Source organism: Zobellia sp. 1_MG-2023, from assembly GCF_030549125.1.
Classification (GTDB): domain Bacteria; phylum Bacteroidota; class Bacteroidia; order Flavobacteriales; family Flavobacteriaceae; genus Zobellia; species Zobellia russellii.
Window position 1 is genome coordinate 1 of the sequence record NZ_JAUOSY010000014.1, and the last position, 57671, is coordinate 57671.

Below are 57671 nucleotides of genomic sequence, written 5' to 3' on the forward strand. Positions count from 1 at the left end.
AAAAAAAGCCCCGTAAAGAGGCTTATATGAATCCGTTCCGTGGAGAATCAACGGCTTGTGCAACGGTTACCATTGTTAGCTGCTGGCATATTTACGCTTCTTTATTTCTGCTTTAACTTTGTCAATTCCCATTTCCATCAGTTTTGGTGTCGATATGAATTTGCGAACAATTTCTTCTGCTAAATTACTAGCGTCTTCAATATCAAAAGATGTAAATTCCTTTTTACTCCCGTGTACAATAGAACTTCGTATTGCATACAATTTGGTAAACAATTCATCAATTTCTAGTCTTTCTTTTGGGTTCTTACCAATAAGAAATGCTATTGATTCTCGCATTCCATATGTTATTGATGGACTAATAATACCAACTTCGTTAAAATTCATTAACGCCTCAATTGCAAATAGAAATTGAATGAATGCTTTTTCTGGTTCTAATTCGTGTTTTGCTTTACCAATCCATTCTATTGAATTAAGCAAGCGAGTTTCTAATTTACTAGTATTTGCTTTTTGTAAAATCCTCCAAATTGCTTTAGTTTTTTTATCATTAGTCAAGAGGGTTTTGTTTAAACGTAAAGTTCTATAATTACCAACAATTTTAGTGTGACCTCCAATTGCCTCATTTGAAATTACTTTGCTATCGAGCCAATTTTCTTGTCTTAGTTCGAAAAAGCCAATTTCATATAAATCACGAAACTTGTTACAATGTTCAGAGTGTGTAAAAAGAAACCTAAGAATATTTTCTAATTGTTTGAATTTATCATCTGCTATTTCATTTGCGCGGTCATAATCTCTAGATTCAATTTTATAACTAACTAAAACTTTTTTAAAATGTTCGTTATAGAAGGATGGATATACTTTGGAAAATGCAATAGGATACTGCTCTTTTATTACTTTGGAGTGTTTCGGCCAGTTGTAAAAAGTAAAATCATTAATTGTAATGGGTTGATGAGAAGTTATTTCACAACCTTTAAGTTCTTTAAAAATCTCATATTTTGTGATTTTTCTTTCAGAGAATTTAGTCTGAAGTTTTTTTAATTCGTTCGTGTCAAATTTGTGACTTTGTTCAATACTTCTTCTAAGTACTGCAATTATGCCACTTTCAAAAGTTTCGTAGCTAATTGTTTGATAAATGTCTGTTCTGTTTTTCCAGAGTTTTTGACACAGTTTTTTGAATTCAACAATTCTTTCCCTGCCAGAAATGACAATCAGAAACTTATCCGGTTGTGGTCCATCAATTTGTCCATAATATCTTGACATTTCGCCAGTATTTTCATAATTACTTGAAGTATTTATGAGTTCCGAAATCCTATTTAATATTTCTGATATTTTCAATTATTGCAGAATTTTTATTTTGCTTGCAGCTAACTAGTGGATATGCGGCAAATTCCACATAACCATCGTATTAGGTTTAAATTTAATACTTTTTTAGAATTAATTAGTATATTAGACATAATATGTCCATTCCTGATTTTGTGAAAATATTGGAGGTTAAACGGTATAGTAAAAATACGATTGACAGTTATTCTTCAATTGTAAAGATGGCCGAGCATTTTTTCCAAAAAACCTTAAACCGAGTGAGCGAAACGGAGCTGCAAAGGTATTTTTACCACATGGTGCATACCAAAAAAGTTTCTTACTCCTATCAGAAACAGATTGCAATGGCGTTGAAGCTCTACTATAAGGAGATGTTCAGGCAAAATATTAATCTAGAATTTTTATTTCCCACTAGGAAGCCTGAAAAACTTCCTGTAATAATTTCAAAAACGGAAATTCTAAAAATCATTCAATGTGCCAATAACGTTAAACATAAAAGCATGATTGCCCTTACCTATAGTGCGGGTTTGAGGGTTGGCGAACTAATAGACTTAAAAATCATGGACATAGACTCATCTAGGATGGTTATACATGTTAAATCTGCAAAAGGCAACAAAGACCGCATAATTCCCTTATCCGAAAAAATTCTAGTTATGCTTCGTATGTATTACAAAGAATTTTCACCAAAGCTCTTTTTGTTCGAAGGTCAAAAAGGGGGAAAGTACTCTAGTTCAAGCTTTAATAAATTACTTAAGGCGGCGGCAAAAAGAGCAAAAATCAATAAACGGATTACAGCACATACCTTAAGACACAGTTATGCTACGCACCTTTTGGAAAAAGGAACTGATATAAGGGTAATACAAAAACTACTCGGTCACAACTCAATTAAGACAACAATGATTTATACCCAAGTTGCAGAACCTACTTTGTTAAATGTGGTCAGTCCTTTTGATGATTAAAGCAATCGCTAAACTCTGTTGATACACGTATTCCTGAAACTATCATACTAATAAGGTAAAATGCGGTCATTTAGTGATTCTATACTGTATGAGGGGTAAAGATCATTAAAACGTATTTTCAGTCTCCGCCGCTTCAAGCATTAGGTAGTGCAGGTCCATATTTTTTATAAAGGGTTTCAACATCTGGCTTCTTGGTCCGTACATGGCCTGTGATACATAATCGGTAGAATGCTGCATACCGGTCCAACCCACGGAATTATGTTTTAGTTGTATTTTGGTCAAAGCTTTAAATAAAAATTTTCTTTCATGTGTAGAATATGATTTAACAATGAAGTTTTTCCTGTGCCTAAAAAACCAACTATCGTAATTATCGCTTCCATATGGTAAAAAGGTTTATTTAAGCTTATAGATGTTTTTTACTCCACGATTTTTATATCTATGGAAGTTCTACCTTGCCAGCCGGTTGCATCTGTAACCGAATAGGCACAGTGGTAATCGCCGGTATCAACATCGTTTGGTATGGTTACGGAAATATTAATTTCGTAACTGGTCAGGGAGCCTTCAATTGTATAGTTTTCAACAAAAATTAAGGGATTTACAGGGGATTGAACTTCGCCCAATTCACATTTCGTTACCTGATCATCGTGGGTATGATGGTCAAAATTATGGTGGATATCAATACTGTAAGCGGCCAGTTCACTGTTATCGGTCACCATGGCCCTAAAATTATAGGTTTCTCCTCTGGTCAACAATGTGCAACCTTGTGGAAAACCTTCTGTATAATTAACGCTGATAGTAGGCTTTTCTTCATCTATGTCATCACTGTTATCGTTAGAGCATGCAGCGGTTAACAAAATAAAGGATGCTAAATAGAAATATTTTATTGAGAACTTCATTTTATGCGATTTAAAACCGCTTAGCACTTCTAAGTACTATGCGGTGTTATTGGATTTAGTTACTCGGTAATAATTAAATGCGTGTCATATTCTTTAGTATTGCCATCTTCATCTTCAACAGTAAACACCATGTGGTACTCACCTGCAGGAGCAGTAGCCGGCACATCAATATGTTTGTGGAACTCGGCATCGGTCAGTTCGTGGTATCCTTCTGTGTACTCAGATTCAAAATGCCACTCTTCTTCGCCTTCGGCAAGCGTTAGTCCGTGTGCGTGAATATCAACGGTAATACCATGTATACCGTTTACGGCACAGATCATAAATTCGGCATGAAAATCTTCGCCTCTGGCAACGGTTTCATCAATTGAAAAATCGCTTAAAGTAATAACGTCCATAATTTCAAGGTGACCTTCTACCTCTGTGCTGTTCCCTAGTTCATCGGTTGCCAAAAGTTCAATATGGTATTCACCTGAAGGAATATCTGCAGGGATATCTATATGCTCATGAAATTCTGGATTAATTACTAAGTATTTAGCATCCGTAAATACCTTTTCAAATTCCCAGTCCACTTCTCCTTCTTCAGCAATTACGTCATTTGAATGAATTGAAAGTGTTATACTGCTTACGGTAGCTTCTGCACTGATTTCTGCCGCTAAATGGATGTCAGAACCCTTAAAGGCATATGCTTCTTCTGATTCATGGTCGTGGTCTTCACCTTCGTCATGGTGACCTTCGCCATATTCAAAGCTGGTAATGACGGGAGCATTCATTTCAATAGCTCCATCATCATCACTACTACAGGATTGTAAAAAGAGTCCGGCGGAAGCAACGATTGCTAAAAATTTTAAATTGGGTTTCATACTAGTTGTTTTCATAGGTTTTAATTTTTAATTTGATTACTGATTACTGATTACTGATTACTGATTACTGATTACTGATTACTGATTACTGATTACTGATTTTAAAAAGGTATTGTTAGGGATAATGAGATGTTTCTACCGGCTTCTGGAACATCTATGAGTCTGTAGAAGCTGGTGTGATTAAAATATTTAGTATCGAATACGTTGTTCAGTTTTACCCGCATTTCCAGTGGCAGATCGTTCTTGAAAACATCTACTTGCGTTAAAAAAGACATGTTCAACACCTGATAGCCGTCCGTCTTTTCTTCCGGAGGTACAATTTCTTCCTGGGCCGCTGTAATTCTAAAATCAGCGATCAATTGCGGCTTCTTAAAAAATAGCAGCTTGTTGAATTCATATCTAACGGAGAGCAAGCCGGATAATGGAGGGGAAAACGGCAATGTAAATCCTTCCTTTGCGCCACTGGTCTGCTTGGAATACACGTACTCTACAGAGGCATCTACCTGTAGGTTTTTAGTAATGGCAGTGCTTGCGTTAAACTCGCCACCAATTCTAAAGACCTTGGCTTGCGTATACTCATAAATCTGTATGGTTTCGTAATAGCTTGATGTTGGGTTGAGGTAAATGTAATTTTGAAATAGGTTTACAAACGGACTCACACCTACGGTAAATGATTTCTCTGTATGGTCTACGGCCAAATCCAGCTGATACGATATTTCCGGGTCCAAATCGATATTCCCTTTTTCATAACGGTACATATGATAGTTAACACCGTCCGATGCCAATTCATTAGCCAATGGCATTCTAAAGCTTCGGCCAACGTTTATTTTGTAACTGGTTTTATTTTTAATGTAGCTGAGGCCTAGAGAGGCACTAAGGCTACCAAAATCCAGTGTTATGTCTTTTGACCGTTGCAGGAAAATGTATGATGTAGAGCCGTCCTCGTTATTTACGGTGGAAGGGAACCAATCATAATACGCTTTGGTATCTACACGGCCAACATCATAACGCAGGCCTGCTAGAACATGAAAATCAGAATTGAGCTTAAACTGATTGTAAGCAAAAAGACCAGCGGAAAAGCGGTTGTATTCGGGAATTAAAAATCCCCATCCGCCTATATTGTTGTTCTGGTACTCCGTATTTAAACCTACCACCATATCATGTTGATCAGTGGGTTGAAAGGCATCCCGAAAATTTAAGGAGTAGGTATTTTTAATAAATAATCTTTCTTTGGTTTCCGGAGGTGTTGGCATATAGCCATGAGGAACAGGCTCAGAATGTTCTTCCCGGTTATTGTTCTGATAACCAAGGTCTAGGTGTAGATGATGCTCCCCAACACTTATTGAAGTATTGTTCGTGATTTTAAAGTGATTGACCTTGTGATAGGGAAGGTCTATATCTCTGCTAGAGCTGTCATAATCTATACTGGAAGTTCTAACTTCTAAACCATGTGCATTTGCAAAGAATCCGTTTTTGGCGTTAACATTACTAAATATGGTTTCAGATTTTACGCCATTAGAAACAAAACCGATTCCTAGACTTGCATCTGCTTCGTTTCCGGCCGTATTCCTTAAATTATTTTCATGCAATTCAAATATGTAATTCTCATAATTGATCTGGTCTGCCGGCACCTTATAGTCGCCATAATCCCTATATGTTAGACGCCCGCGATAAAACCATTTGTCTTTTCTAGCCGTAACACCTGCAGAAACACCTAGCAGATCATTGTTGCTTTCGCCTAGGATATTCACTTCGCCATCAAAAGAATTGGGTAACGGTGTTTGATTGGGTTGTATGTCAACAACTCCGGCAATAGCATCAGATCCGTATAATAAAGAAGCCGGACCTTTGATAATCTGTATGTTTTCGATACCGTGCTGGTCAATTTCCAAGCCGTGGTCATTGCCCCATTGCTGTGCTTCGTGCTTTATGCCGTTCTGTACCACGGCAACCCGGTTAAAACCCAGTCCGCGAATTACGGGTTTGGATTGGCCCGAACCAATATTTATAGTGCTGACCCCAGCTATTTTGCTCAAGGTCTGCATTAACGTGTTTTCCCTGTTCTGATCAAGAAATTCCTTGGACACTGACGTAGTGACTATGGGAACTTCTAAAGCTTCTCTTTTTTTGGTTTTTCCATTGACTTTTACTTCGTCTAGTACGGTAGCGGACTCATGCAAGAAAATTTTTAGTTCTTCCATATGTTGACCTACATCAACACTAATGGTTTTAGGTTGGCAACCAATGTGAGATATCGTAAAAGTGTACGTGCCATTAGCCACATTATTAATAGTAAAAGCACCATTTTCCGTGGAAACGGCATACAAGTTTTTACCTGCAATTGTAGCGCCCTGTGCGGGCGATAAGTCTTTTGCGTGCAACACAATTCCTTTAATTTGAAAAGTTTCTTGTGCAAAAGCTGTGGCGCATAGACTAAAGAATAGCCATATACCCAGTATTTTATGAAACATAATGGAGTACTAAAAGATAACAATCTGTTGTCCCAAGAAAGGGGCTAGGTGAGCCTATACTTAGAGCTGTTGAGGTAAGTAGTTAATTACTTGGTATATGGAATCACGACCATAGTTCTAGAGCAAAAAACAATTGAACTTTTGTGTATGAAACTAACCAGTAATTACAGCGTATAGGAGTGCTTAGTGTTGAAATGGCGGCGGCCGGGAAAAAAGCTGGTTCGTGGCAATAGAACTTGAACCGACAAAGCTATAAATTTCGGTAACCGTTTCTTGAAGTAAGTATATTGTATTCTGAATTGCCGAATACTGAGATTCAGGAGTAGTAGCGGGAGTTAAATTAATGGTGTTTACATAGAGACAAATAGAGCATTCCACACCATGGTCATCTTCATCTGTATGTGAAAATACGTGAAGGCCTGCCATTTTTGTAGTAATGAACAGGGCAAGGAGGAGAAACGTTATACTATTTCTTAAACGACCATTCTTCATTAGAAAAACTACTGAACTAAAAATATTATGAATCTAACCTTTAATAAAACTATTGCCTGCAATTGACTGTAGCTTGTAAGCTTTTGTTGTTCACTATAAACGCTCATTAACTTATGGTCCAATGGATACTTTACTATTGGATTCTCTTATGTTCAATGGCTGTGTGACACAGCCGTTACGTCGGTAAAATTAATAATAAAAAACATTAATGCAACTGAATTGCGATTATAATGCAATTAAGATGCAATAATGACTAGATAAAGGAGTGTCATAAATTCTAATGTGCAAGTGAAATTAGGGTAGGTAAGGCTCTTTGTTGTTTTTTATGAATAGTATTATAGCATATAACTGAAAAAACCTTAAAGGCGATAACACCATACATTATACAAAAGCATGTTCCATTGCATAATGACGATGAGGATTCATTTATACACTAATGCGAAATTTTATTTTCTATTAAGGCGTTGTAAGGGTATAAGACCACTATAGAATTTACTCCCCAATCAGATCCTTTTTCAACCTTAAAGGAAGTTCTACTTCTTGATTGATGAGTTTTTTTGCTCCGGTATCATCTTTTTGTAATTCAAAACTATCGTACAATCCTCCTAAAGGTGTAAAGGCTTGGTATTTTATGGTGTTTTTAGAAACCGTAATAATCTGGAACAATTGAGTGAATTCACCACGGCGGGCCATCCATTCCTGATCTTGGGATTCATACATTTTAGGACCACTAACGGATACGGCATAGATTGTCCCAACATCTGAAATAATGGTTTTGCCTTGATCTTTGTTTAAGTCGTTTCCACGGGCATAGGTATGGTCATGGCCTTGCAGTACTAAATCCACCTTGTACTTGTCAATTAAGGGTTTTAATGCTTCCCGTAATACTTTGTTATCACGCCCCTTAGCGGTAGAATAAATAGGGTAGTGCATAAAAAGCGTTATCCATTTACGGGTATTTGTGGATAGGGTTTTTTCAAGCCATTCCATTACTTTTTTACGAGATTCAGGGTGCTCGTCAAACTGTTCCGCATCAAAGGAAATCAACTTCATGTTTTGGTAGTCCAGTGTATAATAGGTTTCCATGTGCTCCAATTGAGGTCCGTTTTGTGGCAGGTTAAACTGGGGTTTCCACAGTTTGGAAAGCTCCCCATCCTTATACTCATGATTACCGGGCGTCATTACGCTTGGTACTGTGGCGTGAATGTAGCTGCCTGCGTAAAACCATTCACCCCATTCCTCATTGGATTCACTATGGTTGATCAAATCACCGGCATGCAGCATAAAATCAACATCTGGCACCATTTTGTAGGATTTGCGAATGACTCGGGACCACATGGATTTTACATCGTTCTGCGCATCTCCAAAATATACAAAGCTAAAAGGGGTATTTATATCTGCATCGGGCATTTCTATTTGAAACCATTCGCTCCAAGTATTCGCGTTCGGCGTTCCATATCCAACACGGTATACATAAATTTTACCAGGTTCTAGACCGTCTACCAAAGCCGAGTGGTAAGCAGCAAGCACTTTGGGTTCTTTGTCCCGTATATTTTCGTTCTCGAACAGTTGTGTTTTGGCCAATATTCTCCTAGAATTACCGGATAGTCTTAATTCCGGTCCGTGGGATTCTAGGGCAACTTCTACAAAAGCGGAATCTACGGATTGTTGGGTGCGCCAGTTTACGGCAAAACTGTGGGCCGGGTCCGCAGTTAGGTTAACGATAATGCGATCAGGAACTTCAGAGGGAAATATTAATTTATGACCGGCTATCTTAGAAAAAGATTTGTAGTGGCTGTGGCCATGGGTATTAAGTTCTTCGTTGTCTTGAGCATAACCAAGATTTACGATTAACAAAGTTAGAAGGCTTAAAATAAGGGTAAATGGTTTTAGTTTCATCTGATGCGGCATTATGGAATAGGTTACTTTTCGATTAAAAGAAATTCATTTAATTCCTCTGGAAGGTCTGTTTGAATGATATTAATGTTTTTTAGCTTTAATAAAGCTTTAAAACCGGAATTTTTCTCGGTTTTTTCCATGCCGTCATATTTGCCCAAAGCATTCATCCATACTCGAACGTTAGCATCTAAAATATGCTTCATAAGTGCATCATCATAATAACTTTCATCAACGTGGATGACTTTTATGTAATTCCACTTTAGAATTTCTTCTACTTCATCCTGGCTATGGGCCCTAGGCATAATTTTAATGTCCGGACTTTTCTCATGAAGTTTTGGAGATAGTTTATGATCGTACAAAAAGAAGATAATCTGCCCTTCCATATTATGTTTTTTGATTAGCGAAAGGGCTTTGTCAATATGTTTAGGAGCAGCTTTAAAGTCCACATCAATTAAAATTTTCCCTTTTGTTTCCAAAAGCACTTCTTCAAAAGTAGGAACCTGTTCTTCGGTCAAGTGGTTATTATGTTTAAGATGAAGTTGCTGTATTTGTTCATAACTGAGCATCTCAACTTTACCAGTACCATTGGTGGTTCGGTCTACGGTACGGTCGTGCATTACCACTAATTTGTCATCTTTGGTAACCCTGATGTCCAATTCAACAATTTCTACTCCCAAACGGATGCTTTCACGGATGGCAGCAATTGAGTTTTCCGGATAATTCTGGTGAGCGGCCCTATGGGCCGCCACTAGAATCTTTTTGGGTCGTTCATTAAAATCATGTAGAATACTATCTGCCTTAGTTGTTTGACAGAAACCTTGGTTGAAGCACAAAAAAGCAAAAACAATAGTGCTAAGGTTTATTTTTAGATTCATTTTATCAATTTTAATTCACGGTTTTCATGGTTCTTAAACCTTTGCTTTCAAGATAGTGTAGCAATTCTTCAGGTCTATCCGTCATAATCGCGTTGGCACCTTGTTCCACTAACCAGCCCCATGCTTTGTCAGGACCTTGCAACAGAGCCATTTCATCTGTTCTACCAGCACATAATTCATCCCAGAGAGCAATTGCTAAAAAACCATCTCCATTAGTTTTCATTTGTGATTTGGCTATTAAAAGCGGTTCAGCTTCTTCAGTGTCAAAGATAGTTTCGTAGTAGAACGGATCAATGTCTTTTTCAAATCCTTGGTATAGCTCTTTTACTTTTGGATTCTTGTACCAAAGTTTGGGCATGTATATGATGCTATCCATAAGGGAACCGTATTTTTGGCGCATCACCTTAATGTCATCATTACCTTTAAAAATAGCATGGTCTACGGTTCCGGTCTTCTTTAAAACTTCATACGACTCCCTTACCCATTTACTTTCGGTCTTGTCCAAGTTTACCATAACCTTACCTTTTACCAAGTTCATGACCTCCTCTAGTGTGGGCACCTGTTGGTTGGAATGCCTAACTCCAGCAGCATTTTTAAGGCGAAATTGTTTTATCTCCGCCAAGGTCAACTCACTTACTTTTCCACTTCCGTCAGTTGTTCTATCCACCGTAGTGTCATGCATAGCCACTAGATGACCATCTTTAGTAAGCCTAAAATCCAATTCAATTACATCAATACCCAAGTCAATACACCTTTGAACGGCCATTAATGAATTTTCAGGTGCATAGCGCCAATCTCCTCTATGGGAAATGGCAACGATATATTCCGCAGACGGATTTTTAAGCTGATGTAAAATTTGCGTGGCTTTGCTTTTGGATGCGTTGTGGGACTCCTGTCCCACAACCATTTGCATTCCAAATATCAAAAACAAAAACCCTTTAACGGTGTATTTTATCTGTTTCTTCATATTCTATTCTTAGTAACCTGGATTTTGAACCAATGCCGGATCTGCCGCAATTTGACTTGCGGGCAGCGGTAGTAGTAATTTGTTGGCATCCGTGATGCCCAAAACGGACTGTGCACGACCTTGGCGTAATAAATCAAACCAACGGTGACCTTCCCAAACCAACTCTAAACGTCTTTGTAAATCAATTTCAGCAAACAATGAGGCCTTATCCGTACCACCGCTATAATCCCCAAGATCAGCTCTGTTACGAATTTCATTCAAGTAAGTGGTAGCTTCCACGGTGTTACCCAATTCGTTTTCTATCTCGGCCAACATAAGAAGCACATCGGCGTAACGCAATACCACCCAGTCACTAGGGGAGTCACCAATCACGGTTGTGGGAACGGCAATTTTATTATTATAAGCTAAACCGGATTCCAATTGTCCTACAAACACTCCTTTTCGGGTATCTGCATCATCGTACAATGCGAAGAAATCAGGTTTAAGTACGCCATGCCCTTTGGTACCGGCCATACCGCCATCCTGTCTTCCGGTTGGGTTGAACATTCTATAAGCATCAGAACCTTCGCCATTAGAGTTTATTCCTGAAGCGTACTGCACCACAAATATGAGCTCTTCATTAAGTTCGTTATCAACTGAAAAAACTTTATCTACCGCAATTAAATCATGTGCGTTAGAGTTCACCACTTTTAATAAACTTTCCTTTGCGGCAGAGTAATCTCCTAGGGTAAGGTGTACTTTACCCAAAAGGGTCTGTGCTGCCGTCTTTACAACGCGTCCTCTGTTGCTGTCATTGCGAGAGGGGAGAGCACCTTCCGCAACTTCCAAATCTGAAATAATCTGGGTGTAGACTTCCGCAACAGGTGTTCTAGACTGGCCAAAATATTCCTGTGGATTACCAACTTCGTCTATAATAAGGGGAACGTCTCCAAAAGTTCTCACCAAATTAAAATAAAGCAAAGCTCTAATAAACAGCATTTCTCCGGTACGTGCCTGTTTTAACTCTGCGTCTTCAAACTCTACTTCTTGAATTCTACTGAGCACAATATTGGCTCTTTGGATCCCTTTGTAGGTATCCTCCCAAACGTTAGCAATAAGGCTGCTTTGTGGAATTACTATAAAATCGTCCAACATTCCGTAATTGCCACCATCATTGGCAGGAGTTTCATCATAGGCATCTTCACCGGGCAATTCTCCCACAGCGGGCATTGCCGTGTCATAGACCCCTGTAAATTGCAATGTAGCGAACACCGCATTTACGGCTTCTTCCATTTCAGCCTCATTGGCGTAAAAGTTATCGGCAACCTTGGTGGTGGTCGGGTTCTGTATTAATTCTTTTTCGCAGCTTACCAGTCCCAGTGCAAGAACGGCAAGAGTTAAGGATATATACTTTTTCATTTGAATAGCTTTTTAGTATGAGATTTTTAAACCAATTGTATAGGTCTTGGAAATAGGGTAGTTGCCACCGGAATTGTAGCCGGACGTGAGTATGTCACTAGAAGTTCCATCAGGGTTCCAGCCTCTCCACTTAGTTGAGGTGAATAGGTTGTTTCCAGAGAAATAAACCTGCAAGCCGGAAAGTTTAATTCTCTCCAATAGATTTTCTTGAAAATTATAACCTACTCGTAAGTCTCTAAACCTGAAATAATCCCCATTGTTCTCTTCTACGGTAACAGAGCTACGCAGAATTTTTCTAGAGTTGGAAAAATTACCAAAGTTGGGTTGTCCCAAAAATCCATCAGGATTGTTGACAGGGTGGTACCTATTATCAAAATAATACTTTGTAGGAACCCCAAAACCTTCTCCGGATTCTGTTATTGAACTTAGGTCGCCATCTAATAATGTTCTTCCTTCAACACCTGCAAAATTGGCGCTTAAAGTAAAACCCTTATAATCCAAGTTTACACCAAAGCCATAAGTAAAGTCTGGAGCATACGTGCCTTTGGAACTCTTGTCCTCATCATCTATAACACCGTCATTATTAATGTCAACTACTTTTAAATCGCCCGTAAGCGTACCGTCCAAATGTGGTGTAGAATCAATTTCTTCTTGTGTCTTGAATACACCATCTAAGGTGTAGCCATAGATTTCGGCTATAGGTCTACCAATCTGGGTTGTAAAAAGTTGGTCCCTACCTGTAGCAATTTTATCTTGACCTGGCCCAAGAGCAATAACTTTGTTTTCATAGGAGGTTAGGTTGGCGTTAAATCCAATACCCAATTCTCCTACTTTAAAATTGTTCCCTGATATCTGAAACTCCCAGCCTTGGTTTTCCATCTCTCCAATATTGGCCAATACATTATCATAACCAGTTTGCTGTGGAACAGGAACATCCAATAGCAAATCTTTGGTGTTGGTTTTGTAATAGGCCATATTAAAGTTCAATTTATTGTTGAACAAACCAAGGTCTAGGCCAATGTTAAAGGAAGAAGCTATTTCCCAACCCAAATCTGGATTAGGAGCAGATGTGGTAATATATCCTGGTGCAATACCACCATCAAATACATAGTTGGAATCCGTTACCAATGCTTTAGAAGCATAGGTGCCGATCTGGTTATTTCCTGTTTGCCCCCAACTGGCCGATATCTTACCGAAACTTACTACATCATTTTGAGGAAAAAAGTCTTCTCTGGTAAATACCCAACCGGCTGCAACGGATGGAAAGTTACCCCATCTATTGTTGATTCCGAATCTTGAAGAACCGTCGCGACGAATAGCTGCCGATATTAAATATTTAGAATCAAAATCATATTGCAAACGAGCCAGGTAAGACTCTAACGTCCATATACCTACATCCGCCGATGCCGTAAAAGCACTAGCACCCGCAATGTTCTGAATGTTATCATCTGCATATCCGGTACCTATTACCCTTGTATAATCCGTATTTTCCTTTTGAAAAGTATAACCACCTAAAAGGTTAAGGTGATGTTTCCCAAAACTCTTGTCATACGTTAAGGTATTCTCTAACAAATAGTTGATTTTGTTCTGTTTGCGTTGTTCTCCATTGGCATCTGCTCTAGGGGCTGGAGTTCGGTATGATCCCACACCAATAGGGTAATAGTAATCCCGTACATAGGAATCATAATCTCCGCCTAATGAGAATTTATAGGTTAGTCCCTCCAGAATTTCTGCATCTATAAAGGCATTACCAAAAATCCTAAAACGTTTTTTAACGTCCGTAATTAAATTGGCTGTGGCAATTAGGTTTTCAACCGGCGTACCGTTAATACGAACGCCTTCAACTTCATGCTGTTCGTGTACAAGTTGATCACTGATATTAATGCTTCCATCTGAATTGTATGGACTATAGAATGGGAAATTAAGGACAGAGAGCCCAAGTACACCATTACTACGGCTACCTTGGTCAACCGAGTTTTCAATGGAATACGTAGGCTTTAAGTTAATGCCAAATTTGACCTTTTCCGAAATTTGGCTCTGAAGGTTTACAGATCCTGAGTAGCGTTTAAAATCCGTACCAACAACAACACCTTCTTGATCATAATATCCTAAAGATGTATAGTACGTTGTTTTTTCATTTCCTCCGGAAACAGAAAGTGCATAATTTGATAAAGCGGCATTTCTAAAGCCCTCATTGATCCAGTCAGTATTCACAAGACCGGGCTCACCATTTAAGTAGGGAGTCAACTCCGGCAAGAAAAGTTCACGGCCGTCAATCTGTTTTCCATCAATTAGTTTTGTGACCCTTACCGAATTTGTATCCGTTTCGCTTCTATTAGCCGGGTCTTTGGAGACATAGCCCCAGTTTCTAGCTTCCGTTAGGAATTGAGCAAATTCATAACCATCTACCAATTCCACTCCGGAACTTTGCTGTTGCACGCCGCCATAAGTTTCTAGTGTTACCGTTGTTTTTTGATTACGGGTACCGGATTTGGTAGTAATCAATATTACTCCATTCGCAGCTCTTGAACCATAGATAGATGCAGAAGCGGCATCTTTTAAAATATTGATTTCCGCAATATCGTTAGGGTTTACAGAACTTAAAGAACTGCCTTCTGTAAGCGGAAAACCATCAACTACGATTAACGGGTTGGTACCTGCAGTTAGCGTTCCTGTACCTCTAATAATAATTTGAGAATCTGTACCCGGTTGTCCGTTAGATTGGTTAATTATTACCCCAGAAATTTTACCTGCCAGTTGCTGATCAACCGTAGCAGCTGTCACATTTTCAAGTTCGCTGTTTTTTATTTCTGAAACCGATCCAACAACTTTGGCCCTGGCCTGTTGGCCATAGCCAATAAGCACAACTTCTTGTAAGGCAGAGGAAGCCATGGATAATTTAATGTCTATCTGTGTCTCGTTTCCTACGGGAATATATTCTGTGTCGTAACCAATATAGGATACAACCAGTACCGCATCCGGCCCCACATTAATACTGTAATTGCCATCAAAATCCGTAGCTGTACCATTAGTAGTTCCTTTTTCTACAATAGAGGCTCCGGGTAAGGGTTGGCCGGTTTCGTCTAGAACCCTTCCTTCAACTTGTTGAAAAATTAGGTCAACAACTTTCTTTTCGGTTTGCTTTCGTCGATCTATGGAAATATTTTCATCTATTCGCCTAAATGCAAGACCTGCGTCTTTGGCCAGGATTTCCAAAACTGATTTTAACGAGACTCCTCTGTAATTAAAGTTGTACCTATTTTTTAAATTGGTAATGGAACGCCCATAAACAAAGTTAAATGCAGTTTGTTCCTCAATAGTTGAGATGACCTCTTCAATAGAGGCATTCTTTAGGGATAGTTCTACAGAAACTTGGTCTAATCGTTGTGCTTCAACCGTCGATGCAAAAAGAGGGTTCATTAGCGCAACAATCACAAGTAGAACGGTAATTTTCATTGTCAACGCAATAAATTGTTTAATACTTAGTGAATTCATAACTTCACAGAATGTTTAATGGTTATCTATTTAATCGTTAAATGCTATGCAGTCTGTTGATCCTCGCCAAAGTGTCACAGGCTGCTTTTTTGTTTTGAGTCTATCTTACATGGTCGTTAAGGGTTTTAATGGTTGCATGATCCTTTAAATAAAATGGTGTTATTTTCTAAATACTCGTAGTCCATACCTTTGATGGCAAATTTTATACTTTCTAAGACTACGTGAAGTTTTGCTTTTTCGTAACGAGCCGTAACATGGCAGTTTTTAAGAGATGGAGACTGGAAGTCTATTTCAATACCATACCATCTGGTTAGCATTTTTGAGGCTTCTAGGAAAGTGATGTCGTTAAATCTGATAATTCCATTTTTCCAATCTAGATAGTTCTCATTGGCAACGGTAGAGGTGATAAGTTCATCCCCCTTTTTACTGTACTCTGCCATCTGATTTGGCGTTAGATATACCGTATTAATGTCACCATCCTTATTTTCTGATTGTACGCGTACTTTTCCCGTCCTGACCGTAACTGATATATTTTCACTAAAATCGTAAGCGTTTACATTGAACGAGGTTCCCAATACTTGGGTTATTACGTTTGCGGTATGTATTATAAACGGTTTGGAGGGATTTTTTGCTACTTCAAAAAACGCTTCACCGTTGAGTTTTACCTCTCTTTCGGATAGATTATTGAAATTTTCGGGAAACTCAACACTACTGCCAGCGTTTAAAGTAATTTTTGTTCCATCTTGTAGTGTTAAGGTGGAACGCTGCCCCCATTTAGTAGATTTAGTTATAAATTCTTGTGCAACTACATCTTCTTTTTCAAACGGATTGATGGTATAAAAAGCAGCGCTTAAACTAAATAAAAGCAGAATCATTGCGGCTGCAATTTTCAACCATTTATAAGTGTTGGGGGATTGGTTTTGGGTAGGGGTTATTCCCTTTTTGATAATGTTGGAATATATTTCGGATTGAATACGGGACTCTTCGTCTAGCATCTGCATTGTAGCGTCCGTATTAGTATAACTATCAAGAACTTTATCCAAAAGCTCTTTTTCCTCTTGGGAACAGTTACCTGAAATGTACTTATCTATTAAATTTTGAAGTTCTTTTTCCGTCATTACTATGGTGCTCTATAAGTAAGAGTGAAAAAAGAGGGGTAACCCTAAAGAAAAAGGAGTCCTTTTTGAAAAAAATAATTTTATGAAGCAATAACAGGTGTTAACTGTTTGATCGATTGGGTTATATGGTATTCAACGGTTTTTATAGAAATATTCAATTCATGAGCAATTTCTTTGTTAGACAGATCATCATATCTGCTCATAGTGAAAATTTGCTTGGTCTTTAATGGCAAGGTATTAATGCAACTTTCAATTTTGAATTTGGTTTCTTTAAAGTCCAATTCTCTCTCTGTGTTGTTTTCTATATGGACAAGATTTACCTGAGTTAGTAAATCAGTATAATTTTTGTTTTTCCTGATATATTCCAAACACTTGTATTTAGTAGCAGAAAATAAATAGGATTTTACATTTTTGATTTCTAGTTCCTTCCTTTTGGTCCAGAGATTACAGAAAACATCTTGAACTACATCTTTGGCTTCCGTTTCGTTCTGTAACAGCTTTAAAGAGAATAGATAAAGGCCTTTCCAGAGCCGGTCATAGAGTTGCTTAAAAGCAACCTCGTTGTCTTTGAGAGTGAGCAAAAACAAATTGGCATCTGAGATTTTCATAGGTGTGGTCTAACACCTGCAATGATACCTAGATAAGTTAAGGCATATATTACCTTAACTTTAATTTTGTCTTATAATAACTTCAACTCAGTGTAGCCTGTATTGATTAATTGGTCTTTAAGAACCTATCATCGGTTTGATTCGGTTTATCATTTAGTTCGGTTCCGGGTAAAGATATTCTTATGCCAGTATTTCAAATCGATTAATTAAAATTTTTATTGGTTCCATTTTCATCGCCTGTTGATTATATCTTCGTTTGTTAACTCTCTTAAACTACCGCATCTGTAGTGGTGGTTATTTTATAAAACCCGTTAGGGCATTCGTTAACATAAAAGATTTACTCAATGATTACTTCAAATATCACTACCGACAAAAAATGGTCCGTATTCTTGGCGGACGATGATGCCACTGATCAAGAAATATTTAGTGATGCCTTGGCTGAAATTAACGCTCCAATTTCCTTACGCACTTTTAACAATGCTTTAGAATTACTTAAGGAACTTGAGACCGGCACTGCTTTACCTGATGTTATTTTTTTGGATCTTTACATGCCTGTAATGGACGGTAGCGACTGTCTAATTAAAATCCGTAAGAATCCATTGTTTCAGAATGTTCCCATAGTCTTATATTCAACCGAATTTGATATAGACCGTATTGAGGAACTTTTTGAATGTGGAGCCAATAGATATCTAAGAAAAACCGCGTCGTTTGAATCTCTTGTGTCGTCTCTTGAAAGAACGCTTGATTCATTAAAAAGAAATGCAATTAGTGGCCCCGCATTAATTAATATTGTGGTCTGATCATTTTAGGAAAGGGGAGACTCATTAAGGTCTTATTTGTTTCATAGTATTTAAAATTAAAGTTATTAAAGACTATTATTACATTCTCCTAGTATTCAGCTTCGTTATAGTACTAATGGCCTTTTTGCCATTAGTACTATCTCGTATAAAAGTTTCTTTTACCGTACCGTTGCTACTTATTGGTTTTTTAACCTATTACCTAGGGGTACCCGTAAATTGGCCTGAACCCATATGGGGCAATAAACAGGTAACAATAATTACGGAAATAATAGTAATTATTAGCCTTATGGGGGCGGGTTTAAAACTAGGCATGAGATATAGTCCTAGGCATTGGAAAAATACATTGCGGCTCATACTGATTACCATGCCGTTATACATCTCGTTTTTGTTTCTTATCTGTCATTATTTTTTAGGTTTTGATGGAGCATCTTCGCTATTAATTGCTGCCGTCTGTGCACCTACGGACCCTGTATTGGCAGCGGAGCTCCAGTTAAAAAAGGACGAAATGTATGATAAGAAAAATACGGGAATGCGCTATTTACTTACTTCTGAAGCTGGTTTGAACGATGGTATGGCGTTTCCGTTCGTGTTTTTGGCAATTTTATGGTCTCAAAGCACTTCATTTCAAAATATAGATCTCACCTATTGGTTTGGTTATTATATGGCGTTCAAGATTATTGGAGGGGTACTTATTGGAAGCTTATTGGGTTTTGTCTTTAGTTATCTGATTCGTAACCTAAAGTCCATACATAAAAACAAGGTTCTTTCCGGATTTGTTGGAATAGGTCTCGCATTTTTTTCTTTTAGCCTTGCAGAGCTATTGAGTACTTATGGATTCCTTAGCACGTTCTTTACCGGCTTGTTCGCACAATATCACTTTCACAAAAAACTGAAGCAAACTGAGCAAACGGACAATATAAATTTCGATGAAGATAAACAGGAGATTTTATTGTTCAACGAAAAGATAGAGGAGTTTCTAATAATGGTATGGACTATTCTTTTTGGAGGTTTTATAGCATCGGGAATTTTAAATTTTGCCACTTGGCAAGGAATAGTAATCGCTTTGGTTACTATTATTGTCATTAGACCTCTCACCGGTAGAATAGCTTTAATGGGAACTCCCTTTACGGAACCTAAAAAATGGGCCGTTTCATCCTTTGGAATTAAGGGGGTAGGCTCTTTTTTCTATTTGGCATTTGCGTTACATGAAGGGAATTTTATTGCTACTAACGAAGTTTATGCATTTGTGTCTTATGTAGTACTGTTCAGTATTTTAATTCATGGAATTACAGGGCCTAGTGTTATATCCTATTTCAAGAAAAATAATCCAGGTTAATGGATGTTTTATTTTAGACCTAGGTAGAAATTATACTCTATTCAATCTAAAAGAAAGATTTGATACTATGTATTAAGAGTATCAAATTATCGCTTTGCATCACTTTCGGATAAATACAAAAACTACATTTAATATTGCTTAACACCTTGTTTGTTATAAAATAACAGGATTAAAATGTAATGTATATGGAAATGCAAAAAACACCTAAAAAAAGATTGGCCATAATTGGTTCTGGCCCAATGGCCATATATCTATTGAAACATATAAACGACCGTGTAAACATCCTCAAACAAGAGATAGGTAGTATTATTATTTTTGAAAGTGGTAAAAACATGGGCATGGGTATGCCGTATACTCCAGAAACTACGGATGTTTATAATCTATCCAATATATCTTCCGAAGAAATTCCTGAGCTTATAGATACTTTGGGAGATTGGTTGCGTAAGCAGGATAAGTCGGTTTTACAATCTTTGAACATTACAGAGTTTCCTATCAACGATTCTGAAGTATATAGTCGTTTGGCGCTAGGACAATATTTTCGGTCGCAGTACATCCTATTGATTAATAAATTAAAGGCCAAGGGCGTTTCCATTACCGAATTTGCCGAAAACAAAATTGTAGATATTCTACCTGGATTTGATGAAGTTGGAGTGGTAGATCAAGACCACCATACGCATGTCTTGGACAAGATTGTTATAGCTACAGGCCATGAGTGGAAGAATGAGGAAAAGAGTGGAGCAGGCTATTTTTCCAGTCCATGGCCCATACATAAGATTTTACCTCAACAAGGCCACCTGTACAATTTTACGATTGGTATTTTAGGAGCTTCGCTGAGTGCTTTTGATGTGGTTACTTCTCTTGCGCATCGTCATGGAGAGTTTGTTAAAGAAGCTGGTCAACTGATTTTTAAACCACATAAGGACGCTCCCGATTTTAAAATTGTACTGCATTCCGCCGAAGGATGGTTGCCCCACCTGCAATATGAACAGCGTAAAAGCATTCGGGAAATTTACAGGCATACCAGCAGGGAAGAGATTTTGTCCTTAGTTGATGATTTGGGTTTCTTAAGATTGGAAACCTATTTTAATGAGGTTTGTAAACCTGCATTAAAAGAAGCACTTTTTAAAGATCGCTTAGAAGAGGTTGCCCATAGATTGGACTCTCCCGATTTCGGGTTTGCTAACTTTGTTGAGGTCATGTCCAAAAAACATGAATACACCAATTCCTTTAATGGAATGAAACAGGAAATGGTAGCTGCCAAAGATTCTGTGGAAAATAATAAACCCGTACATTGGAAAGAAACACTTGATGATTTAATGTACGGACTCAATTTTCATGCAGAACTACTGCCTGCCGAAGATCATTTCTTTTTTAGAAAAAAGGTAAAGCCTTTTTTAATGAACGTCATTGCTGCAATGCCCCTTTCATCCGCCAATATTCTTTTGGCACTCTATGATGCGGGTCGTATAGATTTAATTAGTGGGAAGGTGAAAATACTGAATTCCGATTCCAACTCTGGGACAACTCATGTTGAAGTAAAAGACTTGGAAGGAGAAACTAGAAGTATAGCTTACAAGATGTTTATTGAATGTGGAGGGGATGGTACTATAGAGTTGACGGACTATCCCTTTCCGTCACTCGTTTCCGCAAAAAGTGTTCGGGAAGCTAGGGCCAAGTTTTCATCTGAAAAGGGCAAAGAAGAAGTGGAGGAATATGTTTCTAAGGAAAAAATATTCTCAGAAAATGGCAGATTATACGTGTATACCGGGGGTATAGACATAGATACAGCATACCGGATTATTGATGGTAATGGAAATCCAAACAATCACATAAACAATATTGCCTTTACGCACACATTAGGGGTAAGACCTTATTCCTATGGGCTGCAAGCATGTAGTGCTACAAGTGAAATCTTGGTCGATTTTTGGTTGTCACAAATTTCGGGAGACAATACAGGAACCATCCAAATACGGGAAACCACTAAAATTTACGAAAGTAATACACATCTATAGAACTAACTCAGGGCTTTGCGGATTTCTTATCTTTGTTTAATTACCCAGATTTAATGCCAAGAGTGAATTTAATCAAAACATTTTGGGTGTACAGAATTGGTTTTTGGTTTTCTGCTATTGTATGATTTGTTCCGTTGAGCAATTGCCAATGGTTAAGAGCTCATTCCATTGAGTGGTGTATCTGGGACTGCGATGTTCTTTTATAAGCGCCCACTCCTTGTCACGGTTGCCCACCGTAGCAAGTTTAATTTTATTCTTACCGTACTTGCTGTTAAGATAATCCATTACATGCGTTATTGCAGGACTTTCAGTTTTGTGAGGGCTATTGAACAGATTAGTTTGGATAGTATTTTTATGCACCAATTGAGTTAGGTTGACACCTACTTTCTTGTAACGATAACCGGGTTTATAAATCTTCCGTAGGGCTTTAAGGGCTTCATTGGTTAGCTTGGCCGTACTATCCGTAGGGGTGTCTAGTGTAATAACTATTTTATTATAGTACTGCTTGTCTATGGCACTATGTTGATTGGTCTGTAAGAATACTTCCATTTTTGAGGCAGCACTGTGCTGCTGTCGCAGAAGGTCGGCAACTTCAGCTACATATGAGCTACAAGCTTCTTCTATTAATCCTAAATCCGTTAGTTTAAAACCGAATGATTTTGCAGTACCAATTCCTTTTTTCTCATTGGGAAATGATGTCAACTGCAAACAGGGCATATTGTTCAATTCTCTCCAAAGGCGTTCACCAATTACCGTCATCTCTTTCCTAACCCACGCAACCGGCATATTTGCAAAATCTAGGGCAGTTTTAATATTCTTGGATTCAAGCCGTATGGCATGTTTTTTACCTATTCCCCAAATATCCTTTACCCTAAGACTTTGTAACAGATATTTTCTTTTTTCTTCGGAATCAACAATGTAAACATTATTATTTGAAGGTATTTTTTTTGCTAATTTGTTGGCGAGTTTGGATAAGGATTTAGTTGTTGCAATTCCTACACCAACTGGTATTCCCGTATTTTTTTCAATTGTATTTTTAATATGATGGGCCAATTCTTGAAGGTTTTCCTTTTGGTAATGTGTCAAATCTATAAAGCTTTCGTCAATACTATATTCTTCTACCTGTGGCGAAAACAATTTTAGGGTATCCATAACTCTTCGGGACATATCACTATAAAGCGTATAGTTAGACGAAAAATAGGTGACGTCATGCTGATCCAGCAACTTTCTTATTTTAAAAACAGGTTGAAACATAGGAATTTCAGTTAACGCCTTAGCCTCTTTATTTGCGGCGATAATGCAACCATCATTGTTGCTGAGAACAACCACAGGTTTATTTTTAAGGTCTGGGCGGAAAACTTGCTCACAGGATGCATAAAAACTATTGCAATCTACCAACGCAATCATAAAACGGATTTAATTATAAAAGTTATAACTCCCCATATATTCAGCTCTGAGTTAAGATTTTTATCCATGTGCACTACATTAAAGGTATCATCCATAGTAGCCAACACGAGCTGATTGCTCTTTGGAGTCATGGATTTATCAACTATAAGCACATCATTCTCAACAATATTGAATTCTTGGAAATGGTTGTCGGCAACCCTAATAAAAAACGTTGCGGAAGGGTTCGTGACTAATATCTCGTTCAAGTCTATTCTAGGTTCGTTATAATGTGTTGCCGGGCTTGAAAAACCAGTTTGTACAGGTCTTTCGACCCTAAAATTTCTCTCGGATTTTTTTATCAGATTTATCTTCTGTTCCATTACACTTTAACTTGTTAGGCTAATTGATTTAAGACAACTATTATAAAACATGGAATTAATCCAAAATTACGGATATATTCCATATTAAAATGTTTTTGGCTCTAATTTTTATGTAATTACTATGGAATTTGCCCACTATAAATTGAACTCTCTTTTAGATTTTATCCGGTCAATTAAATACGAGTTAGAGCAACTGTATTGGGATTCAGGTAGGTAACTTCAACATTCAATAATTAAAATGTTAGATATGAGTACAATAATTAAATCTAGTAAAGAAGGATTAAATAACGAAGTTCAACAAAACCGAGGGCTTGGTAATGAATATGAAAGACAGGGAAATACTTCCGAAGAAGTTGGAAAACCTGTTGATAACGGTGGTGTTTCAATATCGGTAGATGAAGAGCATCTAAGAAAACAATGGTTGGCGGTAAGGGATGAATATTTGGCCAATTTTCCTGAATTGGATGGCGTGGATGACCACAATGAAAAGGATAACATAGGGGTCTTAATCAATAGTCTAGCGAAAAAAAGACAGCAAACCCCGGAAACCATACAGCATGAAATTATGAATTGGTCCGCTAGTAAATAAGTGGTCATCAGAATTTGTACTATTATAAAATCTAGCCAAGTGTTATGAAGGAAAGCGCAACTACTATATCAGAATCAATAACCTTGTTCTATAATAATTTTATAGAGCGGTTACCTGGGATAGGTATAGGCGTCCTTATCATAATACTTGGTTTATTATTAGGCTCATGGATAGGAGGTTTTGTAAAAAGAAGATTGGCCATCCGGACAGGTGATCCCTTAATGAGTAAATTTCTGGGGCAAGCTATCAAATACATCTTAGTTATTGTAGCCATAATGCTTGCATTGGAAGCTTCGGGTCTAGGTGCAATAGCAACTGGAATATTAACGGCGGCCGGTGCAAGTGCCGTGGTGCTGGGTTTTGCCTTTAAGGATATTGGTCAAAATTTTATCGCCGGAATCATAATGGCCTTCAGCAGACCATTTGATGTAGACGATACCGTGCAAATAGATGATAACTTTGGAAAGGTAAAAGCTTTAGAGTTTAGATATACAAAATTAAAGACTTTTGACGGGAAGGACGTTTACATTCCTAATAGTGATGTTTTGACCAAGCCGGTCACGAATTATACCGAGGACGGTTTTTTTAGATGGGACTTCAACATTGGTATTGCCTATGAGGATAACATTGAAGGGGCAAAGGAGACTGTTTTAAAAGCTTTAGGAAAGGAGCCAAATGTTATAGAGGATGAGGAACACGAAAATTTTGTGATTGAGGACGAACTAGCCACTAGCACAGTAAACCTAAAGGTGTTTTTTTGGGTAGATACTAAAGATTTCAGAAGGATGGCTCTGATTACTAAGGGTAATGTGGTGCGGAATGTAAAGGAAGAACTAGAATTGGCAGGTTTCTATATGCCAGCCGATATACAAGAGATAAAGTTATATGGAGGCGAAACGGAGTTTCCTGTGAAGGTTAGCTCATTATCGGAATAAAGGCGGGCTTCTTTTTTACATATAATTTTGACATGAGCTTGTGTACTGCGACTAATGGTTACAGCATATTACCGAAAAAATTTAAGGGTAGGGCAGAGTAGTTTGTCACGAACAAGGTTTAACACTATTTAACATCTATATAAACAAAAAAAAGGAGCTACTGTATAGTAGCTCCCAATCATTTACTACGTAGTAAACTTAAGCTAAATCTTCAAGAGACTTAATCTTATTCAAATCTGTTCTAATCTTTAATTTCTGATCACGTATAAGGGCAGCTATTGATGCGGGTAGCGTTGCATCATCCAGAACTTCATCATATTCTTCTATGGCCGCTTTGTCTCCTCTAATAGCTTCTTCCAACATAGACTCATCGTTATCTGCCGAAAAGAGGGCTTTGATATCCATCCAAGCTCTATGGATACTACCTGTAAAACTACTATTGTCGTCAATAGAATCATAACTGGCTATCATTTCCGTTCTTAAAGCATTGTTGAATTGAGCACGCTCGCGTGATTTGTTGTCAAAATAAGCCTTTAGATTTGGGCTATCTGCATTCTCTGCAGCTTTCTTATAGCCTTTTTCGGCATCTCTATTTTTCTCTAGTATCTCTTCTAATTGATCAACTAACTTTTCATATTTTGTTTCCATGATAATCTTATTTTATTTGGGTTAATAATGGTAAAGTTTCATTTTTTAGATAACATCTATTATTGCAATAACTAATTTTAATGACCTTAAAAGATTAATTCTATTAGTTGTAATAGATCCAACCTATTAATATGTACCAAGCCGTTGTTCGGTAGTTATTAAATTAGGTTCGTAGGCTGCGCGCCATTAATCATTATTTACGATAAAGGCATGGATTACACCTGGTAACCAAGCCAACATAGTAAGCAAGAGGCTTATCAAAAAAGTAAAGCCTAGACCATGTTTGAGAAATACGGACAATGGTGGTAATATTATATTTAAGATAATTGTGATTAAAGACATGATATATTAAATTTTGGTTCACACCAAAAGTAACTCCTACCTAGCAGAGTAGTTGACCGTAATCATGGTATGATTAACTGTATGACATCAAGGTAATCTAATGTGGCATTCACCTAAATTCAGAATCAATAATTTTAATCCATTTTGTTTTTGAATTTTTAGAGTTCTCTAGTTTTAGTCTTATAAGATTAGATTTTTAACCCTAAACCTTTTTCTCTCACAAATATTCCTTAACAGAGTTTGGAATAATTAATATCACGTTTAATTTCGGTCGTCAATGAATTTTAAAAAATGTAATTATGAAAAAGCACATAAAAAAAATAGCTGTTTTATTCTTCGTTACGGCCCTTATTGTTTCTTGTAGCAAAGACAATGACCCTGCCGATGATGATTTCTTTGTGGGAACTTATAAAGGTTCAATCAGTTATTCCGAGACTTCTGGAAACACAAGCATTTCTACGGACGATGGGCGTGTAACGTTAGTAAAAGTTGGAGATTCATATAATTTTGATTTTTCAGATGGGATTCCAAGTCTAAAAGGCATAAAAATTGACAAGAACGAGAATATCCTGATCAGTAGTGATGGAGGAATACAAATAGATGAAGGCAATCTTACTATAGCCTATACCAAAGATGGAGAGGTGTGGGGTGCAGATTGTACTAGATAGCAACAAATGAATTTAGCCGCTCTCAATTGAGCGGCTAATTTTTTTGCCTTTCCGTTTAAGAGCTAATAATTTTATGAAGTTGATTAAAATCCATTACCATTGATACATCAATTTCGTACGGTTTATTTATATCCCCTTCTTTAAAATTGTGCTTAGAACATTTTTTTGAATTATTGAAAGCATAGGTATTTCTCAAAAAAAGTTGAGACTAATTTAAACTCAATGCAAAACTTCTTGAGGTCAGATATTACAGCCTGAACATTTCTTATAACAAAGGCTTTTTTAAATTCTAATTACAAGAGGCGAGATACCGGATAGGGAAATCACCTTTTAATATTCATTATTTACATGGGGTATTATTATCGATTATAAAATTTATTGATAATGGATTAAGTAAATCCGCAATTCGTTTTTCTCTTTTAGTGCTGTTTTCAGTTTTTGTCATACCCTTTTAAGACATGGGTTTGTTTCATCAAAAATTCTTTAACCTTGCTACAATGTACTGAATATAAGTTGTTTAAGGTTTGTTCGACTGTCCAGAAAATCTTTTTGATTACAAGGTTTCAAATCTCAATTTAGGTCATTTTATAAAATGAAGCGAAATAGAGACTATCTAAAAGTAGTTTTATAAGGCAAATTAAAGAGTTCTCAACTCTTGACAACTAACTTAAACTTAACTCACTTATGCGAAAGAAAATTACAATGTTTTTCTTGGTGCTACTTTGTGCACCATTTTTTGCATTGGCGCAGCTAAACGTGACCGGAACGGTCATAGATGATTTGGGATTACCCTTGCCTGGCGCTTCAATTGTTTTAAAGGGAACTACTAATGGTGTTACCACAGATTTTGACGGAAACTTTTCCATACAGGCCAATGAAGGCGATGTATTGGTGTTTTCGTACATAGGTCTAAAGAATAAGGAGGTAATCGTTACTTCTGAAGTGGTAAATGTGGCCATGGAGAGCGATATATCACAACTTGATGAAGTCGTAATTATTGGTTATGGTACCACCACCAAAAAAGATGCCACCGGTGCAGTACAATTATTAACTGCCGATGACTTGAACAAGGGTGCCATTACTACTGCAGACCAAATGATTACCGGTAAATCTGCTGGTGTACGTGTGGTAAATAATGGTGGCGATCCAGATGCGGAAATTAACATAAGAATTCGCGGTGGTTCTTCCTTGAATGCTAATAACAGTCCATTGATAGTGATTGATGGAGTACCGTTATCGAATCAGAATCCCGCAGGGCAAGCAAATCCTTTAACATTGATAAACCCTAATGATATTGAATCTTTCTCAGTATTAAAAGATGCTTCTTCTACCGCTATTTATGGGTCTAGAGCTTCTAATGGGGTTATTATAATCACTACAAAGTCCGGTACTAAGGGAGCACCTCAATTTAATTTCTCCTCTAATGTACAGGTGGGGACATTGAGCAATCAAATAGATATTTTTGATTCTGCAGGGTTCGTAGATTTTATTCAGGGAACTTATCCGGATAGTGCAGGATTTTTAGGGTTAAACGGTACTGTTTATAATACCAATTGGCAGGAAGAGATTTACAGAACCTCTTACACCATTAATAACAACCTAACGGCCAGAGGGAATTTATTTAACAAAATCCCAATAAGAGCTTCTTTTGGACATTCTGAAATTGCAGGTATTTTAAAAGAATCCCAATTGGACAGGTATACGGCTTCTTTAAATATTGCTCCTGAGTTTTTTAATGAACATTTAAAAGTTACTATTAACGCAAAGGGTATTGCTACTGAAAAAGACCAACCGGATTCGGGAGCCATAGGCAGTGCGTTGGCTTCCAACCCTACATTACCCATTTATGACCCACAGGGAGGAATTTTTGGTGGTTATTACCAGTTGACCGATGATCAAGGTATTGTTGGTCCGGCAAACCCATTGGCCTTGTTAAAACAAAGAGAGCGTAATGAAGATGCGGACCGCTTTATTGGTAGCGCTGAGTTTAGATATAAGATACACGGTTTGGAAGATTTAACGGCCGTGGTAAATACGGGTATTGATTACTCGGAATCTACCATAAACGAATATTTCTTGCCAAGTGCTGTTGGGGCATATACGGTATTTAATGGTCTACCAATTTTCAACAACTTTAGCGAGAGTTTCAGCGAAAAACAAATAAAGAGAGACCACTTATTGGATGCGTATTTATCCTATGCCAAGGATTTTAGTGGGGCATTGAATAAATTGGATGTGCAAGCGGGCTACGCTTACCAAAACTTTACGAATCAGGGAACTACTTTTCCGACAACTACAGAAAATGGTTTTCGTGAGCCACAACAACCGTTTAAATATTACACAGAATTGAATTTGCAATCGTTCTTTGCCAGGGCAAATTTAACTTTTTACAATAATTTCTTGTTTACGGCTTCTGTGAGGGCAGATGCTTCTTCTTTATTTTCTGAAGACGATAGATGGGGCTATTTTCCAGCCGCCGCTTTAGCTTGGAAATTAGATGAAGAGAATTTTTTAGAGGGAGCTAATTGGATAGACCAATTGAAATTAAGGATTGGTTGGGGACTCACAGGGCAACAAGACATTACAGGTCCGGTGGGCTACTTTCCGTATACCGCTTTGTACGATGATGGCGATCCAACCGTAAGTTATATTTTCGGGAATGAGGTGGTTACCACCTATAGGGCTAACGCCTTTAACCCAGATTTAACTTGGGAAAAAACCTCCACTTATAACGTTGGTATTGACTTTGATTTCTTCTCCAATGTTTTGAGTGGTAGTGTGGATGGTTATATCCGGAATACAACTGACTTGTTAGCAGAGGTACCACAGTCCGAAGGTGCCTTAAGAAACAGATTTGTGAGTAACGTGGGGGAAACTGAGAGTAAAGGTTTTGAAGCTGCGTTACAGTTCAGGCCAATCCAGACAGATAATTTTTCGTTGGAATTCAATGCGAATGCAGCTTTTAATGAAACCTATATTACTGATCTAGATAATATTACCCAGTTTTCAAGCGGCGGTGGTATTGGTCGTGGTACCGGTATAAACATTGGGCAAACTGCAGTTGGTGAGCGTAATCGTACGTTTTGGTTATATGAGCAGGTTTATGATGCTGATGGAAAAGTTATTGAGGATGCTTTTGTAGATCAGAATGGTGATGGAGTTATCTCTGATGCCGATAGAAGATTTATTCCTTTTGAACCCAAATGGACATATGGTTTTGGAACCTTTGTGCAATATAGGAACTTAGATTTAACAGTAAATTTAAGAGGACAACTTGGGGGTAACGTATATAACGCCAACCTATTGAATAGAGGATTTGCACAGGCAGCTATTCCACAAACAGATTCTGGCTTTATCAACAACACTTTGGATTTGTTTGATGGTGTGCAATACAACGGGTTTCCAGAAATCCCTTCGGATACACAAGCGTTGTCGGACTTTTACTTATCGGATGCTTCATTTTTAAGATTGGATAACATAACCATAGGTTATAGCCTTAAACCATTTGAAGATAAGAAATTGAGCCTAAGGTTCTATGGTTCGGCCAACAACGTATTTGTTATCACGGATTATGATGGTTTAGACCCTGAGAATTTTGATGGTATTGAGACTTCGCCCTATGCACGTCCACGTACCTACACATTAGGATTGAATCTTGACTTCTAAAAACTAACTACAGATGATTAAAAAGATAATATTCGGACTATTTACAGCTACGGTTTTAGTGGGCTGTACAGACGATTTAAATACAGAACCAAGAGTAGAGCAGAGTTTGGGTAACCTATTGGATTCGGACCCTAATGCCACATTAGGAATTCTGGGCAAACTATATGGAGGCTTGGCCCTGCACGGTATTGGTATACCGGGTAGTAGTAACCAACAAGCGGATATCGCTGGAGATGACCCAGGGGAAACCGTATTCTTCAGGGCAATCTGGAATATGCAAGAACTCACTACCGATATAGCCAAAAACCGATGGGGAGATGGCGGGCTAGACCCATTGACTACAGCAACCAACTGGGTACCTACCAACAAATTCTTTGGCTATCTATATAATAGAAGTTATTTCAACATTGCACAGATAAACAACTTTATTATAGATGTGCAGAGAACCGATGAGCCAAATGCAGATGTATATGTGGCTGAAGCTCGTTTTTTACGTGCCTTGTTCTACTACTACCTAATGGATACTTTTGGAGGTGTTGTATTGGTCACGGAAGCAGACGGTGTAACGGGTGTGAGTAGAGCAAAGAGTACCCGAACGGAAGTTTTCGAGTTTGTGGAGAGTGAACTATTGACAGTAGAAGAAACCATTCCTGCGAGCAATGAATATGGTAGGGCAAACAAAGCAGCGGTACACATGTTGTTGTCTAAAATCTATTTGAACGCCCAAGTATACACAGGCACAGATAGGTATTCAGATGCTTTAATCTATAGTGAGAAGGTAATTTTAGAGTCGTCGTTTACGTTAGATGACGATTACCAATCCATCTTTCAAGGAGATAACTTTACATCTCCAGAAATTATTTTCCCAATTATTGGAGATAGAAATTCCGTACAATCCTTTGGTACGGCAACCTATCTTACTAATGGTAGTTTAGGCGATACCACCATGCCAATTGCAGAATTTGGAAATTCTGAAAGTTGGTTCGGGCACCGTTGTACTCCAGCTATTTACGGTTTGTTCGGTGATTTGGAAACAACTGGGGATAGCAGGGCTATCTTCTGGACGGAAGGCCACAGTTATGAGATGGATGATTATCGTACTTGGGAAAGTGGTTACCCAACTACCAAGTTTCAAAATCAATACTCGGACGGTAGTTCGGGTCAAAGTAATTTTTCCGATACGGACATTCCTTTATTCCGTTTGGCAGATGCCTATTTAATGTACGCCGAAGCCCAATTTAGGGGAGGCGGCGGTTCTGCTGCTCAGGCGGTTGATTATATCAATGCCCTGCGAGAAAGAGCATATGGGGATACTAGCGGTAACATTACCGAAGCAGACCTTACCGAGCAATTTTTGATAGACGAGCGTGCGCGAGAGTTGTATTATGAGGGGCATAGAAGACAGGATTTAATACGTTTTGACCGCTTTACGGGAGGAACTTACAATTGGCCGTGGAAAGGTAATGTGGTAGATGGAACATCAATTCCGGACCATTACAATCTATTTCCGTTTCCATTGGAAGCCTTACAGGCAAACCCGCTATTGGAACAAAACCCAGGCTATACTAACTAAAAACTAAAACGATGAACAGAAATTTGGTATTTATATACACATCCATCGTAGCAATGGCACTTTTAGTGACAGGTTGTAGCGATGATGACGAAAGTATTAGAGTAAGTGATGCTGCTAGCACCCAATTAACTTTGTCTTCTATGGACGCTCTTAATCTAACGAGAGATATGACGGGTGAAACTGTACTGGGCCTCAATTGGTCGGCACCTGATTTTGGTTTCTCAGGAGCGGTACCTACCTATAACGTAGTTCTAGGTGTAGATACGGACACGGAAGCAATGCCCGCGCGCATAAATGTTGGCAATGTACTCAGCAAAAATTTCTTTGCGGAAGAACTGAATGAAGCCATTTCGGATGCCGGTGCGTTGGCAGGCTTGGAAAATGAAGTTAAAATTTGGGTAGAAGCTTTATTGGGTAAGGAGGTGGTAGCTTCCTCGGCTGAGCGGGCATTGACCATTACAGGTTATGCTACCTCATTTGATCTAAGTTCCCCTTGGGGACTGATAGGTTCGGCCACGCCAACAGGATGGGATGGTCCAGATGTGCCGGTATATGCAACGGCTATTGCAAATGAATTTGTTGCATATGTTACCTTAACGGACGGCGAGCTAAAAATTAGAAGAGACAACGATTGGACGGTTAATTATGGAGATACCGGGGCAGACGGTACCCTAGACCTAGATGGTGATAATATTCAGGTTACCTCAGGTACTTATAAAGTCATGTTTAGCTTAAATGATTTTAGCTATGCCATTGAACCGTTTACATGGGGATTAGTGGGTGATGCTACGCCAACTGGATGGGATGGTCCGGATACACAACTAACCTATGACTCTTCTACTGACCAATGGAGAGCGGTACTAACTCTAACCGATGGTGAAATGAAGTTTAGGCAGAACAATGATTGGGCCGTAAACTTTGGGGATTCCGGGGCTGATGGTACCCTAGAAGAAAATGGCGATAACATTCTTGTAGAGGCTGGTAACTATCTGGTTTCTGCAGACTTTACTAATAATCTTTATACCATAGAGCCTACGGATATTTGGGGCTTGGTAGGTGATGCCGCACCAAATGGGTGGGATGGTCCCAATATGCGTTTCAATCCGGATTATGCCAATGAAGGGGTATGGATTCTAGAAAACGTGACAGTATTAGATGGTGAAATTAAGTTCAGAACTAATGATGCGTGGGATTTAAATTATGGCGATGATGGTAATGACGGTACCTTAGAATCAGATGGCGCTAATATTCCGGTAAGTGCAGGTACTTACACCATCAAACTTTTCTTGGCAGATGCCGATAACCCAACCTATACTATCGAATAAATTAAAAATTATGAAAATCAAAAACTATATAAAAATAAGTCTAGCTGCGCTAACTGTATTGATCGCAGCCTGTACCAATGATGATTTTTCAGAGCTAAAGGTAAAAGAAGCCAACGATGCCGAAGATTTAGCTTCTGGTTCGGCAGTCGGAAGAACGGAAGCATTAGTGCCAGGTAATGGTGTTATGATGCAGGCCTTCTATTGGGACGTAACCGAAGGAGGAATATGGTGGGACAATGTTGAATCTAAGTTGAATGGCTGGGCGGCAAATGGTATTGATGCTATCTGGATACCGCCTATTTCTAAAGGCCAGAGTGGTGGCTTTTCCATGGGGTACGACCCCGCAGATTACTTTGACTTTGGTGATTTTCAGCAACATGGTACTGTTGAGACTCGTTTTGGTAACCGTGAAGAGTTGGAAAAAATGATCGGTACTGCTCACGAGAATGACATTGCCGTAATTGCGGATATTGTTTTAAACCATAACTCGGGCGGTCAGTTGGAATACAATGAGTTTAGGCAAATTGAAACTTATACATTGTTTGAGCCTGCATCAGGTTTGTTCAATAGAACTTGGTTAAACTATTTGCCTAATGCAGAAAATTTGGAAGACGAAGGTCGTTTTGGCGGTTTCCCGGATTTGGATTTAAATAATGAGTATGTGCGAGATTGGTTATGGAATTCGGAGGAGTCCGTTGCTAATTACTATATGAACACGTTGAAAATTGATGGTTGGAGATTCGATTTTGTAAAGGGCTTTTCTCCTGATGTTGTTAAGGACTGGATAGCCACCGTAGGTGGGTATAGTATAGGCGAGAATTTTGATGGAAATGTAGAAGGCGTTGTACGCCCTTGGATAGAAGCATCCGGCGCCAATGCTTTTGATTTTCCCAACTTCTTTAATATGCGAAATGCTTTCTTGAACGGTAATTTAAACGAGTTGGTTAAACCAAGTTTAATTTCTACAGTACCGGACAAGGCAGTAACTTTTGTAGGTAATCATGATACAGAAGCCAGGGATGGTAGTAATGAGTTTCCTGATGAGTTTGAAACGCATGCATATGCTTACATCATGAGTGCTCCCGGATATCCATGTGTTTTTTACTCGCATTATGAGGCTAGTGGAGAGGAACAAAAAACTAAAATCAATCAGTTAATTAAGATTCGCTCAGAACTAGCTGCGGGAGATTGGACTGTAAACCATGTTTCTAATGAGGAATTTGTAGCGATTAGGGGTGGTGATGCAGAGAAGCCAGGTTTGGTACTTTACATTAATCTTAGTGGGGCAGAGGTAACAAGAGAGGTTCAAACCCATTGGGCCAATGCCTACATCAAAGATTACACAGAAGAATACTTGATTTTTGAGCAATCAGATGCTAATGGAACGGTAACATTAAAAGCACCTGCAAATGGGTATGCAATCTGGGCGGCTACGCAAGATGAACAATTAGCTTTTCCCGAAGCTTTATATGTGCCTGGGGGCTATCAAGGTTGGGATCCAGTTTCTGCGCCAATGCTTAATGCGGTAGAATTACCAAACCTAGCAGGTACCTATAGGGGGCATGTGAGATTTACAGATGCGAGTAACGAATTTAAACTTACGGATGCAGCTAACTGGGAAAATGGAATATATGGTGATGAGGGTGACGGTACTTCGGGTGTACTTGTTTCTCCTGGAAATAATATTGTTTTATCAGGTCCTCAAGATTATGAAATCAATGTAGACTTAGTTAATAATACATTTTCTGCAAACACTTGGGCAATAATTGGTTCTGCCACGCCAAATGGTTGGGATGACCCAGATTCTGACATGTCTTATGATTTTGATAGAAATGTTTGGACAATTACTGCGAACCTTACTGATGGAGAATTAAAGTTCAGGGCCAACAATGGTTGGGACGTAAATCTTGGAGATGCTGGCGCTGAAGGTTCGTTAGAAGATGGAGGTGGGAATATTCCTGTAACCGCCGGTAGTTATCAGATAGATTTGGACGTTGTCAATAAAACTTTTAGTCTTGGTACTTGGGCAATTATAGGTTCTGCAACCCCTAACGGATGGGACGACCCCGATACGGATATGGTTTACGATATGACCAATAATGTATGGACAATAACTACTGATTTGTTGCCGGGTGAAATGAAATTTAGGTTTAACGATACGTGGGATGTAAACTTAGGTAATACCGGAACTGATAATTCATTACGTCAAGATGGAGATAATATTATGATATCAACTGCAGGCAGTTATACAATCAACTTAGATATTATGACCAATACGTATACTATTAATATGAATTAGGAAGTTAGTTTAGTTAGTTTATTAGTTCATAAAGGTTGTCATTTGGCGACCTTTATTTTTTTAGTTTACCCCATCTTAAAAATTAAATTTACGGTTGTCAATTGTCATTCGTTATTTCTATATTATTTCAAGTCAAATACTATATTTGAGAAGTAGGTTCTTAATGGCTTTGACCTACTTATATGGCGAACGGTAATCTCGGTTCATTTACATTTATTAAAAGTTTTGGGTTAAATGATTTTCAATAAAATTTTCGGACAAATTTTTTTAACGGCTAATTATTTCAAATTTTTTTGGATAGCCATAATTTATCTGAACATAGGCAGTTTGGTCGCTCAAACAAATTTTGTGATAGATTATGTGCCAAAAGACACCAAACCATCAGACATACTGTATTTAACGGGAACATTTAATAATTGGAACCCTGCAGATGTAAATTACAAGTTTACAAGAAAAACTGATGGAACATATGAGTTAAGAAATAAGTTTTTTAATGGGTCTTGGATATCCTATAAAATTACTAGAGGTAGTTGGGCTACTGTAGAGGTCAAAAAAGATGGAACACCGCTAACGGTAAGAAAACACTCTTTTAACAATGCAACAGAAGAAACGTTAGTCTTACAAGTGGCGGGTTGGTCCGACACTTTTTACGAACTAACCAAACCTAAAGAAGTAACGATTCTTATAACGGAAATACCCCGAAACACTCCTCCAAATTCCTCAATATATATATGTGGTAATTTTAATGGTTGGGTACCAGGAGATCAACGTTACAAAATGAAACAGCTTGCCAACGGAAACTATCAAATAGAGGTTCCTGTTTATACAGCGCCGTTGGAATATAAGTTTACTCGCGGTAATTGGCTAACAGTTGAGGGTAATAGCTATGGCAGGCCTATACCCAATCGTATATTGAGTAGTAAAGAAATTAGTCTGAACCAGCCCATAAAAAACAGAATAACATATTGGGAAGACCAGTCTTATGGTATATTTAACCCTTATACCTTACTTTTAATCCTTACAGCTTTACAAGGCTTTTTTCTAATATTCATTATTAATTCCGGTAGGAACAATAACAAGTGGGCCAATCAGGCATTAAGTGTTCTCATTTTTATCATATCGTTTACATTAATTTCTAGAGTAGTAATATATGATCGTGTAATCTATACAGATTATCCAAGACTATCACTATTAACTGATTTAGTCTTTTTCTTATATGGCCCCATTTTTCTAATATATATTGAAAGGTTATTGCAACATAGTAAAAAGTCCTTTTTGGCCTATTGGCCCCATTTTATACCCTTTTTAATACAGATTGCTTTATACATCACTTTTTCTTTTAATCCCACACATACCTTTATTGAGCAAAATTTATTTCAATCACTAGAATCTCCACCATACGCATTTTATGAAGTAATTGTACTGCTGGCGTTAGTTTTCAATATATGGTATTGGTTTAGAATTAAAGGGAAAATTAAAAAGTACTTTAAAAATATTGAAGTCAATTATTCTACAGATCAGAATATAAAATATTTGAATGTGATAATGTTGGTGCTTGGGATGTGTTTAGTATTATGGACGGTAATTGTTCTAGTTGATATCTATAGTACCTATAGTAATTATCCCATAAACTATACAGCAAATTTATTGATAGATATATTATGGGCCGTTTTTTCGGTGGTGGTTTATTTATTGGGGTATTTTGCTATAATGCAACCGGAAATTTTTAGAATGGCCGTTGTAGAAGTAGAAGAGTCAACACCGGAAGAAAATCGTTCGCAAATCAATACAAGCGAGTTGAAGGAACTTAAGCAGGCATTGCATTTAAAAATGATTCAAGAACAGGTTTATTTAAATCCAGAATTAAGTTTGCCGGAATTGGCCGAAAAAATGGATACCAATGTGCATACCCTATCCAAAACTATTAATGCGGGATATTCCAAAAATTTTAGGGATTTTGTAAACTATTACAGAATTCAAGATTTTATTGAGCGTGCCCAAGACGAAAAATACAAGAACCAGACCTTTTTGGCTATTGCTTTGGCCGTAGGTTTCAATTCCAAATCATCCTTTAACCGGTCATTTAAAAAAGTAACCGACAAATCGCCTAGAGAATATTTTAATGATCTGAAAGCGGACTAGTCCTTAATCTTAGAATAAGTATCATTTTACAATATATATAGACCAAGTTATAATATAAGTCGATATAGAAGCCAATTCTCTATAGTTTAGTCTTCTCAACTAAAACTAAATAAGATGAAAATTGCAACAACCTTAATGTTGGCTTTGGTATTTTCTTTTACTCAACTAACAGCCCAAAATTCAATAGATAGATTAGAACCGCCCAACTGGTGGGTAGGGATGGAGTATAATACTATAGAATTGTTGGTTCATGGTAATGATATTGCATCTCATGATGTAACCTTAAAACCTTATGAAAATGTGCAATTACTGAGCACTAAAAAGGGAGCCAATCCAAACTATTTATTTTTGAAGTTACATATAGAGAATACTGCGAAGCCAGGGAATTTGCAGTTAAACTTCCAGAAAAATGGAGCATCAATTTTTGTACAATCTTATGAAATAAAAGAGCGGGAAAACAACCGTAGAAATATAGAAGGCTTCAATACTTCGGACGCCATCTATTTGATTACACCGGACCGTTTTGTAAATGGTGACCCAAGTAACGATGCTGTTAAAGGAATGGTAGAAAAACCTAACCGAAATGATAAGGATGGAAGGCATGGAGGTGATGTAGCCGGAATTGTAAATCATTTGGGAGACATTAAGGATATGGGATTTACCGCCATTTGGACGAACCCAATTTTAGAAAATAACATGCCTAGTTATAGCTATCACGGTTATGCAATCACCGATTTTTATAAAGTAGACCCACGTTACGGAAGTAATGAATCCTTTAAGGCAATGTGTGATAAAGCTTCTGAAATGGGAATGAAGGTAATTATGGATATGATTGCCAACCATTGTGGACTAGAACATTGGTGGATGAAGGATTTACCATCTGATGATTGGATAAATCAATGGGATACTTATACCCAAACCAACCACAAAAAAACGGTGGTACTGGACCCATATGCAACAAAAAAAGATACGAAGGAATTTTTTGATGGCTGGTTTGTTCCAACAATGCCAGACTTAAACCAGCGTAATGAATCTATGGCCAAATATTTGATTCAAAATACTCTTTGGTGGATAGAGTATTCAGGTATTTCTGGCATCCGTATGGATACATACCCTTATCCTGATATGTATTTTATGCGAGACTGGACAGCAGCAGTAATGACCGAGTACCCTGATTTTAATATAGTAGGAGAAGAGTGGGTATTGCGTCCAACGATTGTTTCGTACTGGCAAAAGGGAAAAGAGAATACCAATGGCTATACATCAGAATTAAAAAGTGTTATGGACTTCCCGGTACAACACGCACTTACCACTTCATTAAATGACCCAAATTCATGGAATGCTGTTTACGAGGAATTAGGTCAAGATTATTTGTACCCGGATCCTAACAACTTGGTTGTATTTCCTGATAATCATGACATGAGCCGTATTTATACACAATTGATTGAAGATGAAGATTTGGTTAAGCTGGCCCTTACCTATATAGCTACTGTTCGTGGAATACCACAAATATATTACGGAACAGAAATATTAATGGGCAATAAAGGCACAGAAGATCATGGAGTTATCCGTATGGATTATCCTGGCGGATGGAAAAAAGATAAGGTAAATGCCTTTTCTGGAGAAGGTCTTACAGAGTCACAGGTGGAAACGAAGAATTACCTCACTCAACTTTTTAAATGGCGAAAAGATAATAAGGCAATTCATAACGGTAAGCTCGTTCATTTTGCCCCGGTCAATAACACCTATGTTTTCTTTAGGTATACAAAGGATGAAATGGTTATGGTGATATTGAACAAAGATAAAGACCCCATCAATGTAGATATACAAGAGTATAAAGAAGTACTTAAAGGAAAGCTTTCCGGAAAGGACATTTTAACAGGAAAACTTTACAATGCCGTAGACCATCTGCAAGTTTCAGGAAAAACAGCGATGATTATAGAGGTTGAGTAATAAATCAATTATTAAATGATTTTTTGAAGGTAGATTTAAAACTAAACCTTCAATAGGAAATTATAAAGAAACTGGATAACAGTAGTTTGTAAAGTTGAGTTATGTGATGTTAAAGGCAACAAGAAATTGTTGCCTTTTTTAATAAGAACAAAAATATTATGACCTCACCCTTAAAACCATGAAAATTTAAACCGTAACTTTAAAATAGCATGGTTACCATTTATTCTGGTAAGAACTACTTTTCAAACAAAAACTCGAGAGGAAAATTGAGCCGTTTACTCCAAGCGTTTTCACTATGGTTTTCCCCTGAAAAAAATTTAGTGGACCAGTTAGTTTCATTATACCCTTTTTCAATCATCAACTGGTCTACCTTTTTTTGAATTTCCGGATACAATTTATCCAAGGTTTCATCACCACAGTCAAAGTAAAATTTATGATTTTTTGGATTGGGAAGGTTTTTATCTAGATATCTCAAAAATGCATCTGGTACCGGGTTGTTTTCAAGCGTAAAAGTACCGGGCCAATGTGTTGATAAACATGCGGCTCCTCCAAATACGTTGGGATATTCACAAATAGCGTACATAGAGATTAATCCTCCCATACTGCTGCCCATCACAAAAGTGTTTTCTTTGTCAGGGTAAACAGAGTAGGTTTTATCAATATATGGTTTTAATTCTTCTAGAATAAACTTAAGGTAGTTATTAGATTGGGGACTAAACATATTTTTTATAGGAACGTGAGAGCTTTTAAGTTGGGCATTAACCGTGTCCTTCTGACTATCTAACAAAGATTCAAACGGTTTTTGTGGGAAGTAATCAGAGTGTCTTGTTTCTCCTCCATTCCAAATACCAACAACTATAAATTTTTTAATTCTATTGGAATGAAATAATTTGGAAGCCACATAATCTACGTTCCAAGCTTGTTTGTTCCACGAGCTTTCAGGGTCAAATAACATTTGTCCATCGTGCATGTATAATACAGAATATTTTTTTAATGGAGAATAACCTTCAGGTAACCATACATCAACATTTCTGGACGTTATAAACTTTGACTCATAATTCTCAATACGTTCAAGCTTACCATGTGTTACTTTGGGAAGCGTAGTTTGCGCTTGTACAGTTAGAATTGAGAATAAGATTATAGTAGTACATATTAATTTTGTCATCAATTACTTGTGTTAATTATGGCTCTTTTTTTACTTTAATTTCCTTAAATGATACAGCTATGAATAGTACCGAACAAAGTAATTTTAACGTTCCTCCAAGTACAAGGATTTTCCTTGGATTGTCTTGATATATAAGCACTGATTCTTATTAGTTGTTTTTTAGCTTTTCGGCTATTTCATCATAATACTCTTGTGTAATCACTTCAGTCCACGTGGTTGGCTGCCCGCCACCATATAAAGCTAGATATGTTACATTACTAAGCTTCGTGGAGGAATGCCAATGTTCAATATCTTTCTCACATTTAATTACATCGCCTTTTTTCAAAATTACAGGCACATTCCCTCTCTCCTGGTAATAGGCCTCTCCATCTACAATTATCAATACTTGTGCTGTTGCATGTTTATGCCAGTCCAATGTTGAGTTAGCTTTAAACGTTGCTTTTGTAATATTATAACCCAATTCCGCGTCATCGTGAATAATAGCATTCAACCAAGCTTCTCCAATATAATGTGTGTTTGGAGCTTTTGTTCCTTCGATAAGATATGAGGATACGCTGTAATCAGAATCCTGAGAAAATACGGATGTAGATACAAAAATCAACAACAGTAAAATTGAATTTTTTATTTTCATAAGATTCTTCATTTATTTTGTTATTAGCGGTTTCCTATAAGAATAGTTGAGGGTTTGTGCCCGAGTATTTCCCGAAGAAAAACCAGAAGTAGCAAACACGCAACGACCTTTGATTAAGCACTAAGCCTCAATTATTTTTAGAGTGTTGTATGCAGGCTCTTTTATAGCTGTTCCACTAGTTTTCTGGCGGTAACAGTATCATATATAATTTTCAGTTTACTAATCTTATTTTGATTATCGAATTCAATAATGTCAACTACGTCAAATTCCACTTTTTGATTATTTTTTAAAGTCCATTTATAAGAAAAATAAAGAGCTAAATTGTTTGAGTCACTTTCTTCAAAAATTCCTTGTAAGCGAAGTTCAGAATTTGATGTATCACTATTTAACTCACGATAAAATTCATTCGCTTTTTTTATTCCGTATAGTGGTGAATCAACCATTCCATTTTGATTGAATAATGCAACTACTTGTTCAATATTTCCATTTTCAAGATGAGTAATATATTGCTTTGCTATTTCCTTTCTATTCATTATTTCATCAATTTTAAATTTCAGAGTTTGTTTCTCAGTTTGTGTACAAAGAAGATATAAAGCAATTAGTTACTTTATATCTTCTTTGTACCTACTAATCTAAATGATTTTTAACTATTAAAAAATGTTTGTAACTGCATAAGTGCAGATTTCTGTTGTTTTAATGGAACATGGCCTAGTAGCACTTGAATCTGTCTTAAATCGGTACCTGACTCCAGAAGATTGGTGGCAAAACTATGACGCAAAACATGTGGTATAACAGTTTGTGTTACTTTTGCTTTAATAGCTATGTCTTTTACAATTTTCAGTATATTCTGGACAACGCATTCCCCACCTTTTCTTCTTTCGAATAAATAGTTGGAAGCACTTCATTACATATAGTATATCCTCAAGTCTTCCAGTACTGTCTTAGGGAGTAGGGTGTACATATTCTTATTGTGAAAACAATAGCAAAATACATTGAACAATTTTAACCTTTCCGTTGGATAATTTGTCCAAAGAGGACAAATCGTGTTCTAAAACGTGTTCACTTTCGTGTTCAATTCTAATAGCGTCAAGAAATATAGACATAAAAAAACGGTTTAGAGTGAACTAAACCGTTGTTTTTGAGTGATTTTACTTATGTAGCGAGAGGGGGGCACGATCCCCCGACCTCCGGGTTATGAATTTGGAGATTAATCCAAATTCTAAGCTATTTTACTATAAATGCTGGTAAACTGTTTACCGAATTGTTTACTATGTTAAAACTAAATTTAATTGATGCTCAAGGTAAACAATAACAGAACCCAATGCAATTATTTACTAAAATTTATAACTTCAGGAGAACACAATTGTAGTAGTAAAAAGAATTTAATTACCGTTTCTCGCCAACTTCTTTTCATAAGGGCTTCTATGAAACTAATATCATAATTCTTTAAAATGTTATTAATAATATGTGATGAATCCAATATGGTTAGTGAGGTAAAAAAGCAATGGACTGGGGTGTAACTTCAATAATTCAACATTTGACCTTTTAAGGTTAAATAATAAACACTTTGAGTCACTTCGTTATACACAACTGCCCTAATTTATGCCTGAGAAAAAATGATGAACTCGGTAAAAGAAGTGTGGTTAATAAAATGGATACTTTATGGTCGATGGATACATAAATCAAATTGTGTGGTAGCCAGTTTGAATCCCATGCAAATCTTGAATCTTAGTCCGAATAATAGCTAACAAAAGAGTTTAGAGAAATATATTAAGTAACAAAAAGTAAAATTCTATGAGATCAATATGGAACGGCTCAATAAGCTTTGGTTTAGTATCGATACCTATTAAATTATTTTCTGGTTCTGAGGATAGAAAATTGGATTTGGACATGTTGGATAGCCATGACGGAGCTCGAATACGGTATAAAAGAGTAAATGAGGATACGGGGAAAGAGGTGGAATGGAAAGACATCGTAAAAGGTTATAAAAAGGATGATGAATACATCATATTGGAAAAGGAAGATTTTGAAAATGCCAATATGAAGAAAAGTAAGACTATTGATATTGAGCAGTTTATAGAGGCCGATGAAGTCTCGGATGTTCTTTTTAAAAAGCCATATTTTATTAAACCCCAAAAGGGAGGAGAGAAATCTTATGCGTTACTCAGAAATGCGTTAAAAAAGACAGAAAAGCTCGGAGTTGCAACATTCGTTATGCGTCAAAAAGAGCACCTATCTTTAATTGGAGTTTATGAAGATGCACTTGTTTTGCACGTTATTAGATTTGAAGATGAAATTAGAAGTACTGCGGAACTTGAGTTGCCTAAAACGAAAATTGCCAAAAAAGAAATGGATATGGCCATTTCTCTGATTGACCAGTATACCGAGAAATTTGATTTTTCAAAATTCAAGGACATTTATAATGACCAGCTTTTGAAAATTATAGAGTCTAAATCATCCGGTAAAGTTGCGAAGCCAGAAAAATTTGAATCTAAACCGACACCGGCTAAAGATTTAATGGCGCAGTTAAAGGCTAGTTTAGAAAAACGAGATAAAAAGGCATCTTAACCTGTGAATTTAAAGTCGTATCATAGAAAAAGAGATTTTGAGAATACTCCTGAACCAAAAGGGGGACTACAAACTGTATCTAATACACAACGGTTCGTTATTCAACGCCATGCGGCTAGCAGGTTGCATTATGATTTACGTCTGGAAATAAATGGAACTCTCAAAAGTTGGGCTATTCCCAAAGGCCCTTCTATGAACCCTAGTGATAAAAGATTAGCTGTTAGAACGGAAGACCATCCTATTGAATACCTCAATTTTGAAGGCGCTATTCCAAAAGGGAATTATGGTGCAGGTAAAATGATCATATGGGATACGGGTACATTTAAAATAGATAATACCGAAACGGATAAAAGTCTTTCTGAACAATTAGCGATTGGGAATATAAAATTACTGTTCTATGGAAAAAAAATTCGTGGGCGTTTCGCTTTGGTTCGCACAACTTCAAAAACTGATACGGAGCAATGGTTACTGTTGAAAAAGAAAGATGAGTTCGCTATTGCAACTTTTTACGATTCCGAAACCCTAGTACCTATTTCGGAAAGTAAAACCAGCAAAAACTATGATGTAATAGAGCCTGGCAGAATACTTCAACCCATGCTGGCTTCAAGTGCTAAAGAAATATTTAATGACCCAAATTTCATTTATGAATTAAAGTGGGATGGTTATAGAGTAATCTGCCATATTACTGACGGGAACGTTCTATTGCAATCACGTAACGGTATTAATTACAGCACTAAATTCAAGAAATTATATGAGGAATTAGGATCTATTAAACATGATGTCATTTTAGATGGTGAGGTTGTTTTGGTCGATGCCAACGGTGTTTCACACTTTGGGGAACTACAAAACTACCCTAACGCCAAAGGCCAACTGCGTTACTATGTTTTTGACATGCTGTATCTCAACGGGCACAGTATGCTCGATTTAAAATTGTTAGAGAGAAAAAGTCTCATTAATGAGGTTATTGGTGATTTAGAAATTACTCAATATTGCGACCACATCGAAGGTATGGGTGCGGCATTGTTCAACAAAGCAATTGAGGCAGGTATGGAAGGCGTAATTGCCAAGGAAAAAGATTCAAAGTACACCATTGGCTATCGAACGGAAAAGTGGTTGAAGGTCAAGGGAGTGCAAAGTGTCGATGCCATTGTTTGTGGATACACGGAGTCTAGCAATAGCCCCCAGTTAATTGGTTCACTCATCTTGGGTCAGTATGAAAATAACGTACCAAAATATATAGGAAACTGTGGGTCTGGGTTTTCGGATAAGAACCGAAAAGAACTTCAAGAATCACTGAGCAATTATAAGATTGAAAAAAGTGTGTTTGAGAACAAAACACCTTTAAAAGGGAGAAAAGCACATTGGGTAGAACCTATATTTGAATGTGAGGTAACCTTTTCTGAGCGTACGATAAATGGTTTTCTAAGAAACCCCATTTTTAAGAGGTTCACGACTGCTTTACCCGAACCGGTTTCGAAAGAGGTAACACTTGCCAAACATAAGGTAAGCACCAAAAAAGAGGTGATTACCATAGATGGTTTAAAGGTTCCTATCAGCAACTTGAACAAGGTCTTTTGGCCGCAAAGCAACTTGGTAAAGTATGATTTAATTGATTACTATCTGAATATAGCTGACTATATATTGCCACATTTGGTAGATAGGCCTCAAAGTTTGCACAGACATCCCAATGGTATCGAAGAGGAAAGCTTTTACCAAAAAGACAATGATAGATTGCCCGATTGGTTCGAAACGGTTTCTATATATTCCAAATCCTCCGAACGCGAGATAAACTATTTAATGTGCCAGAATGCGGCATCATTAATTTATATGGCGAATTTGGGTTGTATCGAAATTAATCCTTGGAGCTCAAAGGTATTGAGCCTTGATTATCCCGATTACGGAATTATTGATTTAGACCCACCGAACGGTTTTGATTTTAAAAATGTGGTGCAAGTAGCACAGGAGTTCCGTAAAATATTGAACGATATAAAAATTGAAAGCTATTGCAAGGTTTCGGGCTCCAAAGGTATCCACATTTATCTTCCTATGGCTCAAAAATACACTTATGAAGAAGTAAGGAATTTCATAAAACTGATTTGTCATTTGGTAGAGGAGAGGTTACCGAAACTAACTACGTTAGAGCGGACCATAAAAAAGAGAAACGGTAAAATTTACTTGGACCATTTACAAAATAGAAGGGGCCATACGATTGCTGCCATTCATTCGGTAAGGCCTGTTGAAAAAGCGCCTATATCAGCACCTATCTTTTGGGACGAGCTTAATGAGAAACTTAGTTCGCGTAAATTTTTGATGAAAGAATATCCAAAACGATTGGATAAGCATGGAGACCTATTTAGCAAATTGATTAATGCCGACTTTGACATGCAGGATGCATTGTCGAATATCAATGATTTTGATTAATCTATAGTAGATAATAATATTGTAGCATAGAAAGTATTTTAATGACACAACAGAATCAGCTTATCTAGCCGATAACGATGGAACCGATTGTGAAGTTTTGAGGAAGCTTTTATCGGAATAGATGGTAATATTAAGCTACCCTTATTTATATATGGGCTGGAGATAGATAATGATGCTGAGTCTCAAAAGGAAAGGCCAAAAATTCTTTAATTAATTGCGGTCTGATTCATTCATTAAGTCAAAATTGAAATCGTAAGAGCAGCTGAAATTTCTGATAATATTGTCTTTTTGTTATTAAAATAACTTTAATCTAAAATTTTAGTAACTATGTTCAATTCCTTTTTAGTCAGCGGTGCGAACAGTATGCTTCTGCAGCACCCTATTATAGACGATATTACCATTTCTCCTAATTATTTTATAACCATTTTATCCGGTGTTATACTGGCTTTAATATTTCAATTTATCCTAACTGCTGTTTCCGTGGCCGCTGGAGTTACTTCCATTGGTAATCTCAAAAAGAGCTATGCGGAATCGAAAGCTAACGTGGAAGAAGAAGATGATGATTCTACTAATATGACAGCTGGGGTAAAATACACCTCCATGTTCGGTATATGGAGTTTGATTACTACCAGTATTGCTTTGTTCGGAGCTACCGCATTGGCACTTAATATTAATGTTATAGAGTCTTCCGCTTCCAATATTTCTACTGCTTTAGTGATTTGGGGTCTGTTCTTTTTGATTTTATTTTATCTAGAGACCAAGGTGGTAGGGTCGTTACTAGGAAATTTGGTCACAGCTATAACTTCCGGGTTTAAAAGCAGTGCAGGAGCTATAACCTCTATGTTTGAAACCTCTCCGTACCAAAAGGCAGATAATGTTTTAGACCATACCATAGATAAGGTGCGTTCCGAGTTTGATACGGGAATGGATTCGGACAAAATCAACTCCGTCATGGATAATTTCTTTAACAAAGTTGATCAGCGTTTACCGGATATCGATCAACTAAAAGCCGATATGGAAGATGTTGCGAAGCAATCCAAGTCCAAAAATTCTTCAAGTAAGTGGATGGCCATACAACAAATGGTAACTAGTGCCATTTCCGAGAATAGTAAAAGCTCTGATCCGGACAAGCAGTCCAAGGCAAAAAAACTTCAGGAAGCCATGTCTACTATTTCCAAAAACTTTAATGAATCTGATAACAGCGAAGAAGGTGTAGAGAATATCGTAGCAGAATTCAGCTCAATGGACAGGCAGGAAATTAATTCTAGGACGCAGCAGATTAAAGAATTTCTATCTAAGGCGACCCCTGATGAGATATCGGGTGATCGATTGAATACTTTGTTGAAAGCGGCTATAAATCATCCAGGAATGATAATGACTATTATTAGCAATCAGGCTAATGGGTTGGATAGAGAAAGTATAATCAATATCCTTTCTAAAAATAGCAACTTAAAAAAAGAGGATATAAATGGATATGCGGACAAATTAGAAAATTTGTTTCAGAGTATAGGTAGTCAACTAAACACGGATAATGAGGAAAGCTTATTGAATAAGTTTACGGACAGAGTAACAACTTATTTCAACAGTAACGACTCTAATAGCTCATCATTAAACTTTGAACAGTTGGGCAGTAGCCTTCAATCAGCATTGTATAACCCCAAGAAGAGTTTGGCAGACATTAAGGGTCAGTTGTCCGGCTTAGATCTTGAGACTGTAAAGAGCTATATTACAGATAATAAATATGTTGACGAAAGTAAGGTAAATGATGTTGTTGCTACCATAAACAACACAAAGGAACAAATAGAGCGTAAGGTGGATAAAATCGAGACCGAAGCTCGCCAACGTGTTAAAAAACTGGAGCGAAAAGCCGTTATACAAGCAGAACACGCTAGGCAGACGGCTGTATCCGCAGCATGGTGGTTAGTTATTACGGCCATATTATCCGGTGTGGCAGCTATTGGTGGTAGTGTGGTTGCCTTGGCGTAAAAATAAATTTGATAGTGAAAAAGTGCAGTATATCTGCACTTTTTTTATGCTTCATTTTAGAATATTCGTTCTACTTGTCAATAGTCTGTTTAGGAGACTTTGATTTCATTTCAAAGTGAAGGTTAATTCTATCTCATTGCGCCACTTTTTTAGTTAATGAAGCAAAAAAACCATTTCAGAATTTAATAATATTGATTGGGTGCAATTCAGTTGTTAGCGTTTAGCTATGGGTTGGTGAACACGGTATTTTATAACTATAAGGATGAGAAAAATAGCAAGAGATATACTAGATACTATTGGTAATACCCCACTAGTACACCTTAGCCGTTTCTTTGGAAAGGAACATGTCTATGCAAAATTAGAAAGTGCCAATCCAGCAGGTAGCATGAAGGACAGAACATCGCACTTGATTGTTTCGGAACTTTTGAGAAATGGGAATGTTATGGAGGGGGGAACTATTGTGGAGTCGAGTTCAGGGAATATGGCCGTCGGTTTGGCGCAGGCTTGCCGATTTTATGGCTTGAAATTGAAAGTGGTGGTTGATGTCAACCTGAATAAACAGACCCATAAATTGCTGACGACTTATGGTGCGGATGTTATTATGGTGAATGAACCTCTTCCTGACGGTGGATTTTTAGCCGCAAGACTTAAAAAAGTAAATGAATTATTGGACACCATTCCGGGTAGCATTTGGTCAAATCAGTATGGCAATCCCAATAATCCCAAGGCATATTTCGCGGTAATGGAGGAAATCACAAATTCGTTGAGTCAAAATTTAGATTATCTCTTTGTTGCTACAAGTACCTGCGGTTCACTTATGGGTTGTGCTAATTATATTGAGCAAAACGAGTTAAATACCAAATTAATTGCAGTTGATGCGAATGGTAGTGTATTATTTGGAGGACGGCCTGAAAAACGTAAAATCCCAGGGCATGGGGCAAGCGTACCTTCCCAATTTCTAGATATTTCCAAAATTCATGATGTTATACATGTCACTGATTTAGATTGCATACAGGGCTGTCGAGATTTGTTAAATAAAGAAGCGATTTTATCCGGTGGCTCTTCAGGAGGAATCGTTTCGGCATATCAAAGATATTCCCAACGATTGCCAGAGAAAAGCACCTCTGTACTTTTGCTTCCTGATAGTGGAGAACGTTATCTAGATACGGTTTATAATGATAATTGGGTAAAGCATATTATAGGTAATAGGAATTTTAAACGGGATAATTATCAGCCAATTAAATTACAAAATGGAATTTTGGGAACAGCCATATAAAGTGGCCATTGTCGGAGTTGGCCCAAAAGGGCTATATGCGATGGAGCGCCTACTGGCCGAGTTGAATAAAGGAAATGTCGGTACTGGCGTTGAAATCCATCTTTTTGAAAAGACCGGGTTTTTTGGTGCGGGAGCTACATATTGTCCAAATCAGCCGGAATATCTTATTATGAACTACCCTAATAGAAAAATTAATGCTTGGCCACAAGAAATACCGGAACCATGTGTAAATGAAGCGCCAAATTTTGTCGAATGGCTGAGTAAAGGAGTTATCGAAAATGAAATAAATATAGGCGATAAGTTTTCTTCGCGAAAAAAGGTGGGTGAGTACTTAATATATTGTTTTGACCTTTTACAGCGGCAAAGTGGTAATACCATAAAAATCGTTAAACATGTTGCCAAAGTCAATGATATTAAAGAGTGCTCAGAGGGGCTGCTTTTAAAATATTCTATTGATGATGGAGATTATGACATGACTTTACAAATAGATGAAGCTTTGCTCACCACGGGACATACCAGTTTCATGGGCAAACTTAGTTTTAAATCGTGTTTGAATAGCACGCAATCCGATTCGATATCCTATGTATATCCTGTGGCTTCTAAACTTTCCGGGATATCTGAAAGACTTACTATCGGAATAAAAGGAATAGGTCTTACCTTTATAGATACAGCTTTAGCATTGACCGAAGGTAGAGGAGGGATATTTAAAAAATTAAGTACAGGAGAATTTCAATATCTACGGTCTGGTAAGGAGCCGGAAAAAATTTATGCATTCTCAAGAAGTGGTTTGCCTATGGTTCCGCGGAGTAGTGCGGAAGGCCAAGAACGGTATCGACCTATATACTTTACTAAAGAGAATATATACAAAAGGGCAGGAATCGGTAATAAAGTTAAGTTTTCTGAACATGTTCTTCCATTGTATATTGCTGAAATACAGTACCGGTATTATAGTATCATTTTTGAAAAAAACCGCACAGCCTTTACTATTAGCGATGATTTGAGGACTATGAAGTTGCAAATCGAGCATTTCCATAAGTTATATCCCAATGAATATCGGTTTACTTTAAGAGATATGGTTATGTCAAAATCGTTCAGTGCTGATTCACTAGAGTTGGATACGCTTAATTATTTAAAATATCTTGTTATAGAAGCGGAAATGGGTTCAAATATAAGCGGGTTTATGGCTGCTGCCACGACTTGGGCGAATCTCAGTGAAACTTTTAATGAAATTTTCAGTTTTAGCGGTATGACCTCGCAATCCCATCATATTTTCGATAAAGAATACCGTTCAATGCTAAACAGGATTTCCTATGGGCCACCAATTGAGAATGCAAAAAAAATCATCGCGTTGGCCGAAACGGGGATTTTGGATTTTGATTATGCCAAAAATCCAAATATTAAGAAATTGGATAGGGGATGGTCCATACAATCTTTGGTTGGAAAGCCTCAACAATTTGATTTGTTAGTAGATGCCAGAATTCCAAAATCAAATAATTTTGATGATTGGTCTCCCTTGTTAAAGCATATGAAAAATAAAGGACTCATACGCCCATACATTGTTAATTCCGAAGGGTCTTATGAGCTTGGTTGTCCTGAAATTGATAAGCAGGGAAGAGCTATAGGCAAAAATGGAGGTATAAATCATAATATTAGTTTTTATGGTACGCCCACAGAAGGGGCCGTCTATGATAATGATACCCTTTCACGCGCACGTAACAATTTTGCCTCGTCTTGGGCAGCGCAAATTCTGAACAAAATTCAAAAGCGAGAATTCGCTTAAAAAAATATTTAGAATGACAAATAATAACTACTCCAAATCCCTTGGTGATATTCAGTTAACACCGGTAACCAGTGCATGGATGCATGAAATGATGGACCATACGGAAATAGTAGAAAATTTACTCGATACGTATGGTTCTCCACTTAACATCCATCATCTTCCTTCGTTCCAAAAGAATATAAGCGACTATTTGGAGGTATTTAAAAAGTTTGAGGTTGAAGGTCAGATTTACTTTGCAAGAAAAGCGAATAAAAGCAAAGCTCTTGTAGATACTGCTTTGAAATCCGGAATTGGTGTCGATACGGCTAGTTATAACGAATTAAAACAGGCTATAGAAATAGGTGGTACTGAGCACAATCTGATACTAACCGCTGCTGTTAAAAACCGTGCTTTGCTAGAGTTGGCAATCATGAATCATATAACTATCATTGTGGACAATACCGATGAGCTGCAAATGGCGAATCAAATTGCTGGAGAATTAGAAAAAGAGTGTTCTGTCGGGATTCGTCTAAGTGGTTTTCAAGTCAATGGAAATAAACTTTATAGCCGTTTTGGTTTTGACATCGAACGGGATAGGCACAATTTGAAAATTTGGTTTTCAGATAAAGCAACCTTTCCTCATTTGAAGCTTTCTGGATTTCATTTTCATTTGAACGGATATAGTATCGAAGAACGTGGGGAAGCGGCAATTCAAACTCTAGAAATTATTCAAGAGTTTCGGCAGCAAGGTAATTCCATCGATTTTTTGGATATTGGAGGTGGTATTCTCATGAATTATCTTGAATCACATGAAGAATGGGTGAACTTTCAAAACCATTTGAGGGATGCCATATTGGGCAAGAGAGAGCCGATAACTTTTCAGAATAACGGATTGGGATTTGAACAAGAAACGAACAAGATGGAGATTAGGGGTAACTTGAGCACCTATCCATTTTACAATGAGATTCACAGTACAGATTTTCTGTCTCAAATTCTATCATATCAAAACTCTTTTGGAACATCCGTGGCAGAGCTAATAAATAGTGCGAATATACAAGTACGAATTGAGCCAGGTCGTTCTCTGTTAAATCAAGTGGGTGTCACTTTGGCCAAGGTCGCATATCGTAAGTTGGATGCACAGGGAAATTGGTTAGTTGGCCTGGAAATGAATATGAGTCAGTTGAAAAGTTCTAGTGCTGATTTTTTATTAGATCCTTTCATTATTTATAAAAATCGACCAGAGGTTATTGAAGAAGCGAAACTTTTCTTAACGGGATCCTATTGTTTGGAACAGGACGTATTGCTAAAGCGTGAATTGACATTTCCGAACCTGCCATCCCGTGGAGATATGATATTGTTTGTTAATACAGCAGGATATATGATGCATTTTTATCAGACAGAGTCACATCTATTTAACCTTTCTCAAGATCTTTTTCTAGAAAAGTTTGAAAAGCTGGCATCGGAACTTTTTACAACAGATAGTTCGGTTAATTGAGCTGATCTTTTATAGAAACGATTAGATCAAATTCTTGTTCTTTTTGTTCCAAGTACGCATATATTAAAATAACTGGGTGAATTTTAAATACTATGGAGTGGTCAAATTTACTAGTTTATTAGATTTAATTTTATTAAATCTAATATTTGGGGCTAAGAGGTTCCGAAGTTAAATATTGAAATTCATTTTTTGTTAGCTAGGAGAACTTCCATTAGAGAATTGGATTTTCAGATTGCAAGATGTAGAAATTAACGATGGACACAAAAGGGTTAGCTTGTAATATCAATTGGTTAGATAACATTTGTTGAAAATTCATTAAAGTGAATCAGCACTAAAGGTATCACCCTGAGAAATATCTCCAGTATCAAATCCTTTCTTAAACCATCTCATACGTTGTTCTGATGTTCCGTGCGTAAACGCATCAGGAACTACTTTTCCGGTGGATTGTTTTTGCAAGCGATCGTCACCTATTGCATTTGCCGCGTTAAGAGCTTCTTGAAAATCACCCGGCTCTAATAATTGAGTCGTACGCTGAGCATGATTTGCCCAAACACCAGCCAAAAAATCGGCCTGTAATTCAAGCATTACAGAATATTTGTTAAATTCTACATCACTAACTTTTCCCCTTAAGTTATTTACTTTGTCCATAGTACCTGTAAGCTTTTGAATGTGATGGCCAACTTCATGGGCTATGACATATGCTTGTGCAAAGTCACCAGGAGCATCCATTCGTTTCTCCATATCTTGGAAAAAGGTAAGATCTAAGTATAATTTTTCATCACCAGGACAATAAAAAGGTCCAGTAGCACTTGACGCAGATCCGCACGCAGATGAAACATAATTAGAGTATAGCACTAAGGTTGGCTCTCGGTAATCATTCAAAATATTTTTCCAGACATCCTCCGTACTCGCTAGAACTGTACCGCTAAATCTTGCTAGTTCGTTCTCTTGTTCTGTGCCTTCATACGGTTGGTTACTAAGCGTTTGGTTACCTGAATTTGTGAAGAAATTTCCAATTAGGTTTAGTGGGTTGTATCCGGTCATAATTGAGAACAAAATAATCAAACCAGCAATAATTAATCCCGTTTTAGAAAATAAAAGTTTAATTAAAGGGCCTAATAACATTGGGTTTAACCCACCAATTCCTCGCTGTGAATTTGATTTGCCTCTCTGATCCTCTACATTAGAACTTGTACGTTTCCCTTGCCATTTCATATTTTATTATTTTAAATGGTACTTCTCTTTTTGACTACCGCTGCAAATACTAATTAATCTGATTTAGCTGACGAATATAAGCTGGATATTGCTTCTAAATAACTTTTAAAGAATAAGATTTGAACCTTAAAAAATGTTTAGCAATCTTGTCGTTATACGGAATCTCTCAGTCTTAATGGTTCGTATAATGGAATTGCATATAATTTATCTTGTCCTTCGTATGATTTGAAACCCTGTAATACAGTGCTCGCGAAAGCCCTTTGATTCAAAATATGTACCAGCGATACATAGTCCATTTCGTTAAAGTTTTATTTCGTTCAATAAAAACATCTCTTTAAATGGAAATAATCCATAATTTTGGAATAAATCCATGGTTAAAACTTATTGACGATGTTGGACTACTCAAATTTGATACAATTAGAACAAGAGATTAAGGTGTTGCTTGATTATAGGTTAAGCGAATCAAAATATAAAGAGGCTACAGTAGAAACCTATTATGCCATGGACGGAACCGTAATTTGCCGTATCGAATTATTCAGTTCGAAGCCCGAAATATCTGAGCGAATAGCAAAATATGAAGCCGAAGTTAAAGAGGGTTTTTATTATGAGGCCGAAAAAATATTAATCAGTCAGATGGAACTGAGACCAGTACAAAAATTTGTTAAGGTCTCTTGATACTATGGAACGAGCAATAGTACATATGGACATGCACGATTTCTATATTGAATGTGAGCGTTTGGCAAATTCATCTTTGAAAGGAGTACCACTTATCATTGGGGGTGGAGCAAACAGGGGTACGGTTGCCGCCTGTTCGAAAGAAGCTTCCAAATTTGGTGTAAGGGTTTCAATGCCCACAGCATATGCTATGAGGTTGTGCCCGAACGCTACTGTACTTAAGGGAGATTATGGGTCGTACTCAAATAAGTCCGAAGAGCTAACCGAAATTATAAGAGAGCATGCCCCTGTAGTTGAAAAATCATCGATTCATTCGTTCTATCTGGATATTACTGGAATGGATCGCTTTTTTGGATGTTACGATTGGACGAATGAGCTATCCTCACAGATTTCGAAAAATTCCGGTTTAGATCCTTCTTGGGCTCTTTCTGTAAATAAGACGGTTTCAAAAATCGGAGCAGTGGACTCGTCCCCTAATATGCCCAGACTTTTGAAACAGCAGCAAGTTCAGGATTTTCTAAATCCCTTACCTATCCAAAGATTGCCGAACATAGGGGCTACTACCTTTCAGCTTTTATCGAGAATAGGTATTCGTCAAATAGCGAAAGTTGCACAAATGCCATCATCGGTACTACAGAAAATGTTGGGCAAGCGTGGCGATATCATTTGGCAACACGCAAATGGTATAGATAGGGAGCCTGTAACGCCCTATATAGAGAAACAGGCGGTCTATATGGAGCATGATTTCGAGATGGACTGTATAGATATCCATATTATCAGTGCGCGGTTAATGACCATGGTAGAACAATTGGCTTTCAAGCTCAGACAGGACAACTTGGTAACTGCAAGGGTTATCGTAAAGGTTAAATACAATAATCTTGACACCGAAACCAAACATTCCCGAATCTCTTATACATCGCTGGATCATATCCTAAAAAAAGAGGTACGGTTACTCTTTTCAAGATTATACCACAGAAGAATGCGTCTGGTAAAAGTGGGTGTCCGCTTCACTGATATAGTTTCCGGTGCACATCAGATCAACCTTTTCGAAGATACGGGTGAAATACTATCCCTATACCATGCGCTGGATTCGATACGTAAAAAATACGGAGTAAATTCTATAGGTTCCTCTTCCGCATTTCAAAATTACCGTAACAAATGAAAACATTTCTCAATTGCCATTCTTATCATAGTTTACGATATGGAACAATTCCTTTAAATGAGCTTGTGGATTTGGCCGCAAGTAGGGGAGTAACCACCTTGGGCCTTACCGATATCAACACGGTAACGGGTATATATGACTTTGTTCGAATGTGTAATGATAGGAAAATAAAACCGATTGTAGGTATTGAATTTCGCAAGGGGGACGAGAAATTATATACGGGTATTGCAAAGAATACCAAGGGAATTGGCGAGTTATGTAAATTCCTGACCGACCATAATCTCGGTAATAGAGAGTTGCCCACCATTGCACCAAAATTCAAAAATGCTTTTATAGTATACCCCATTTCCAATACCCCCGTGAGTTTGGAAAAGAACGAATATCTTGGGGTCAATGGGCATGAAACGACCCAATTGATCAAGCCGATATACCAGAAATTGTTAAAAAAAACCATTGCTTTTCAATCCGTAACGATTCGTAACGAAGATGAATATGAGCTTCACAAAGCTCTAAGATGTATCGACCATAATATTCTATTGTCCCAGTTACCGAAGGATTCCCATTGTGACAGCTCTGAGATAATGGATACCACGATATCCCTGGAACAACAGTTTTCAAGGTATTCGGGCATAATCCGTAATGTGGATAAACTGGCCGCACAATGTAGTTTCGATTTTGATTTTACTGTGCCACGTAACAAGAAGCTCTATACTGGTAGTAAGTCGGGCGATATGTTATTATTGGGGCAGTTGGCAAAAGATGGAATTTTAAGGAGGTATGGCGCTAAAAACAAGGAAGCAAAAATTCGCATGGAAAAGGAGCTGAAGGTAATTGGGCAGCTCAATTTTACCGGATATTTTTTAATAACCTGGGATATTGTAAGGTATAGTCAAAGTCGCGGTTTTATGCATGTGGGTCGAGGAAGTGGCGCAAATAGTATTGTAAGTTATGCCCTTGGAATTACGGATATTTGCCCTCTGGAACTTGATTTATATTTTGAGCGCTTTTTAAACGAAAATAGGAAAAGTCCACCGGATTTTGATATTGACTGGTCTTGGCAGGAACGTGATGAAATCTTGGATTACATTTTTAAAAGATTTTCTCCAGGCCATGTAGCATTCTGCGGTACAATAGTGGAATTTAAACACAGGTCCATAATGCGCGAACTTGGGAAGGTCTACGGACTGCAAAAGGCGGAACTAGATGCGTTATCCAAAAATGGACTACAATCTTCTGGTAATGATTCGGTTATCGACCTTGTTGCAAAACTTGGTGCTATGCTCGTTGGGTTTCCCAATCAAAGAAGTATGCATGCATGTGGTGTAATCATATCCGAAGAACCCATAACAAATTTTTCAGCTCTTGAGATAAAACCAAAAGGTTTTCCCATAGTCCAGTTCGATATGCATATTGCTGAAGATATAGGTTTCGAGAAATTTGATATCCTAAGTCAACGGGGTTTAGGAACAATATCGAGCACCGTTGAACTGGTTAAACGTAACAGAGGAATAAGTGTAGATATAAGTAAAATAGATAATTTTAAAAGAGATCCCCAGTGTAATGCCAATCTTCAGATCGGAAATACTCTGGGTTGCTTCTATATTGAAAGCCCGGCCATGCGCGGACTTCTAAGAAGGTTGAAATGCAATGATTATCAGACCTTGGTAGCTGCATCAAGCATTATTCGACCAGGGGTTGCGAAAAGTGGTATGATGAAGGAATATATCTACCGGCATAACAATCCGAACAGCTTCGAGTATTTTCATGAAGTGTTCGAAGAGTTTTTGGGGGATACCTATGGCATCATGGTATATCAGGAAGATGTTATCAAAATCGCACTTCATTATGGAGGCTTAGAACCAACATACGGAGACATCCTACGAAGGGCTATAAGTGGTAAATCACGTTCAAG

Annotated in this window: 45 protein-coding genes (1 of these 45 running past the window's edge); 22 read left to right on the top strand and 23 right to left on the bottom strand. The window is 37.5% G+C overall.

Annotation, left to right across the window (positions count from 1 at the left end):
• Positions 1-75 precede the first annotated feature (75 nt).
• Positions 76-1332, bottom strand: coding sequence for a HEPN domain-containing protein (locus tag Q4597_RS19030; RefSeq protein ID WP_303407706.1), 1257 nt, complete (start codon positions 1330-1332; stop codon positions 76-78).
• Between the two features lie 122 nt (positions 1333-1454).
• On the opposite strand from Q4597_RS19030, the gene xerA reads away from it, so the two are divergent.
• On the top strand, positions 1455-2273 hold the full coding sequence (gene xerA, locus Q4597_RS19035) for a site-specific tyrosine recombinase/integron integrase (RefSeq protein ID WP_303407707.1): 819 nt from the start codon (positions 1455-1457) through the stop codon (positions 2271-2273).
• A 105-nt stretch (positions 2274-2378) separates the two neighbouring features.
• Here the strand turns inward: xerA and Q4597_RS19040 are convergent, their stop codons facing one another.
• The 13 genes from Q4597_RS19040 to Q4597_RS19095 form a co-directional block, all read right to left on the bottom strand.
• Positions 2379-2555, bottom strand: a complete 177-nt coding sequence (locus Q4597_RS19040; RefSeq protein WP_303407708.1) for a hypothetical protein — start codon at positions 2553-2555, stop codon at positions 2379-2381.
• On the bottom strand, positions 2552-2653 hold the full coding sequence (locus tag Q4597_RS19775; RefSeq protein WP_368506689.1) for a GTP-binding protein: 102 nt from the start codon (positions 2651-2653) through the stop codon (positions 2552-2554). Before Q4597_RS19775 ends, Q4597_RS19040 begins: the two co-directional genes overlap by 4 nt.
• A 36-nt stretch (positions 2654-2689) precedes the next feature.
• Positions 2690-3169: a DUF4625 domain-containing protein gene (locus Q4597_RS19045; RefSeq protein WP_303407709.1), complete on the bottom strand. Its 480-nt coding sequence runs from the start codon at positions 3167-3169 to the stop codon at positions 2690-2692.
• Between the two features lie 59 nt (positions 3170-3228).
• The gene (locus Q4597_RS19050; RefSeq protein WP_303407710.1) at positions 3229-4044 is read right to left on the bottom strand and encodes a DUF4625 domain-containing protein; all 816 of its coding nucleotides are present in this window, start codon (positions 4042-4044) and stop codon (positions 3229-3231) included.
• 86 nt (positions 4045-4130) lie between these two features.
• Positions 4131-6500, bottom strand: a complete 2370-nt coding sequence (locus Q4597_RS19055) for a TonB-dependent receptor domain-containing protein (RefSeq protein ID WP_303407711.1) — start codon at positions 6498-6500, stop codon at positions 4131-4133.
• Between the two features lie 183 nt (positions 6501-6683).
• Positions 6684-6926: a hypothetical protein gene (locus Q4597_RS19060; RefSeq protein WP_303407712.1), complete on the bottom strand. Its 243-nt coding sequence runs from the start codon at positions 6924-6926 to the stop codon at positions 6684-6686.
• A gap of 558 nt (positions 6927-7484) precedes the next feature.
• Complete coding sequence (locus tag Q4597_RS19065) at positions 7485-8891, bottom strand: metallophosphoesterase family protein (RefSeq protein ID WP_303407713.1); 1407 nt, start codon at positions 8889-8891, stop codon at positions 7485-7487.
• A 23-nt stretch (positions 8892-8914) separates the two neighbouring features.
• On the bottom strand, positions 8915-9766 hold the full coding sequence (locus tag Q4597_RS19070) for a glycerophosphodiester phosphodiesterase family protein (protein ID WP_303407714.1): 852 nt from the start codon (positions 9764-9766) through the stop codon (positions 8915-8917).
• A gap of 10 nt (positions 9767-9776) precedes the next feature.
• On the bottom strand, positions 9777-10733 hold the full coding sequence (locus Q4597_RS19075) for a glycerophosphodiester phosphodiesterase family protein (RefSeq protein WP_303407715.1): 957 nt from the start codon (positions 10731-10733) through the stop codon (positions 9777-9779).
• A 9-nt stretch (positions 10734-10742) separates the two neighbouring features.
• Entirely contained in the window at positions 10743-12131 is a 1389-nt protein-coding gene (locus Q4597_RS19080) for a RagB/SusD family nutrient uptake outer membrane protein (RefSeq protein ID WP_303407716.1), read from the bottom strand.
• 12 nt (positions 12132-12143) lie between these two features.
• Positions 12144-15626 (bottom strand): TonB-dependent receptor, encoded by a 3483-nt coding sequence (locus Q4597_RS19085; RefSeq protein WP_303407717.1) that lies wholly within the window; start codon positions 15624-15626, stop codon positions 12144-12146.
• Positions 15627-15751: 125 nt separating this feature from the next.
• Entirely contained in the window at positions 15752-16744 is a 993-nt protein-coding gene (locus Q4597_RS19090; protein WP_303407718.1) for a FecR family protein, read from the bottom strand.
• Between the two features lie 80 nt (positions 16745-16824).
• Complete coding sequence (locus Q4597_RS19095) at positions 16825-17352, bottom strand: RNA polymerase sigma-70 factor (RefSeq protein WP_303407719.1); 528 nt, start codon at positions 17350-17352, stop codon at positions 16825-16827.
• Positions 17353-17696: 344 nt separating this feature from the next.
• Between Q4597_RS19095 and Q4597_RS19100 the strand changes: the two genes are divergently transcribed.
• The 3 genes from Q4597_RS19100 to Q4597_RS19110 all read left to right on the top strand — a co-directional run bounded on the left by Q4597_RS19100 (position 17697) and on the right by Q4597_RS19110 (position 21500).
• Positions 17697-18152, top strand: coding sequence for a response regulator (locus Q4597_RS19100; protein ID WP_303407720.1), 456 nt, complete (start codon positions 17697-17699; stop codon positions 18150-18152).
• Positions 18153-18267: 115 nt separating this feature from the next.
• Positions 18268-19488 carry a cation:proton antiporter gene (locus Q4597_RS19105; protein ID WP_408065846.1) on the top strand — a complete coding sequence of 407 codons (1221 nt, stop codon included), beginning with the start codon at positions 18268-18270 and terminating at the stop codon, positions 19486-19488.
• Between the two features lie 185 nt (positions 19489-19673).
• Positions 19674-21500 carry an FAD/NAD(P)-binding protein gene (locus tag Q4597_RS19110; RefSeq protein WP_303407721.1) on the top strand — a complete coding sequence of 609 codons (1827 nt, stop codon included), beginning with the start codon at positions 19674-19676 and terminating at the stop codon, positions 21498-21500.
• A 114-nt stretch (positions 21501-21614) separates the two neighbouring features.
• Here Q4597_RS19110 and Q4597_RS19115 read toward each other — a convergent pair whose 3' ends face one another.
• Entirely contained in the window at positions 21615-22907 is a 1293-nt protein-coding gene (locus tag Q4597_RS19115; protein WP_303407722.1) for a Y-family DNA polymerase, read from the bottom strand.
• A complete protein-coding gene (locus Q4597_RS19120; RefSeq protein ID WP_215912156.1) occupies positions 22904-23266 on the bottom strand; it encodes a S24 family peptidase in 363 nt (120 codons plus the stop codon). The genes Q4597_RS19115 and Q4597_RS19120 overlap by 4 nt, the downstream gene beginning before the upstream one ends.
• 247 nt (positions 23267-23513) lie before the next feature.
• On the opposite strand from Q4597_RS19120, the gene Q4597_RS19125 reads away from it, so the two are divergent.
• Positions 23514-23855 carry a hypothetical protein gene (locus Q4597_RS19125; RefSeq protein WP_289064160.1) on the top strand — a complete coding sequence of 114 codons (342 nt, stop codon included), beginning with the start codon at positions 23514-23516 and terminating at the stop codon, positions 23853-23855.
• A 44-nt stretch (positions 23856-23899) separates the two neighbouring features.
• Complete coding sequence (locus tag Q4597_RS19130; protein WP_303407723.1) at positions 23900-24790, top strand: mechanosensitive ion channel family protein; 891 nt, start codon at positions 23900-23902, stop codon at positions 24788-24790.
• 198 nt (positions 24791-24988) lie between these two features.
• Here the strand turns inward: Q4597_RS19130 and Q4597_RS19135 are convergent, their stop codons facing one another.
• Together Q4597_RS19135 and Q4597_RS19140 are read right to left on the bottom strand one after the other, a co-directional pair.
• On the bottom strand, positions 24989-25438 hold the full coding sequence (locus tag Q4597_RS19135; protein WP_215912158.1) for a PA2169 family four-helix-bundle protein: 450 nt from the start codon (positions 25436-25438) through the stop codon (positions 24989-24991).
• Between the two features lie 186 nt (positions 25439-25624).
• Positions 25625-25780 carry a YqaE/Pmp3 family membrane protein gene (locus Q4597_RS19140; protein ID WP_303407724.1) on the bottom strand — a complete coding sequence of 52 codons (156 nt, stop codon included), beginning with the start codon at positions 25778-25780 and terminating at the stop codon, positions 25625-25627.
• 299 nt (positions 25781-26079) lie between these two features.
• Between Q4597_RS19140 and Q4597_RS19145 the strand changes: the two genes are divergently transcribed.
• The 7 genes from Q4597_RS19145 to Q4597_RS19175 all read left to right on the top strand — a co-directional run bounded on the left by Q4597_RS19145 (position 26080) and on the right by Q4597_RS19175 (position 39406).
• A complete protein-coding gene (locus Q4597_RS19145; RefSeq protein ID WP_215442038.1) occupies positions 26080-26448 on the top strand; it encodes a hypothetical protein in 369 nt (122 codons plus the stop codon).
• A 684-nt stretch (positions 26449-27132) separates the two neighbouring features.
• Positions 27133-30114: a TonB-dependent receptor gene (locus Q4597_RS19150; RefSeq protein ID WP_303407725.1), complete on the top strand. Its 2982-nt coding sequence runs from the start codon at positions 27133-27135 to the stop codon at positions 30112-30114.
• A gap of 13 nt (positions 30115-30127) precedes the next feature.
• Positions 30128-31687 carry a RagB/SusD family nutrient uptake outer membrane protein gene (locus Q4597_RS19155; RefSeq protein ID WP_303407726.1) on the top strand — a complete coding sequence of 520 codons (1560 nt, stop codon included), beginning with the start codon at positions 30128-30130 and terminating at the stop codon, positions 31685-31687.
• 11 nt (positions 31688-31698) lie between these two features.
• On the top strand, positions 31699-33012 hold the full coding sequence (locus Q4597_RS19160) for a SusE domain-containing protein (RefSeq protein ID WP_303407727.1): 1314 nt from the start codon (positions 31699-31701) through the stop codon (positions 33010-33012).
• A gap of 10 nt (positions 33013-33022) precedes the next feature.
• Positions 33023-35311 carry an alpha-amylase domain-containing protein gene (locus Q4597_RS19165; protein ID WP_303407728.1) on the top strand — a complete coding sequence of 763 codons (2289 nt, stop codon included), beginning with the start codon at positions 33023-33025 and terminating at the stop codon, positions 35309-35311.
• A 348-nt stretch (positions 35312-35659) separates the two neighbouring features.
• Positions 35660-37453: a helix-turn-helix domain-containing protein gene (locus Q4597_RS19170; RefSeq protein WP_303407729.1), complete on the top strand. Its 1794-nt coding sequence runs from the start codon at positions 35660-35662 to the stop codon at positions 37451-37453.
• Positions 37454-37567: 114 nt separating this feature from the next.
• Positions 37568-39406: a glycoside hydrolase family 13 protein gene (locus Q4597_RS19175; protein ID WP_303407730.1), complete on the top strand. Its 1839-nt coding sequence runs from the start codon at positions 37568-37570 to the stop codon at positions 39404-39406.
• 235 nt (positions 39407-39641) lie between these two features.
• Here Q4597_RS19175 and Q4597_RS19180 read toward each other — a convergent pair whose 3' ends face one another.
• The 4 genes from Q4597_RS19180 to Q4597_RS19780 all read right to left on the bottom strand — a co-directional run bounded on the left by Q4597_RS19180 (position 39642) and on the right by Q4597_RS19780 (position 42046).
• Complete coding sequence (locus Q4597_RS19180; RefSeq protein ID WP_303407731.1) at positions 39642-40571, bottom strand: alpha/beta hydrolase; 930 nt, start codon at positions 40569-40571, stop codon at positions 39642-39644.
• A gap of 148 nt (positions 40572-40719) precedes the next feature.
• On the bottom strand, positions 40720-41196 hold the full coding sequence (locus tag Q4597_RS19185; protein WP_303407753.1) for a cupin domain-containing protein: 477 nt from the start codon (positions 41194-41196) through the stop codon (positions 40720-40722).
• 167 nt (positions 41197-41363) lie between these two features.
• Positions 41364-41735, bottom strand: a complete 372-nt coding sequence (locus tag Q4597_RS19190; protein WP_303407732.1) for a nuclear transport factor 2 family protein — start codon at positions 41733-41735, stop codon at positions 41364-41366.
• Positions 41736-41845: 110 nt separating this feature from the next.
• Positions 41846-42046 carry a tyrosine-type recombinase/integrase gene (locus Q4597_RS19780; RefSeq protein WP_408065847.1) on the bottom strand — a complete coding sequence of 67 codons (201 nt, stop codon included), beginning with the start codon at positions 42044-42046 and terminating at the stop codon, positions 41846-41848.
• Between the two features lie 950 nt (positions 42047-42996).
• On the opposite strand from Q4597_RS19780, the gene Q4597_RS19195 reads away from it, so the two are divergent.
• The 6 genes from Q4597_RS19195 to Q4597_RS19220 all read left to right on the top strand — a co-directional run bounded on the left by Q4597_RS19195 (position 42997) and on the right by Q4597_RS19220 (position 52707).
• Positions 42997-43770 carry a Ku protein gene (locus Q4597_RS19195; RefSeq protein ID WP_303407733.1) on the top strand — a complete coding sequence of 258 codons (774 nt, stop codon included), beginning with the start codon at positions 42997-42999 and terminating at the stop codon, positions 43768-43770.
• Between the two features lie 3 nt (positions 43771-43773).
• Positions 43774-46191 carry a DNA ligase D gene (gene ligD / locus Q4597_RS19200; RefSeq protein WP_303407734.1) on the top strand — a complete coding sequence of 806 codons (2418 nt, stop codon included), beginning with the start codon at positions 43774-43776 and terminating at the stop codon, positions 46189-46191.
• Between the two features lie 327 nt (positions 46192-46518).
• Complete coding sequence (locus Q4597_RS19205) at positions 46519-48177, top strand: hypothetical protein (RefSeq protein ID WP_303407735.1); 1659 nt, start codon at positions 46519-46521, stop codon at positions 48175-48177.
• Between the two features lie 262 nt (positions 48178-48439).
• Positions 48440-49453 carry a 2,3-diaminopropionate biosynthesis protein SbnA gene (gene sbnA / locus Q4597_RS19210; RefSeq protein WP_303407736.1) on the top strand — a complete coding sequence of 338 codons (1014 nt, stop codon included), beginning with the start codon at positions 48440-48442 and terminating at the stop codon, positions 49451-49453.
• On the top strand, positions 49428-51233 hold the full coding sequence (locus Q4597_RS19215; protein WP_303407737.1) for an FAD/NAD(P)-binding protein: 1806 nt from the start codon (positions 49428-49430) through the stop codon (positions 51231-51233). The genes sbnA and Q4597_RS19215 overlap by 26 nt, the downstream gene beginning before the upstream one ends.
• Positions 51234-51246: 13 nt before the next feature.
• A complete protein-coding gene (locus Q4597_RS19220) occupies positions 51247-52707 on the top strand; it encodes a Y4yA family PLP-dependent enzyme (protein WP_303407738.1) in 1461 nt (486 codons plus the stop codon).
• A 315-nt stretch (positions 52708-53022) separates the two neighbouring features.
• On the opposite strand, the gene Q4597_RS19225 is transcribed toward Q4597_RS19220, so the two are convergent.
• Entirely contained in the window at positions 53023-53922 is a 900-nt protein-coding gene (locus Q4597_RS19225; RefSeq protein ID WP_155597303.1) for a neutral zinc metallopeptidase, read from the bottom strand.
• A 390-nt stretch (positions 53923-54312) separates the two neighbouring features.
• Between Q4597_RS19225 and Q4597_RS19230 the strand changes: the two genes are divergently transcribed.
• The 3 genes in view from Q4597_RS19230 to dnaE are tightly spaced (at most 4 nt apart) and all read left to right on the top strand, a layout consistent with a single transcriptional unit that may run on beyond the window.
• Positions 54313-54597: a hypothetical protein gene (locus Q4597_RS19230; protein WP_303407739.1), complete on the top strand. Its 285-nt coding sequence runs from the start codon at positions 54313-54315 to the stop codon at positions 54595-54597.
• A 4-nt stretch (positions 54598-54601) separates the two neighbouring features.
• Positions 54602-55759, top strand: a complete 1158-nt coding sequence (locus Q4597_RS19235; RefSeq protein ID WP_303407740.1) for a DNA polymerase IV — start codon at positions 54602-54604, stop codon at positions 55757-55759.
• Positions 55756-57671 carry the 5' portion of a DNA polymerase III subunit alpha gene (gene dnaE, locus Q4597_RS19240; RefSeq protein ID WP_303407741.1) on the top strand. 1141 nt of this gene lie beyond the right edge of the window, so 1916 of the gene's 3057 nt are visible here — the first part of the coding sequence; the start codon lies at positions 55756-55758; the stop codon falls past the right edge of the window. The genes Q4597_RS19235 and dnaE overlap by 4 nt, the downstream gene beginning before the upstream one ends.

What these genes read in the sequence shown, in the direction of transcription:
- Q4597_RS19190 (WP_303407732.1), bottom strand. Translation starts at nt 41,735, where the DNA reads ATGAATAGAAAGGAAATAGCAAAGCAATATATTACTCATCTTGAAAAT.
- Q4597_RS19180 (WP_303407731.1), bottom strand. Translation starts at nt 40,571, where the DNA reads ATGACAAAATTAATATGTACTACTATAATCTTATTCTCAATTCTAACT.
- Q4597_RS19225 (WP_155597303.1), bottom strand. Translation starts at nt 53,922, where the DNA reads ATGAAATGGCAAGGGAAACGTACAAGTTCTAATGTAGAGGATCAGAGA.
- Q4597_RS19080 (WP_303407716.1), bottom strand. Translation starts at nt 12,131, where the DNA reads ATGAAAAAGTATATATCCTTAACTCTTGCCGTTCTTGCACTGGGACTG.
- Q4597_RS19160 (WP_303407727.1), top strand. Translation starts at nt 31,699, where the DNA reads ATGAACAGAAATTTGGTATTTATATACACATCCATCGTAGCAATGGCA.
- Q4597_RS19165 (WP_303407728.1), top strand. Translation starts at nt 33,023, where the DNA reads ATGAAAATCAAAAACTATATAAAAATAAGTCTAGCTGCGCTAACTGTA.
- xerA (WP_303407707.1), top strand. Translation starts at nt 1,455, where the DNA reads ATGTCCATTCCTGATTTTGTGAAAATATTGGAGGTTAAACGGTATAGT.
- Q4597_RS19070 (WP_303407714.1), bottom strand. Translation starts at nt 9,766, where the DNA reads ATGAATCTAAAAATAAACCTTAGCACTATTGTTTTTGCTTTTTTGTGC.
- Q4597_RS19130 (WP_303407723.1), top strand. Translation starts at nt 23,900, where the DNA reads ATGAAGGAAAGCGCAACTACTATATCAGAATCAATAACCTTGTTCTAT.
- Q4597_RS19120 (WP_215912156.1), bottom strand. Translation starts at nt 23,266, where the DNA reads ATGGAACAGAAGATAAATCTGATAAAAAAATCCGAGAGAAATTTTAGG.
- Q4597_RS19065 (WP_303407713.1), bottom strand. Translation starts at nt 8,891, where the DNA reads ATGAAACTAAAACCATTTACCCTTATTTTAAGCCTTCTAACTTTGTTA.
- Q4597_RS19100 (WP_303407720.1), top strand. Translation starts at nt 17,697, where the DNA reads ATGATTACTTCAAATATCACTACCGACAAAAAATGGTCCGTATTCTTG.
- Q4597_RS19155 (WP_303407726.1), top strand. Translation starts at nt 30,128, where the DNA reads ATGATTAAAAAGATAATATTCGGACTATTTACAGCTACGGTTTTAGTG.
- Q4597_RS19125 (WP_289064160.1), top strand. Translation starts at nt 23,514, where the DNA reads ATGAGTACAATAATTAAATCTAGTAAAGAAGGATTAAATAACGAAGTT.
- Q4597_RS19150 (WP_303407725.1), top strand. Translation starts at nt 27,133, where the DNA reads ATGCGAAAGAAAATTACAATGTTTTTCTTGGTGCTACTTTGTGCACCA.
- Q4597_RS19145 (WP_215442038.1), top strand. Translation starts at nt 26,080, where the DNA reads ATGAAAAAGCACATAAAAAAAATAGCTGTTTTATTCTTCGTTACGGCC.
- Q4597_RS19140 (WP_303407724.1), bottom strand. Translation starts at nt 25,780, where the DNA reads ATGTCTTTAATCACAATTATCTTAAATATAATATTACCACCATTGTCC.
- Q4597_RS19090 (WP_303407718.1), bottom strand. Translation starts at nt 16,744, where the DNA reads ATGACGGAAAAAGAACTTCAAAATTTAATAGATAAGTACATTTCAGGT.
- Q4597_RS19220 (WP_303407738.1), top strand. Translation starts at nt 51,247, where the DNA reads ATGACAAATAATAACTACTCCAAATCCCTTGGTGATATTCAGTTAACA.
- Q4597_RS19175 (WP_303407730.1), top strand. Translation starts at nt 37,568, where the DNA reads ATGAAAATTGCAACAACCTTAATGTTGGCTTTGGTATTTTCTTTTACT.
- Q4597_RS19105 (WP_408065846.1), top strand. Translation starts at nt 18,268, where the DNA reads ATGGCCTTTTTGCCATTAGTACTATCTCGTATAAAAGTTTCTTTTACC.
- Q4597_RS19205 (WP_303407735.1), top strand. Translation starts at nt 46,519, where the DNA reads ATGTTCAATTCCTTTTTAGTCAGCGGTGCGAACAGTATGCTTCTGCAG.
- Q4597_RS19085 (WP_303407717.1), bottom strand. Translation starts at nt 15,626, where the DNA reads ATGAATTCACTAAGTATTAAACAATTTATTGCGTTGACAATGAAAATT.
- Q4597_RS19230 (WP_303407739.1), top strand. Translation starts at nt 54,313, where the DNA reads ATGTTGGACTACTCAAATTTGATACAATTAGAACAAGAGATTAAGGTG.
- Q4597_RS19775 (WP_368506689.1), bottom strand. Translation starts at nt 2,653, where the DNA reads ATGGAAGCGATAATTACGATAGTTGGTTTTTTAGGCACAGGAAAAACT.
- sbnA (WP_303407736.1), top strand. Translation starts at nt 48,440, where the DNA reads ATGAGAAAAATAGCAAGAGATATACTAGATACTATTGGTAATACCCCA.
- Q4597_RS19075 (WP_303407715.1), bottom strand. Translation starts at nt 10,733, where the DNA reads ATGAAGAAACAGATAAAATACACCGTTAAAGGGTTTTTGTTTTTGATA.
- Q4597_RS19050 (WP_303407710.1), bottom strand. Translation starts at nt 4,044, where the DNA reads ATGAAAACAACTAGTATGAAACCCAATTTAAAATTTTTAGCAATCGTT.
- Q4597_RS19195 (WP_303407733.1), top strand. Translation starts at nt 42,997, where the DNA reads ATGAGATCAATATGGAACGGCTCAATAAGCTTTGGTTTAGTATCGATA.
- Q4597_RS19110 (WP_303407721.1), top strand. Translation starts at nt 19,674, where the DNA reads ATGGAAATGCAAAAAACACCTAAAAAAAGATTGGCCATAATTGGTTCT.
- Q4597_RS19215 (WP_303407737.1), top strand. Translation starts at nt 49,428, where the DNA reads ATGGAATTTTGGGAACAGCCATATAAAGTGGCCATTGTCGGAGTTGGC.
- Q4597_RS19095 (WP_303407719.1), bottom strand. Translation starts at nt 17,352, where the DNA reads ATGAAAATCTCAGATGCCAATTTGTTTTTGCTCACTCTCAAAGACAAC.
- Q4597_RS19060 (WP_303407712.1), bottom strand. Translation starts at nt 6,926, where the DNA reads ATGGCAGGCCTTCACGTATTTTCACATACAGATGAAGATGACCATGGT.
- Q4597_RS19055 (WP_303407711.1), bottom strand. Translation starts at nt 6,500, where the DNA reads ATGTTTCATAAAATACTGGGTATATGGCTATTCTTTAGTCTATGCGCC.
- Q4597_RS19045 (WP_303407709.1), bottom strand. Translation starts at nt 3,169, where the DNA reads ATGAAGTTCTCAATAAAATATTTCTATTTAGCATCCTTTATTTTGTTA.
- Q4597_RS19135 (WP_215912158.1), bottom strand. Translation starts at nt 25,438, where the DNA reads ATGGAAACAAAATATGAAAAGTTAGTTGATCAATTAGAAGAGATACTA.
- Q4597_RS19115 (WP_303407722.1), bottom strand. Translation starts at nt 22,907, where the DNA reads ATGATTGCGTTGGTAGATTGCAATAGTTTTTATGCATCCTGTGAGCAA.
- Q4597_RS19235 (WP_303407740.1), top strand. Translation starts at nt 54,602, where the DNA reads ATGGAACGAGCAATAGTACATATGGACATGCACGATTTCTATATTGAA.